The sequence below is a fragment of the Gammaproteobacteria bacterium genome (assembly GCA_015709615.1).
In the GTDB taxonomy this organism is placed as follows: Bacteria; Pseudomonadota; Gammaproteobacteria; order Burkholderiales; family Nitrosomonadaceae; genus Nitrosomonas.
This window is the reverse complement of sequence record CP054179.1, coordinates 806,403-860,116: the sequence shown is the minus strand read 5'-3', so window position 1 is coordinate 860,116 and position 53,714 is coordinate 806,403. Positions and strand designations below refer to the sequence as shown.

The following is a 53,714-nucleotide window of genomic DNA, read 5'->3' as shown; positions in this document are numbered from 1 at the left end:
AATATCAATGGCGTGCGTTAGCTTTTCATTATCAGAATAGACGGGCTGATCCATCCAGCCTGCTGGTTTTCCTGTTTTCTTCTCGATATCCCTAGCTGATGCGCTATTGATTGATCTCGGTTTCCCAGTTTTTGAGTCAGGTGATCTATTGATCCATTGGCTTAATTGCGACGGATTCGACATACCTAACACCTCTGCAAGCGCAGCAACGCTTCCATATTCTTCTTTGAGAATCAGTAGCCTAGAAAGCCTAGTTTCTTCAATAGTTGGATAATTCATATTTGCATTAGATAGCAATACGCTAATTTTTTCCATTAGCGCAGCGCTTGACAGTTAGATTAGCGCTGCGCTAATATATTTGTATGAATTTAGATCAATATTTAACCGCACACGAAAAGCCCATTTCTTTTTCAAAGAGGATTGGAGTTCCTACGCCTTCGTTGAGTAACTGGAGACGCGGAAAGCGGCCAATACCCATTAAGTGGATGATCATCATTGAGAAAGAAACTGGTGGTTTGGTTAGTAGAAAGGAGTTGTGCGACAGGTGGCACGAAATCTGGCCCGAGCTAGCCACGCAAGAACAAACTGAATCGGAGACCGCCGCTTAATTTGCTCTTAAAGAGCAAATTGACGACCGCAAAAATACAAAGTGAAACAAGGGACAAAACAAATGACGCAACCATTAGACGAACAGACCATGTGTGACTCCGAGGGAAGCCAACCCCGCCGTTCTTTTCGAGATAGCTGGCTGTATAAGCGTCTCCGTGCTGTGCGCGCATGGTTCGAATCTGATCGGCTTGATCCAGATGAATACCGGCTTCTGTCCACAATGCCTTTACGCCCAGGAGAATCGATAGTAGTAGTCCACTCCAACATGTACCGAGGAAAATTGGTAATTGAGGCGAACTGGAAAGGTAATTTCCCTGAAGTGCTATTAGTGCAGTTAGGGACCCGACGGATAGTGAAACGATATTTTTGATCCAGTTGAAATAGGCGCTTTGAAAGTTATGAAGGTGGCGGCGTTCGAGATCTTCAAACGTGACTTCTTTTTTGCCGGGTTCTGACATGTGCGTAATCCTTTGTTGGGAAAATGATCGTAAATTTTTCTTAAGCCGGGTCACACAGTTTTTGTATGCCAGCCGCGCCCGTTCGGTTAAAAGCGGTGCTATGCCGGTGAGCCGGTCATGATGATGCTCCTTAGCTGTTCCCTGCCGTCCTATTTCCTCTCTTCATGGGGCGGCAGGTTTTTGCAAGGTTTTTTTGCTTTGTTGTTGCATAGCAAAGCTTCTGGCGCAAGCCGGCTGGGGCCCTGCCGCGGTTTCTTCCTTTGACGCGGCGGGGTGTTCCGATGTTTGCATGATCGGTGATTTTGATTTGTTTTAAAACGTTTTTATGCGAGGCCGGAAACATGGGAATTGAGCATGTGCTGCACAGGTTGGCGATCCGCTACAAGAGCGGCGCCGGGATTAGAGCGATGGCTGACGATCTGGGTGTCAATTATCAGGTGCTGGTCAATAAATTAAATCCGAACACGCATACGCACCATGTCTATGTTGAAGATTTGGACGAGCTGGTGACGATGCTGGATACGGATGACGTAGCGAAATACTTCGCGGCGCAGCGCAATATGGTTTGCGTGAAATCGCCGGGGTTTGACGATTTGTCGGATAACGCGCTGCTGGATTTGTTTATCGATCTGGAATCGCGCAAGGCGCAGTGGCTGGAAAGGATGAAGGATGCATTGTCGGACGGCAAGATAACGCGTGGCGAGTTGACTGAAATCCGGTGCGATTACAGTGAATTTATCGCCGCCACGGCTGAGGTGATGGCGCGCATCGAGTTGTACTTGCAAGCCAGCGAGGCGCGCGCTGCGCGGTTGCCGCTTGGTGGCCCGGATAGGAGTTGAGGGAATGGCTGAAGCAATCAATCGCGGTTCACTGCCGCGCGGTAATTCGAGGGATATCGCCCTGATATTGACGCGCCACGCCGATCTTGAGATTCCTGAGCAAAAACTAATGCTGGCGGTGCTTTTAAAAGCGATTTCCGATTTGATGGATAAGACCCCGAGCAATAAATATCATCGCGCTATGGCGCGGGAGTTCTTCACCGGCAGCGCGTTTGTTTTTTTCTGCGATATGTGCGGCCTGAACCCGGAATGGGTGATGGATATTTTGCGCAAGCATGCGGGGCTGGAGGCGTTGTGAGGATCGGCGGCATCAAGCGGAGCTATTCGGGCGCAGGCTTCTTCGAGTATTTCAATCGCCGCCTTCTCGAGCGGGTCGGCGGTTTTCGCGGGAGCAACCAGGCGTTTTGCGCAGTCCACGATTTCTTGCAAGCGGGCAATATCGCCGGAAGCTTTCATGTCGGCTACGATTCTTTTGAATTGCCGGGGATCCGGCGTGCCCAGTCTTTTCAGTATACGTTCCAGCTGTTCATCGTCCAGGACAATATCCGGGCGGCGGCGTTTCAAGTAGTCGGCAACGATGCTGCGCTCAGTTTTCATTATGCGGCGGTCCGTGCAACAGATGAATTCCAAAAGATACAAGCCCATCATCTCATAGCTCATGGTTTCCCAAGTTTTTTGAATGAGGGCGTCGTCAAAGCTGGTTATGGCGTGTTGTGCAATGTTATTGACGAATTGCCCAGTATTGAGGTCAACGGCGCGATTGATGCGGTGTTCGAAAAAGGAACGGCGGCTGGCGCGCAGGTGGCAGTAGGCGTCGATAACAAACTTGCCATTGTTTTCATAAACACGGCTGACGCTGATGTTGCGGTTGGTGGTGATACCGTGGCGGTTGGTGTAGGTAATGTTGTAGTAGCCGCTGGCGGGGAGGATTTTTGCGCCGGCGAAGTTGAATTTTTCAATAAAGTCTTCGAATTTGTATTCCGGCGTGATGGCGCAAAGTTGCATGCCGGGTACCGGATATGTTTTGTCCAGTTTTTCCGGAAGTCTCTGTCGCAAGGCTTTCCAAACTCTTGCGGACACCCAATAAAAAAAGAAAATGGCTGCCGTGGCAGCCAGCAAGATAGTGATTTTTCCCATAGTGACAGCTTATGTGTTACTAGAAAACCCGCACATTACAGTAAAAAAGAATTGTTTACAAATCATGACAGTCTGGATTATTCTTTAGAAGTTGCATCAAGGATGTTGACTAAAGTCAATCTATCCGCTGATAAAGTAAAGAACAGTCAGGGTTATGCCAGACTGTTTCTTTTATGCTCACAGGGGTTTGCGTTTTACGAGCGGATCGAACAGGCAGCCGCAAGGCTTTCCGGCTCCTTACCGGAAGACCACCTTGTTTGGTTCCGCTCTTCTTTTATTGATGAATCGCTCAATAGCCGCTATTTACGTCGCAACTTATTAATAATTTTCTGCGTTTCACGATCGGACAGGAATTCCTCAGCAAATTGTTTCTTTAAAGAAGCAATGACACAAAGCAGGACTGCTTGTGTGTGCAGAGGTATCTCATCCCATCTTTCTTCCAATTCAATTAGCAATAATTCACTTATTACGATTGGATTGCTTGGAGGTAAGTTGTGGCTTTCTATGAGGCGGATAACAATACTGTTAAGTTCTTGTTTCGTCATATTTCACCTGTTCAATGTATGGATTGAACACATCAAAAAGAACCAGGCAGCAGACTACAACAATTCTAAATTGTTGACAAACACAGATGCGGGCCGCTTCCAGTATCGCAATTTTAGCAGGCAGGTTCATTTGACAACCACCATCAATCGGTTTAGCCATGGAGTGCGATATGCTTATTCCTATTTGTTTTGATAATTTCATCTGGAAAGGGCAAACCGTTGGGTGGACCTCATTCTTCGGGCGACCAAGGCCCGTAACGATTGAGCAGCTTTTGCTCCAGGATAGCTGCCTCATTTCTGTTGGTACGCATTTTGGCATACATCTTGGGGGTCACTGGAAACTCCCCGAGATGATGCTTCAAGTTACCTTCATTCAGAAGACGGAAAAACTCATCCGCGAGGCGCAGGAAACGATCGACGTCCTTGTCTTTCGCAAGGGGCTTGCGGATGTTGTTCACTTGCGTGCGATTGTGCTTGCGGCGGTGATCGTGGACAAACAAGATTCGAGGAACGCGCACCGGGCGGGGGGAAAGATCAAGAAAGTTTCCATCAGGCGCGCGCCAGATGGCGTGAAACTCAGCTTCAATAAACACTTTGGGGCGCTCCCAGATGGCCCATCCCAAAACGGCGGCACCCCCGTGTATAGAAACCTGGCTCTCGACGAGAGAGAAGCACTCATTTTGAGGTGCGCCATAAAGCGGGGAACAAGGAACGTAGAAGGGAGAGGCATCCCCGCCAACCACTTGGCGGGCGAAGGAAATGACGTAGGGCTTGATAAGCTTGGGCGGTCTCATAATGGGGATTAATAAATGAAATGCATCGCTAAAGATTTGCCACCGGCAGATCCAAATTTAGACCCTGCTGAATTACGCAGGGAATTTGACAAGATAGCCAGTGAAAATATGCAATCTGTTGAGCGGCTAATGGCAAGTAAGGGTTTTGTTCAGTTGCGCCATAACCCAATTCCAGTTGATGGATCTGAAGAAGGCATGCCAATTAAGTGGGGCAATAAATCGCATGCTATTCCCATCTTGCCAGACCGGGATGACCGTCCCTCTGAGATTGGCTGAAGCAGCACATGATTGAAGGTAAACAATGACTTTCTCCTGTTCATTTGTCGATTTTCTACCAAATGACGATTCAAGAGGAATGATGATCATGTCTTGGCCTTGCTCGTGTAAATGCGCGATTTTGAAATCAGTCATGGTTTCTCCTTTGTTGGGGATGAGTTGGTCGAGCTCTCATTCTATCAACATTGGGGAAGCCGCCTATCGAAGCGCTGCAGGTGAGCTTCCGGCCAGCACGGCGGGGAATAAATAATTTACAAAAGGAAAAGATTATGGATAACGACGAATTGATGCGAATCAGGGGAGAGCAAGTTACTTTGGAGCGCGAGCGGCGGGAGAAAGTGAGCCAATTCGATACCGAAACAGCCGCGCTGCAAGCGTTTGTCAATGGCCTGCGTTCCCAAAGAACGGCCAATAAAGATTGGCTGTTTGAGGAAACGGCCAGACTGAAACGCATAGCGGAGTTGCAAATGGCAATCGCTGAGCTGGATGAACGCATCGTGCAGTTGAAGCGCGTTTCTGGCATTTAAGGAGAAGCGGAATGGTTGATTATGAAGCAATCGGGCGTTATCACACCGCCCTGAAAGAAGCCCGGGCGCTGGTATCGAAACGCAACATGATTTTGGTGCGCGCCGATGGGGTGCTCAAACATGCTACAGAGCAAAAACCACTCGATGCGCAGTTCATCGGCAGGCGCTGTAATTTCGATGCGCTGCATAACTTGCTGTCCGAGGCCAAAAGCGTCAACGATGAGTTGATGGCGCTGGTGGATGAGGTCAATTCACTGGCGCCGCTGGCAGATGAAGCGGAAGTCAAACTTGCTTGAGGGGATGCCATGACACAAGACGAATATTTCATGCTGCTGGGAAAACACAGGCACGTCATGATTGAATTGGCCAAAGCGTCGCGTGAATCGATGCGTGCTTATGATGATGTGCAGTCATGGGCGAACGGCTTGCTTATCAACAAACTGGATGAGCAATACGCAGCCCGCGGCCATGCGCTGATCGACCGTTTGCTGGGAAGCAAGCAGTTGGAGGCTTACTGGAAAGCGGAAGAAATGCGTTTGCTGGAAGCGTTGGATGGGCAGGTTAATCCGCCGGTTGCTTGATGAATCAATTAAGCAGTGCAGGGTAATTCCATTCCCAGCAGAAAAACAGCAGTCTGCTACTCTACAGCACAATGCATAACGCTATGCATTACCAACAATAAAAGGAGATTGTAAAAATGAGTGAAGATTTTAAATGGACTGATGATGATTCTGTCTGCATTTCAAAGGTTAACGCTGTTGCTGTTTATGTAAATGTTAGAAACGAAGTAGTAATAAGACAGCAGGATGATCTTGGAGATGATGATCAACTGATAATTATCCCATTGGAGCACGTTGATGCATTGATCTTTAAGTTGAAACAGGTTGTTAAAGAACTTAAAGAATCGTTAGAAGAGCCATCTGAATAGGAGCAGTAAAAATGCGCGAATACGGACAAATATCACCTCAGTTCTGGATCGGGGAAACTGGCAAGAAAATTCGTGGAAATGCAGACGCGCAGATTATTGCGCTCTACTTAATGACGAGTCCGCATTCGCACATGACCGGTGTTTTTCATTGCCCTGTTTTGTACATGTCTTATGAGACTGGGATCCCCTTTGAAGGGGCTTCGAAGGAGCTTCGAAGGCTCATAGAAGTGGGTTTTTGCGAGTATGACGAGCCTTCTGAGACTGTTTTTGTAATCAAAATGGCAATGTACCAGATAGGTGAGTCGCTAAAGCAGGGTGATAACCGTATTGCGGGGTTAAAGAAAGAGCTGCAAAAGATGCCTGAAACATCTATGAAACATAGGTTTATAGAAATTTATAACGATGATTTTTGTCTTGGTTTTGATGTGAAAAATACAAGCCCCTCGGAAGCCCCTTCGAAGCCCCTCGGAAGCCAGGAACAGGAACAGGAACAGGAACAGGAACAGGAACAGGAAAAAACACACACCGTGGAGGCAACCGAAAAAAAAGGCAAGCCAACCCCAGCGGCGAGCGTGTGCCTCGAACTCAAAAAAATCGGAATCGTCGATGTAAACCCTTCGCATCCCAAGCTTGGGAGTCTGATCAAAGCCGGTGCGATGCTTGACGAATTCATTTACGCGGCGAGGACGGCGAAGGACAGGGGCAAAGGCTTTGCGTACGTTTTGGGAGTTGTGGAAGGACGGAGGAATGAGGCTGCACAGACAGGCGGATTCGTTGGAAAAAATCAGAGATCACCGCCAAGTCACGGCAAGCAGGCCATGATCGCAGTCATCGGGAATTCGATTTTTGGACATAGGGACAAGGAAAAAGGATATGAACGAGAAGTCGACGGAACAGCGGAATTCTTCGGCAGAGAAGCCGGTTAGGCGGTTGCCGGATTCATGGATTGACCGGATTTTCGAGCGGTTGCATGGGCGTTTCGGCCAACCGTTCGCGGCAAAATGGCAGAGTGGAAGGTTGACTCCGGATGGTGTCGATGAAGGAATTTTGAACGCGAAAAAGGTGTGGGCTGAGCATTTGGTGTGGTACTCGCCGGATGAAATCGCGCAGGGTTTGCAGGCAACGTTCGATTACCCGCCTTCGCTGGATGAGTTCCTCAAGGCGTGCCGGCCTGCGTTGGATTACGAGCGGGCGTATATCGAGGCTGTGGGTCAGATGGTGTTGCGCCGGTCGGGTAATGACCGGTGGAGCAATCCGGCGTTTTTCTGGGCGGCGGTTAAGCTGGGCAGCGATGTGACGAATCAATCTTATTCGTCGATTAAGGGGCTTTGGAAAGCTGCTTTGGATAAAGCGGCTGATGAGGTGAAAGCAGGAATTCTTCCGGCCGAAGTGCCCGCTCGTTTTGCGGCATCTCAAGCGCATGACAGGAAGAGTATCCCGATTGAGGAAGCAAAAAAGCGTTTTGCAGCGATGTATGCAATTCTTGACAAGAAATCGGCTAGAAATCAAGGGGCGATTGTTTGATGGCGCGCGATAAGGTTATGCCGTTGCCCGTCAGGGAGAAATTGACGAAAGATCAAGTGCGGGCGATGTTCCCGGAAGTGACGGCTTTTGCCGATGCGATGCGTAAGGAGTTTGGTGATGGCGTGCGGTTGGTGTATGCGGAGGAAAACGGCCGGTGTATCGGCACGAAGTCGGTTTCCGCTCCTGAGCGGACAGTGAAGGTGAGCGAGATGTGTCTTGATTCGAGCTATTTTTCTGATGCAACAGAGCGGAGCAAGCATCATGGCAAAAAGTAATGCGTTGCGGCAGTTCATGTATCGCGATCCGGCGGAGGTGGTTGAGCGGGTGGAGTTGAATGCGTTGGGGTGCCGGGCTTGCAGTTCTCATCGGGTTGTTTTTGATCGCGTGTTGTGCGGCGATGTCCGGAACGAGACGCAGCAAGCTGGCGTTCCTCGCATCGGTCATCGGTGTAAGTGGTTTGTTGAAATTATCAATCGCTAAGGAGATTGCAGCGTGCCGGAATTACATTTGAATGGCCATATGAATCAGGCTATGTTCAGTTCAACCTCGCAAGCACTGCATTTTGCTTTTATGATCCAGGCGTATGAGGTATCTGTCGAAAACATCATGTCCAAGGCAATCCGCGCCATCATGAAGGAGCTGGGGATATGGAATGAAGGCGAACCTTCAACCGTGGATTTCAGCGGATTGTCTCCCCTGGAAATTCGCGGCCAGTGCGCCATGATCCGCGCAATCGTGCGCGACAGACTGCCCGGTCCGGAAGCGTGGGCGATCCAGGCGCGCTACGGAGTGAATGAAATTACCATGATCGACGGGAAAAAACGCTTCGTTTTCTCGCTCGAGCGTCAAGAAGCAATCATGAACCTGGGCGACTGGATGGCGCCGTCATTCCCAAATTTCAACCCGCTGGCAGTGGATATCCTGATCGCCAAGGCAGTCGGCGCTTTAAACAAAAAACAGTCGAACGGCATTACTTTTCGCGAAATGGCGGAGCAGTTCGGTTTGTCGCATGGTGCTTATCATCACGCGATGAAGCAGGTGGGGGAGAGATTGATAGCACTGGAAGGCCGGGCGATTGATACTCTGATGCCGGAGTTTGAGCGAGATGGGGTGGTTTTATGTGTATCAACATTATGCAATTGACGACCACCATCCGGAGCAGGAATCGACGATGAGTACGGTGCTGGAATGAGTAAAACAATGAGAAACGATGCATCGTCGACCGGATCGTCGGGAAAATTGGGAGGGGCAATCGGAATATTTCATAGAGTAAGTTATTGTGCAAATGATAATCATTTGCATTTGATAATTTTTTCAGGTAAGATGCAATACGCTCATATCCTAAGTATGGCAATACCGCATCAGCCAGCGCGTAGTTATTTGCGTAGTCGGATGGTTGAATTAGCAGTGATTTACTTCCTCACAGCCTGGCTCGCTTTCCTTCTCTTCCTTTGTTTTTGCGAGCTGGGCTACCTACTGGTACTAGCTGTTCTATTACGAACACATGAGCTACATGTAACAAACTTCTCGTTTCTATGGGTGGAACTGATTGAGGGAAATTCTGCGGCCTGGCGGGTCTGGCAGACGCTCGGTTCTACCCACCATCAATTGCGATACATCGCTTTATCCAAGTTGACAAATTCAGCTGCACGGGCTTATCCTCTCTTCACCACGAAAAAAACGTGGTCGGGATTGGCGTCCTGGAAGCGGCGGCGAATGGCCGTCATGTGCAAGCATTGCGGCTTTTTTTGTGCCTGATATACCCGTTTATGGGTGGTCGGGCGGGGAGAGCCGGAAGGCTCACCGGTGCCGCACCGGTACGCCAATCTCCGTTCGGTCGCCCACCCTATTGGCGTAGGGATGAGCATTTAAAAAACCGCTTGCGGAGATATATCATGACAAACACCTCTTTAGTACCGGTATTCACCGGCACAATCAGCAACCATTCAGTTCAACTTTGCAATGCCCGTGACCTACATTATTTCTTGGCAGTAGGTAGAGATTTTTCTCATTGGATAAAAGATCGTATCGAGCAATACGGTTTTATTCCGAATGAAGACTATTCGCTAAATTTGGCGAATAGGTCTGACGGCAAGGCAGGCAAGCGCCGCACTGAATACCACTTGACCTTGGACATGGCCAAAGAACTGGCAATGGTCGAGAACAACGAAAAGGGCCGCCAGATTCGCCGGTATTTCATTTCACTGGAACGCAAAGCCGTCAATACCAGCAAAGCCCTCCCAGCTCCGGAACCCAAACGCTACAACTATCCACGAAAACTACTCGAACAATCCGGCTTCGTCTCAGCCAACGGCAAACACCCTGCCAGACTGAATCTCTCCATGTTGGCCAATACCAAAGCGTTCATTTCCCCATTAATGCACTTGCTCAATGAACTGCGTGCGGACGGCCATGACGTTTCTGCACCCTGGGATGAATTTATCGCTATGCGTGAGGCGATCATCGAAGCGGACAAAGCGTTAGAAAAGATTTACATAGAGGCGCTACAGGTTAACTTCAGATCGGCTAGTACCGCGGGAGGAAAATAAGCAAAATGCTTATATCAATAAGTCTTTTTTATGTGCAGAATGATGATGCCTAAATTTAGAATAGATGAATCTCTTATATTATTAAAATTCTGAATTAGGAGAAATTAATTGAAATTCACGTTCAGATGAATGCATAACAAATAAAGCATTCGATGAGATGTTGCATAATGTAACTTATCAGGAGAAAGCATGAACACACAAACCAAATTACTCGCAACCGCCCTGATTTTTGCTGGGTCAATTTCTACAGCGTCCGCAGCGGCTGTCATAACCAACATTACAGCGAGTGGCCCGGGCTTAGGTTCTTTTAGCTATACCGATGATGGCTCCAGAAATCTGGACCTAATCAAAGTTTTTGATAGTGTGAATCCAATCGTTTTAACGTTTACGGTTGCTCACGATACTGGTCCAGGCAATCCCTACAGCATTACCGAGCATATCACGAATAATACGGGTGTAGATTGGACTGATTTTCATTTCAGCATTACAGAACCAGATCATGGTAGCGGGGTTGTGTTTACCAGTTTTAATAGCTCAACGCTTTCCGGTTTCTCGCTCGATGGATCGAGCGGCCCCAGAAATCTAGACTTCACGGGGTTTTTAACGGTTGGCGGCACAGCGACTGCACTCTTCGATTTGAGTCCGTTCGACCCCGGTGCTGGTGGTACCACTACTTTTACTCTAACACAGGTTCCGACAATACCAGAACCGGAAACTTACGCAATGTTGCTAGCGGGATTAGGTCTGCTAGGATTTTCTGCACGAAGCAGAAAACAGACTGCGGAATAGTTCAGTTCAGACTACCTAAACTGCCCAAGTTTATTGGGCAGTTTTCATTCTGGAATATTATTGCTTGAACTGTTTATACAAACCCTGTATATTTTTCCCATTCTCGAAGTAATTGCGCCCAAGAAGCTCGTAGGTTAAAACCTCCGGGCTTTTTTAATTTATGGAATGGCAACTTTTTCCATAGCTAATGAACAGAAAGCCAGCCGTCACAGGTTGGCTTTTTTATTTCCAGAATCCATATCTCATAAAAGATTTAGGTACTACCCAGCCTTCCTTCCACTCTACGGGCGGCAGACCCGCGGGATTTTTGCAGATTTGGGATTATATAGGGGGTTGCTGTCACCTTTTGTAGTTTAGGAAGTGTAAGTTCTGCGTATTTTTGTAGTTTTTCTGGTTTTTTGTGTTCAACTCTAAGCGGTAACAACCATGGCGACGCAGATTGAGATTGCAAATCATCTCGACATGAGTGTGACGCGCCTGAAAGAGGTACTTCCCAAGTTAAGCATTGCGGAATCTTCCGATATCGATGCCGTGCGGATTGCGTACATCAATCACTTGCGCAATATGGCGGCCGGGCGGGGCGGGGAAAATCATCAAGAGCGCCTGGCGAAAGCGAAATCGAGAGAATCCGAGCTCAAGGGCGACAAGCTGGAAATGGAAATGGCTAGGGATGCCGGTTTACTGGTTCCTGCCGATGAAGTTGAAAAGGAATGGGCATCGCTGATCACAGCCGCACGGGCGGAATTGCTGGCGATGTCGGCGAAATTGAAGGATGACATCAAAGCCCAATTCGACATTGATGTACCGGAAGAATTTATAAAACAATATGTCAATGCAGCGCTTGAGCACCTGGCGGACTCTCACCAGAAAGACGCTGAAGAAGATCTCGAAGCAATCGCGCAATAGTTTCAGACCGCCACCCAAGCTGTCGACCACGGAATGGGCCAGAAAATACCGGGTGCTATCCGCTGAAGAAAGCGCTCGCCCGGGAAAATTCCGCGACGACATGACACCGTGGTTGCCGTATCTTCAAGACGCACTGGACGATCCGGCAGTCTGGAAAGTAGTCTGCATGAAATCCGCGCAAGTTGCGTGGACAACCGCGCTGAATAACTGGATCGGCAAATCGATACACACCGATCCGTCGCCGGTCATTGGTATGTTTGCCAAGACCGACGCAGCCAAGGAATATCGCGAAGAAAAACTGACCCCGATGGTGCGGTCAACTCGGGCGCTGAGCGAACTGCTGGACGTGGACACATCCAGAAAAGCAGGGCACCGCTGGAACTTCCTGCGGTTTCCCGGTGGTTTTCTGAAACTGGTTGGATCGAACAGCCCGACTAACGTCAAATCGACACCATCGCCGCGCGTCTTTGTCGAAGAACCGGACGACGTATCCGAAAACGTCGGCAAGCAAGGTGACTCGATCAAGCTGCTGGAAGAACGCACCAAAACCTACGCGAAACGCAAAGTCGTGTTCGGCGGCACACCCTCGGTCAAGGGACTATCCTCGATCGAAGCGGCCTACGATGTCAGCGACCAGCGCGTATTCGAAGTGCCCTGCCACGATTGCGGCGAATACCATGTCATGGACTGGGAAAACGTCAGATGGGATGTAAAGGAAACCGGGGAACCGCACCCTGTGTACGGCATGAACATGCCGGAAACCGCATTTTATGCCTGCCCGTTTTGCGGCAGCGCCTGGAGCGATAGGCAAAAAAACGCCAATGTAAAAAACCTGCGAGTGGTATCGACCAAGCCGTTTGCCGGAGTCGCCGGTTTTTACATCAACGAACTCTATGCCGCATGGCCGACCAGCAGCTTTACCAGGCTGGTCGAACGTTATCTTGAAGCGGAAGTAGGGCTGGAACGCGGCGACGATACCGACATGATCGTATTCGTCAACTCCGCGCTCGGTAAACCCTACGAATTCAAAGGCGAACAGATCAGCGCGGAAGCACTGCGCGAATATGTTGCCAAATCGGATCATTGCCAGTATCCGGAAATGCTGGTACCCGATCGTGGATTGTTGTTGTCAGCCGGTATCGACGTACAGCACAACCGCCTGTCAATTCTGCTGCGCGCCTGGGGCAGGGAAGAAGAAAGCTGGTTGATCCGCTGGATAGAAATCTACGGCAATCCGATCGACAAGAACGACCCGGTATGGGAAGGCCTGGACAGCATCCTGTTCAAACCAATCCAGCACGCCTGCGGCGCAAAAATCAGGATAACTGCCGCCACCATAGATTGCTCGGACGGCACTACATCGGACGCAGTCTACAACTACGTGCGCAGCCGCCGGGGAAAAATAAGCCATCTGATGGCGGGAAAAGGTTCATCGAACGACTACGGCAACCGCGAAATATTCGCCAAACCGAAGGAAAGCATCGACACCAAAGGCCAAGCGAACACCAAAGCAGCGAAATATGGATTGAGACCATACATCGTCGGCACGCACAAAGCGAAAGATTTGATCCACGCAAGATTGCGGCTGATAGGAACCGGCGCGGGCCGGATGCACATCAGCAAGGACGTGCGCGCGGACTACTTTAACCAGATCACCGCCGAAGTCAAAGCGCCGCACCGCTCGATGCGCGGCAAACGTATCTGGCAGAAAAGAGCCGGTGCGGCCAATGAAGCATTGGATTGCGAAACATACGCACTGCACGCGGCAAGAGCCGCGCGGGTGCACCTGATGAGCGAACAAAACTGGATGAATCTTGAGATCCAGCTCAAGCAAGCGAACCTGTTTGAAACCGAACCGCAAGAAGCGCCGCAAGCGCTAGCGGCCAGCAGCAATAAAATCGCCGACCTGGCCAGAAAACTGAACCCGCAAAACCAAAACTATGACTGATACCGCACAACTTCTTGAAGAAGCAAAAGCCGCATTGCACCAGCTCCAATTGGGCAAGCAAGCGGCGAAGATTGAAGTCATGGGACAACCCGGCAGAAGCGTGACCTACACCCAAGCCGATGTGGACAAACTGACCGCCTACGTGCAAAGACTCGAAACGCAACTGGCCGCGGAAAGCGGCAACACAACGCGCCGCCGCGGCTGCATTACTTTTCAAGGGTAAACGATGAAAGCAGCGCTACCGGTACCGGCACGATTGATCGACGTCAGCGGCAATCCGTTGCGGGCCAGCATGTCATCCGGCGGGCACAACGCCGCCCGGTTCTCCCGTGAACTGGCCAGTTGGACGCCGCAATTGCGCTCGGCGGATGCCGAACTGCTGCCCGATCTCAATACGCTGCAAGCGCGCGTGCACGACATTGCGCGCAACTATGCGCTGGTGTCGGGCGGCATGCAGGTGCAGCTCGACAACATCATCGGCGCCGGGCTCAAACTGGTGGCCCGCCCCGATTACCGCATACTCGGCCTCGATGCCGATTGGGCGGAAGAATGGACACGCAATGTCGAAGCCAAATTCAGAATGTGGGGCGAAGACCCCGATTGCTACTGCGATGCATCCCGGCGGCAAACGTTTTCCGGGCTGATCGGCACCGGTTATAGAAGCTTCATGACCACGGGCGAGATTCTGGCCAGCGTGGAATGGCTGCAACGCCGCCGCGACCGGTTCGCAACGGCCATCCAACTGATCGACCCGGCACGCTTGAGCAATCCGAATCTGCTGCCGGACACCCAGCGGCTACGTGCCGGGGTGCAATTGGACACATTCGGCGCACCGGTTGGCTATCACATTCGCACCGCGTTGCAAAGTGACGTGCGTTTTGGCGCGGATGCGTACACCTGGAAGTTCGTGCCGCGCGAAACCAAATGGGGCAGGCAGCAAATCATTCACATCTTCGATGTCGAACGTCCCGGGCAAACGCGCGGCAAAGCCAGCATCACGGCGGGATTGGTCAAATCCAAAATGCTGGAAAGATTCCAGGACGTGAACCTCGAAGCCGCAATTGTGAATTCGATGTACGCCGCAGTGATTGAATCCGAATTCAATTACACCCAAGTGGCCGAAGCCATGGGCAGCGATGATCCGGCCTCCATTGCCACCAACGTGCTCGGTGCGCAATCCGTGTTTCATGAAAATGCACCGGTTAAGATGAATGGCGTCAGAATTCCTGTGCTGTACCCCGGCGAAAAACTCAACTTCATGCCGTCGAACCACCCCGGCCCGAACTATGGCGAGTTTGAAAAATCAACGCTGCGGCATCTCGCGGCAAACTTAGGCATCAGCTACGAACAACTAGCGCGCGATTACTCGCAAACCAATTATTCCGGCGCACGCGCGGCGATGATCGAAGCGTGGAAGTTTTTCACCTCGCGCCGCAAGCAAATAGCCGGGCGCTTGGCAAGCGCCATTTATGCGCTCTGGCTGGAAGAAGCCATTGACCGCGGCGAAGTGGAAATACCGCCGGGCGCGCCGGACTTCTACGCGGCAAAACCGGCCTGGGCGCGCTGCGACTGGATCGGCCCGGGCCGTGGCCACATCGATCCGCTCAAGGAAGCAAAAGCCGATCAGCTCGAAATGGACATGGGCACGCTCACGCTCGAACAAGCCTGTGCCGAACGCGGTTACGACTGGGAAGAAGTACTCGAACAAAAAGCCCGCGAACAAAAACGCATGAAAGAACTGGGCATCATCCTGAACCCTGCGGCGCAAAACACCGCTGCGGACATGCTGCTAACCGATCAAACCGCTTAGACCAAACACCATGAAATACCCGCACATTGCCGCGAGGCTGTTCAATCAGCCCTTGCTGATCGAGTCTGGAAAACTGTCCACCATCGTGGCGGCGCTCGGGCCGCGTTTCAATGCGGACATCGATTGGGGCATGGCCGATCCGGCCTACGCGCGGCAAACGGTGGTATCGGAAACCGGCTACAAAATCGTTGACGGTGTGGCGGTTATTCCAGTGGTCGGCACCCTAGTGCATCGCGGCTCAACGCCCAATGCAATGAGCGGACTGACTGGCTACGACGCATTATCCAAATGGTTCCAGGCGGCAATGAACGATCCGGCAGTGAACGCCATCCTGCTGGAACTGGATACGCCGGGCGGTGAAGTCGCCGGCGCGTTCGATTTTGCCGATCAAATCCATGCCGCGCGCGGGCAAAAGCCGGTCACCGCGATGGTATCCGACCTGGCCGCCTCAGCCGGATATCTGATCGCCAGCGCCGCCGGTGAAATCGTCACCACGCGCACCGGCAGAACCGGATCGGTCGGCGTGGTTACCGCGCATATCGATTATTCCAAAGCGCTGAACAACGAAGGCGTAGTGGTTACACACATTTATTCCGGCGCGCACAAAGTGGACGGCCACCCGTTCGCGCCGCTACCCGAAGAAGTCAAAGCGCGCTGGCAAGCGGACATTCAAAGCCTGTACCAACTGTTCGTGCAGACCGTGGCGCGCAATCGCGGCATGACGATTGATGCCGTGCAAGCCACTGAAGCGCTGGTGTACATGGGCGATGCCGCCGTATCCATGGGCTTCGCGGACAAAGTGTCCACGCTGGAAGCAACACTGGCGGCAATGCGCACAACGCCTGACCGCAAGGCCGGGCGAGGAATGAAACTATCTAAACCCCCCAAGGAGAGTCGAATGGAAAAAGATGACAAAAACAATCCCATCGCCGGGATTACCGAATCGCAACTGGACAGCGCGGTAGCGCAAGCCAAAACCGAAGAACGCGAACGCATCAAGGCCATTATGAAAGCGGAAGCCGCCACCGGCCGTGCTGAAATGGCCGAACACCTGGCGTTTGAAACCGGCATGACGGCAACTGACGCTATCGCCTTGCTCGGCAAAGCCCCGGTAGTAAAGACCGAAACGCCCAAGACGGAAGCGTCCAGCGCTTTGGCCAAAGCAATGGCCGCGATCGAACAACCTAATATTACCGCAGCTGATGCTGACACCGCGCTAGACCCGGCATCACCGAAGGCGAAAGCGGACGCCATCATTCACGATTTCAAACGCGCCACCGGCAAAAAATAGGAGGACATCATGCCAATAGCAGGAAAAACAACCGAAACGTATACACCGGGTAATTACATTGCCGGTTCTACGCCAGAAATAGCGACGGAATCCGGCACGCTGGTATCCGGCCAGAATTTGGCGGTTCGCGCGGTTTTGGGCCGTATCGATGCCAGTAAGAAACTGACGCTGTGCAATCCTGGAGCGAGCGACGGATCGCAAACCCCGGTCGGGATATTGGTTCATGCAACCGATGCATCATCGGGCGATAAAACCATTCAGTTCTACAAAGCGGGCTGCTTCTTTGCGGATGCATTGGTTTGGCATGCCGGGTTCGATAGCACCGCCAAAAAATTGTCGGCCTTTGATCGCGCGGCTATCTCAATACGTTAATTCTGGAGAAACATAAATGACCGTTACTTACGATACAGACACGCTACTGGGTGTCTTAAACAGCCTGGATTCGGACGATACTTTCCTGTTGGATTTATTTTTTCCGAACGTTGTAACTTTCGATACCTCTTCGATCAGCTTCGATAAGGTTGACGATGATGGCAGATTGGCTCCGTATGTGTCTCCCTTGGTTGCCGGTAAAGTGATGAAATCCAAGGGGCAAGTGCAAAAGAAATTCACTCCGGCATACCTGAAACCAAAAGATGTTGTGGATCCGGAACGCGTACTGATTCGCCGGGCCGGTGAAGAAGTAGGCGGAAGAATGTCGCCGGAACAACGCCGCAATGCAATCGTTGCGGACATTCTGCTTGAGCAACGCCGGAAAATCAGACGGCGCCTGGAACACATGGCGGCACAAGTGCTGCTGCAAGGAAAGATAACCGTTTCCGGTGAAGACTATCCGACCGTTGAAGTCGATTACGAACGTGCTTCAGGCAATACCAGCGCGCTGACACTCGGGGCCCGCTGGGGTGAAGCAACTGCAACCCCGCTTGACGATATTGAAGCTTGGGGTGCGTTGTCAGAAGCACCGATTAATACGCTGGTGATGGACCGTCAGGCATACCGGAATTTTGTAAAAAACGCCGATGTGCAAAAGCTTTTGGACGGCCGCAGGAACTCGCGCAGCGAGTTGGAAACAGGTCCGAACAACGGCCGCTTGTTCAGCTACAAGGGCACGCTTGGCAGCGACATCGAAATCTGGGTTTACAGCGGCTATTACCGTGATGAATCCGGCAACAAGGTCAATTACCTGCCAGCCAACACCGTGATTGCAGGAAGTGCAGCAATTGACGGTGTGCGGGCATTCGGTGCGATCTTGGATCCGATCGCCGGTTACCAGGCGCTGGAAATGTTCCCGAAAAACTGGATCAGCGAAGACCCGGCAGCGGAATTCATCATGACCCAATCCGCGCCGCTGATCATTCCACGCCGTCCTAACGCCAGCATTGCGGTGACTGTTCGTTAGTTTTTCCACTAAGAGGCAATCGATCATGAAAATAATTGCAGCGGTCACCATCATCGGCAAAAACCGCGAATCATTCGCGCCTGGATCAGAACTTGATTTACCGAAGCCTGACGCCGAATCCCTGATTGAACGGGGTTTTGCTACGCTGCCGGAACCGGAGACAACCAAGAGTAAAAAGCAAGATCATGAAGGCGACGATCCGGAATCCGGAGCAAATGAAGATCCTGTCACTTAATCAATGAGCGCCTTTCGTGATCTGATGGCCGAAATGGATTCGGTCATTTTCGAAACGCTGACCGACGACGTGACTATCAACGGTTTGCCGGTTAATGGTATGTTTTCCGCGCCATGGCTTGGGCCACAGATCGGTCACCTGAATACCGGTCTCGTGGAACCGCATGTCGTTGTGAGAAATGCGGATGCAGTGGGTGTTGAAAAGGGCGATCCGGTTACGGCGGAAGGCGGTAATTATGTCGTCGTGCGTATCGAACCGGATGGCTCTGGTGTTACCACGTTGATCTTGAGGCCGGAAGCATGAGCGATAAGATAAAGGTTGAAGTTGACGCCAGCGGAGCTCTTGCTGTGATGCGCGAGCTTTCGCCGGAAATGATGGATCGCGCATGGCGCAGGTCACTGCGCAAAACGGGCGTATGGATCAAAAGCCAAACTGCAAAGGCGGTTTCCAAAGAAACCAAGATTCCACAAAAAGTATTGCGGGCGCGTATCAATTATTACAGCAAATGGGATGGAACCGGTAAGGTATGGCTCGGACTCAACCCGCTGGAAGCACACAAGATTGCGTATGGTCAGGCGCACAATGCCGGTAGGGGCGTGACAGTGGGAAGAAACAGATTCCCCGGTGCATGGATGATGCCGGTGCGTGCAGGCCAAGCCGGTCAGCGCCGCTACACCGGCAAGGAAATTGTCATGCAGCGTATTGGTAAAAGCAGGCTGCCCATTGAAAAAGTGATGTTTGATTGGGAGCAATCAGGCAGGAAATCATTGGAAATCGTTGCTGAAAGAGTAAAAGAACGTTTAATGGTGATCCTCGAGCAAGAAGTTAACTACGAGATTCAGAAAGCCATCGGAAACGCACGCTAAATCATGATCGAGAACCTTGCTCAATTGCACACCGCAATCGTTGCCGGAATGCAATCCAAGCTGACCGGAATATCGACGGTCGATGCTTATCCGGTAATTCAACGCCGAATCAACATTCCGGCGGTGCTGATTGAATTATCCGAAATGGATAACGGAACCGATCCGGGTACCGGTGAAACCGCACTGATTGGTCATTTCCAGGCGCGCGCTGTTGTCGATCCGAATCTGTCCGATGCGTACATGCAAGTGCGCGAGCTGGCTGCACGGATCGCGGTGGCCATTCAGCATGAAACATGGGGCCTGGAAATCGGTGTGTCCAAATTGCTGCAAATTGGCGAAGACGCCTTCAAGCCGGAACTGGACGGGTACTTGGTGTGGATGGTCGAATGGACGCATGAATTCCACCTGGGTGATCCGGTCTGGCCATATCCTGATGAAACAGGATTGACGTTGATGCTCGGGCTTTATCCGGATACCGGCGCAGGTAAGGAAGAGCTTTATTGGGAAGCGGGTACCGATCCGGAAGCGCCATGAACGATTTTCCGCAATCAGAAACCGACCGGCTTGTATCGAGCATGCTGATGTTCGGCACCGTGGAAGCAGTCGATCACGCCAATGCGCGCGTGCGGGTGCGCTCAGGTGACTGGGTTTCAGCCTGGTTGCCATGGAATTCTCTGGCAGCCGGTGAAGTGCGCCACTGGCGCCCGCCTTCCATCGGCGAACAGGTCATCATTCTGTCGCCATCGGGCAGGCCGGAACAAGCAGGTGTAATGCCGGGGTTTTATACCACGCAGCATGCCGCACCGAGCAACGAAGAAAAAACCGTTTTATGGGATCTGCCCGCCGGATTCACTTTCATCATCCGCGTGGGAGCATCCACGTTCACCATGACCAACGAAGGCGTCACCATCGATGCGCCGAGAATCGATTTGAATTAACGGATACGAACGATGCCCGCAGTAACGAGACTTGGCGATATTTGCAGCGGTCACGGCTGCTGGCCGCCGCGGCCAAGTTCTTCAGCAAGTCCGAATGTATTCGTGAACGGCATTCCGGCACACCGGCAAAGTGACGGTTGGCAGACGCACTGCTGTCCATCGATTCCGGAATGTCACGATTCCGTTTTACAGAGCGGCAGCAGTACGGTGTTTTGCAACGGATTGCAGCTCGGGCGAATCGGCGATCCGGTAGCGTGCGGGTCAACCGTGGCAACGGGTAGTAATAATGTTTTTGCAGGATAAATATTCTCGGGAGTTGAAATGGCAAAATCAGACAAAGCCGAAGCTTCGGCAGCACCGGTTGTTTTCAAAGACAAAGCTTTCAAAAGCCGCACCATTGTATTGGATGACGGCCGCTCTTTTGTGGTGGAAAAATCAACGATAGAAGCAACCGATGCGGCATTGATCGTGCATCTGGATAGCCATCCCGATTTTGAGCGTGTCTAAAAATGCAATCGCTAACCGGTGTTAACCGGCAAAGCGGCCGGCCGCTATCGGGTTACGAACATCTCAAGCAATCGATCACCGACATCCTGACCACACCGGTCGGCAGCCGCGTGATGCGCCCGGAATATGGCTCACATCTGCCGCGCATGGTGGATTTGCCGGTGAATAAGGGCTGGATATCCGCCGTGCAGGCGGAAATTGCCCGCTCACTAGGACGCTGGGAGCCACGTTTGAAACTCTCGCGCGTGAATGTCGTGGCGGTGGTGGATGGCCGGGTAGACATGGTGATTTATGGCGAATATCAGGGTGAAAGCGTACTGATTGAGGTGACTGCGTGACAACTATCGATTTAACCAAAATCCCCGCACCGGATGTCGTCGAAGCGCTGGATTTCGAGGAAATTTACCAGGAAGTTCTGACCGGTTTCAAAGCGCTGTACCCGGATTGGACGGCTGCACTTGAATCCGATCCGGTGGTGAAACTGCTGGAACTTTCAGCCTACCGGGAAACTTTGCTGCGGGCGCGCATTAATGACACCGCACGGGCTTGCATGCTGGCGTATGCAACCGGCAGTGACCTGGAAAATATCGCCGCATTGCTGGGCGTGATACGTTTGACCGATGGTGAAGAGCCGGAGCTTGACGACCGGTTGCGCCTGCGGGCGCAAATGGCGCTGGAGGGCGTGACGGTCGCGGGCAGCCACGGCAGTTACGTGTTTCATGCGCTATCCGCGTCCAATCTGGTGAAGGACGTCGCGGTCGATAGCCCGACGCCGGGACAAGTTCGCGTCACGGTTTTGTCTACCGAAGGCGATGGAGAGCCGGATACTGAATTGATCGACACCGTTGATGCTTATTTGTCCGCTGAAACGCGCAGGCCGCTGACCGATGAAGTGACCGTGGAAGCGGCGGAAATCGTGCCGTTTGCGATAACCGCAACGCTGCAAATATATCCCGGCCCGGCCTCCGCGCCGATTCTTGCCGCGGCGCAAGCGGCGGTGCAAGCGTATGTTTTTGAACACGCGAAACTGGGTATGGACGTGACGTTGTCCGGTTTTTATGCGGCATTGCATCAACCTGGTGGTGTCAAAAAGGTCGTGCTTGCCAGTCCGCTGGCGGATGTGGAGATAGGACCGCGCCAAGCATCGCATTGCACCGGCATCGCGCTGACTGCGGAGGTGGTGACCGATGGCTAATTCCCTATTGCCACAAAACCAGACGGCGCTGGAAGCGGCCATCGCGAATGCAACGCAACCCGATTTATCGCCGGATGTGATCGCCAAGCTGTGGGACGCGGAAAACTGCCCGGCCGAATTGCTGCCGTGGCTCGCCTGGGCCTTGTCGGTGGACGATTGGGACGAAACCTGGGACGAAGCCACGCAACGCCGCGTGATTGCCGCCAGTATTGATATTCACCGCAAGAAAGGCACCGTGGGCGCGGTATTGAAAGCGCTCACTAGCCTCGGGCACGAAGGGCGGCTGGTGGAGTGGTGGCAAACCGAACCGCAAGGCACGCCGCACACGTTTCATGCCGAAGTGGACATCAGCAATCGCGGTATCGATGCCGCAGCGATTGCGGCGATCCGGCGGCAAATCGACGCGGCAAAGCCAGTGCGCAGCCATTACGACTTGGAATTGATCGCACGTTCCAATTTGAATGTGCATGCCGCGATCTCGTGTCTGTACGGCCAGATTATAGAAATACAGCCTTACCAGATAACTGAATTGACATCGCCGGATTTAGCGGTGCACTCGGCGATTAGTGTGCATGTCACGCAATCGATAACGATTTACCCGCTCGAATAAGGATTAATCAATGACACAAACATACTACGGCTTCTTGACCGATACTGGTCTAGCCGAATGGGGCAATGCGGAAGTGTCCGGGTTGACGCTGCCGATCACGCACATTGCAATCGGCGATGGCAACGGCTCTGCAGTGACGCCCGCGCAATCGATGACCGCGCTGGTGCATGAGGTACATCGGCTGCCGATCACCAGCATTACCACCGATCCCGAGAACCCCGGTCTGCTCAAGTGCGAATGTGTGTTGATCCCGACGGTCGGCGGTTGGACTATCCGCGAACTGGGATTGATCGGCGGCAACGGCGGCGGCAATAAATTGCTGGGAGTATCCAATTTCCCGGCGACACCGAAACCGGTACTGTCCGAGGGTGTAGGTGCGGATATGATCATCAGCATGTTACTGATCGTCAGCAACACCGCTATCGTGCAACTGATCATGGATCCCGCCGTGGTGGTGGCGACCAATCAGGCCATCGCCAATGCCATGGCGGCGCATGAGGCCAAAGCCAATCCGCACCCGCAATACATCCTGGAATCCAAACGCGCGGCAGCCAATGGTGTGGCATCGCTCGATGGCAGCGGACTGGTGCCGCTGTCGCAACTTCCGTCATCGCTTGCGAGTGATGCTGAAGTATCCGCCGCCATGTCAGCGCATTTGGCCGAAAGCGACCCACATCCGCAATATGCCACCGATGCCGATCTGGTGGCGGTGGTAAATGCCAATAACCGTTTATTTCGTAAAAAAATATGGAGACATAGATGAACGTATCCTCATTGAAAACATCAGCTTCCGGCACGTTGTACACCTGCCCGGCAGGAACCGTTGCCGAAGTGGAGTTGGTAGCGATGGAAGCAGGCAGCGGAACCCTGGATGTGGTCTCAAATGGAATCACAACGTCATGGATGAGTGGGGGTGCAGCTTTATTGAGAACTTCTTTTACGCAAGCGTCAGGTCAAAGTTCAGCCGCATCCGATAACTCTTTTGTAGAAGACACTGGGGGTAGCAATTTTGTTATGCGCCCAAGGTTCGTAAAATTGACGGCGGGAGATACCATTAGCATGGCGGCGGCCAGAAAATGCTCGCTGGTGATCTACGAAGAAACGACGGGAACCCATTAATCATGAAAACGATATTCGATTCAGAAGGTAATTATGTTGCATATGTCGATACTGACAACGAGCGCGTGGAATCCGAAATTCTGGCGCAATACGACAACACGCACCATGTTCATGACGGTCACCTGGATGACCCCGAGCGCTGGCATTGGAACGGCTCGGCGCTAGTGGAAAGGGCGGATTATGCCGCCGTGCTGGCGGCCAGGGCATTCAAGCCGGTAACGGTGATCGATGTGCCCGTGGCAGCCGCTGCGGCATCGACAATTACCGGCTCGATCACGGTGAAGGATGCATCGACGGATGCGATTCTGGATGTGGATCAAATTTATTATGTGCCACTGCTGAATAAAGTCACCAATCAAATGGATCAAATGATTACGGTCACATTGACGGATGGTGTCGGACCGCTCTCGTTTACTGTCACAAATCCCGGCGTTTACGGCATCCGCACCGATATGATTCTGCCAGCACCCACGACGGCAATCACCGGGCAGACGGAAATCGCGATTTATTAAGCGGCCAATCGCACGATTCTTCAATGACCCGCTCCGGCGGGTTTTTTATTTTTAGGAGTCCATTATGTCGTTTTTCCATGGAGTCACTGTTTCTCTGGTCGATACCGGACCGCGCCCGATATCCATCCCTTCCAGTTCGATCATCGGGCTGGTTGGGATTTTTACAACCGGTTCCGGTCTGGCTGCATACAATGAGCCGGTGCTGATTACCAGCTACCGTGAAGCGGTGGCCAAGTTCGGCGCATCCGCTCCGATCACGCGGGCGCTGAAAGGCGTCTTCGATCAATCGTCCGCCGTGGTCGTTGCGGTCGGCGTGCAAGTTGGCGTCGATGATGCTGCCACCATCAGCGCCATTATCGGCGGTGTTACCGTGGGCGGTGCGCGCACCGGACTGCAAGCGCTGCTGGATGGAAAGAGCAAATTCAATGCGCAACCGCGCCTGATTGTGGCACCCGGGCATTCCAGCACGCAAGCGGTAGCAGCTGCAATGGACACGCTGGCGGCGAAACTGCGCGCAATCGCCATCGTGGACGGACCGGATACCACCGATGATGACGCTATCGACTACGCGGAGAATTTCGGCTCCAAGCGTATTTATATGGTTGACCCGGCATTGAAGGTTTGGGACGAAACAACCTCCGCCGAGATCGTCATGCCCGCATCGCCTTATGTCGCCGGACTGTTTGCCAGAACCGACAAGGAATACGGCTTCTGGGCATCGCCGTCGAACAAGGAATTCCTGAATGTGATCGGTACCGCGCGCCCGGTTGAATTTCTGGATGGTGATGAAACCTGCCGGGCGAATCTTTTGAACAATGCGTTTATCACAACGATCATCCGCGATGGCGGCTACCGCCTGTGGGGTAACCGCACATTGTCGACGGACGCCAAGTGGTCGTTCGTCACCCGCGTGCGCACGCTCGATATCGTCATGGATGCGATCCTGTTCGGGCACAAATGGGCGGTTGACCGCTCCATCACCAAAACCTACGTGAAAGACGTGACAGAAGGACTGCAAGCCTTCATGCGCGACCTGAAAGCACTGGGCGCGATCATCAATTTCGAGGTGTACCCGGATCCGGAACTGAACACCGCCAGCCAGCTGGAACAGGGCAAGGTGTACTGGAACATCCGTTTCACCGACGTGCCGCCAGCCGAAAACCCGCAATTCCGCGTGGAAGTGACCAATCAATGGATCACCGAAGTGCTGGATATCAATACATAAGGATTCCGTCATGAAAATAAACGATACCCGCCGCCGCATCTTGCATGCGGTTTATCGCGAAATGCGCGCACATCCGAATGGGTTTGGTTTGCCATTGGCCGGTCTGAGCGGCCATGTTCCGGATGATTACGATTTCGATCTGAATTATCTGTTCGCGCGCGGTTTATTGGTTCGGTGCGACGGCAACCTGAAGCTGACACCCGATGGCATCGACATTATTGAAGAGGAGTAGCAAATGATTCCACAAACACTCGTGAATATGAACCTTTTCGTCGACGGAAAAGGTTTTGCGGGGCAGGTCACGTCAATTACGCTGCCGAAGCTGAAACGCAAGACTGATGAACACCGCGCCGGCGGCATGGACGGACCGGTCAAAATGGGTATGGGCATGGAGGTGATGGAAGCCAGCTTCTCATTGACCGGCATGGCGACCGATGCATTGGTTTTCTTTGGTCTGGCCGACGATACCGCATTCAACGGCAATTTCCGGGGCGCTTTCAAGGATCAAAAGGGTGCTGTGGTACCGGTAATCGCCACCTTCCGCGGCATGCTGGAAGAAATCGACATGGGCGATTGGAAGCCGGGCGATAAAGCGGAAAACAAATACAGCATCGCGCCCAGCTATTACAAGCTGGAAGTCGACGGGCAGGTGATTTATGAGCTGGATTATCTGAACAATGTCCGCGTGATCAACGGCAAGGATGAAGCCGCCGAAGAACGCGCGGCGATTGGCATGTAAAGAGAGGGAAATATGAGCAATGAAGAAAAACAAACAAGCCTGAATCAAATGAATCTGAATGAAATCATCAAACTGAGCTTTCCAATCAATGTCAACGGCGTTACGACAGATCAATTGGTCATGCGCCGTATGTCGACCAAGGATCAGCGTATAGCCTGGAAACTATCGAAAGGAGACAACGCGGAGTTTGAATTTATTTTGCTCTGTAGATTGACCGATTGCGCACCCAATGATTTGGAGGAACTGGATTTTGCGGACTACCGCAAACTTCAGCGTGCATTTCAACGCCTATCTGCGGACCCTTACGATTCAGAAAATACCTAGCCAGCAAGAACTATGGGACGGCATGGCAATGATCGCTCGAACATATCATTTCCAGCCGTCTGAAATCGATGAATTGGAACTGCCCGAATTTATCGAGTGGTTGAAGCGCTGTTGAAATTTTACGGATTGATTGAACATGGCATTCGGTAACAATATCAGCTTAGGAATGATCATCGGCGGCGCCGTTGCAACAAGTTTCAGCAGGGCTATCGGTTCCGCAACATCGAAGATCGGTTATTTCAAGAAACAAGCTGAATCGGCGCGCGGCTTCAAGTCGATGATCGGAGATACGATCCGCCTGCGCGAGGAACTGAATAAGGCTGCCGGTACCGATGCGTTCGCCAAGATCAAGGAAAAGCACGACAAGAGCATTGAAAACCTGAAGAAGCACGGGATCAACGTCAAAGATTTGCAGCATGAATACGCTCAGTTGGGGAAAACGGTCAAAGGCTTGGAGCTGGTGGATGCTGGAAATGCAAAAATCGGCGATGCGATGCAGAACATCAAGCGATCTGGTCAAGCCGTCGCTGGTGTCGTGGCGGCAACCGTGGTTCCCGCGCTGGCTTCGGCGAATTTCGAATCGATAGTGCGCGATATCGCCATCAAAGGCGGCATTGCCCGCACGGTGAAGGAACAGGCGTTATCCGAAGGCATTCTGAAAGATGCGCAGGATAGCGGCATGAATCACAGCGAACTGGCGCAAGCGGTCAATACGCTCGTTGCCGGTGGCATGGCGGTGGAAGAAGCCGCCAGCATGGCCAAAACGATGGCGCAGTTCAGTATCGGTCAGAACGCCCAATCCGAAGACGTTGCGAAGATGATTCTGGCGCTACGCCAGTCTGGAATCAATGAAAAAGTAATGAAAAATGCTCCAGAAATAATGAGAAAAACACTCGGCAGTGTAGCTGTTGCCGGTGATCTGGGCAGCTTCGAATCGAAAGACATGGCTAAGCATTTTGCCAGCCTGATGCCACAAATGACGATGTTCGGTTTCTCGGGTGAGCGTGGCGCGGCGGAGCTGGCCAATATGCTGCAAACGCAAATGAAAGCGGCAGGCAGCACCGATGAAGCGGTGAATAACCTGGCCAATTTGTTCAGCAAGATCACATCCGAAGACACTATATCCAAGTTCGAGAAAAAAGGCTTCAGCCTGCAAAACTCGATGGAGCTGGCGATTTCGCAAGGACTCGATCCGGTCACGGCATTTTTGAAACTGGTTCAAAAAATGTCGAGCCAATCCGATCCGGCGAAAGCGGCGAAAATGGCCGATCTGCAAAAGCAGATCGCCGATGCGCAAGACCCGGCTGCTGCGCAAAAAATGCTCGATGGCTATCTTGAAATGGCCGGTTTGTCGGAATTCATCTCCGACCGGCAGGCGAAGCAAGCCGCTTTGGCGGTGCTGCAAAACCAGAAACTGCATGAAAGCAATTTGAGCATGATCCAGGCGGCTGACGGCGAAGCCAAGATCGAAGAGGATTTAGCCCACCGCCGAGCAGCATCGGCGCGGAAGTGGAGTGAAGCGGGCAATGCATTCAACCGGGTAATGATCCGCGTGGGTGATGCGCTATCGCCGGTTACCGATTGGTTTGCCGATCAAATCATACGCATCGGCGGTGCGATTGAAGCGCTTGCCAAGGAATCACCGCAAGCCGTGCAAGCCCTGACCTTTGCGGCTGCGGCATTTGCGGCGATTGGTGCCGTGGTTGGCGTTGTCAAGTTGTTATGGGGTGGTCTCAAGATTTTGCAAGGCTTGCTGACGCTGGTTGGTGGCGGAAAGATTCCCGGCGGTATCGGTGAGAAACTTAATTTGCCAGGTGCGGCAGCAGGCTCTACAGGATTTAAATCGGTTTTATCAGGTATCGGAGGAATCGGCGGTAGTATCGCGGGTGCCAAGATTGGTGCTATGACCGGCTTGGCTGCGGGCCCAATCGGCTCCGCGGTGCTTGCCACTATTGGCGGTGTGCTTGGTGGGTTGGGGACTGATTTTTTAGCAAATAAAATTTTTTCTGGATCAGGCGACAAGAGCATTCTTCCCGAAGGAAAAACTGCTTCAGAACCTGCAACCGCGCCAGCAACGCAAAATAACACTTTCTCGCCGACGATCCAGGTAACGGTGCAAGGCGATGCCAAAGACCCGAACCAGATGGCGAATGAGATTGTGCGTAAATTGCAGCACGAGTTTGAACAGGTGCAGGCGAGGAAAGCCAACGGCGCGATGTTCGATTCCGCGTACGCGCAATAGGGCGGAGCATGTTCTTTAATCAGTTGATCGATACGGCGGCAAGCCGCTGCAGCGTAGCCTGCGAGCAAACCCGGAGGATGCAGGGCATGGTTACGCGCAGTGCCGCCGCGGGCAATATTGCTGCGCAGAAGCTGATTTTGCTGATCGATTCGCTTAGCCGTATTGAAAATGCCGGTACCGTCAACATGCAGGCCGCAGGCCAAGCGCTGGCGCAGGCAAACAGTCTGCTGACAAGCGGCGTGCTGGGAGCCGATGCCGCCGCAGCGGCGCGCGGGCTTAACAGCATTGCAAGCAGCATCCGCCTGATGACAACGCTTGGCAACCGCATTTTGCTCGGCGTGACCGGAATTTCCGGCGGCGATCCTTCGAGCGCCATCAATGGCGTTGGCGGCTCGATCAATAACGCCGTGCTGACAACCGGCGGGATATTCGACAGCGTGCAACTGGCTTTCAACGCGGCATTCAATCCTGGATCGCCCAGCTTGGAAAATATCGAACTTACCGCGCTATCCCCCAGCGATTTATTAAGCGGATTCCGTGGCGGATTGCCGGATGCCGGGGCGTCGCACGCGCATTTGCTGGTGCTGACGTCGCAAACCGGCGAGAGCTATTACTTTAATCTGTCGACCGCCGGGTATGACACTTTGCGGCGGCAAACGCATTATAACGTTGCCGCGCAAAGCCGCCTGACCCGCAGCGATGCGCTGCAAGCGGTATCCAGGGGCGGGGAGACCATTACCATCAGTGGTGCGATTTTTACCAAGAAATCCGGCGCCGGCCAGTTGGACAGGCTGCGCGGCATAGGTTATGCGATGACGCCGCTCAACCTGACTACAGGTTATGGCGAAACGCTGGGGCAATGGTATCTGACGCGCATCGAAGAAGAACAAAGCGGACTGTTTGCCGACGGCATGCCGCGCAAGCAGCAATTCACCCTGGAATTCCAGCGCTATGGCGAAGACTATCAGAACATCTGACGGCGACCGGTTGGATACGCTGTGCTATCGCTATTACGGCAACCTGAACGGCACGGTGGAAGCGGTGATCGACGCCAATCCCGGTTTGGCCAAATTAGGGCAACCGTTCGCTTCCGGGATTTTGATCACGCTGCCGGATTTCCCGGTGAAAGTGAATAAGCCTGTGCAGTTGTGGAGCTGATGCATGAAACCGGATTTCAAAGTAATTGCGGACAATCAGGACATCACTGATCTTTTGCGTGACCGGTTGCTGTCGCTACGCACGACTGATAAACCAGGACTGGAATCGGACGATTGCGAAATCGTGATCGACGATCGCGATGGTGCGGTCGCTTTCCCGAAGAAGGGTGCGACTCTTGAAATCAGTCTGGGTTACGCCGGCGAACCGCTGAAATTTGTCGGCCGCTACAAGGTCGATGAAATAGAAATCAGCGGACCTCCGCAGAGCATGATGATTCGCGGAAAACCGGGTGATCTGGTGGCATCGTTAAAAGAGCAGAAGCGCCGTTCATGGGAAAGCACCACTTTGGATGCGATTACCGGCGACATTGCCCGGGATAACGGGTTGCAGCCTTTCTGTCCGTTGAATCCCGCTATTGCCCGCGCCGATCAGATCAATGAATCCGATATGCACTTCATCACCCGCATGGCAAGGCAGTACGGTGCAACAGCCACGGTTAAGGACGGCAAGTTAATCGTGGTTACGCGCGGAGAGGGCAAGAGCGGCAGTGGGCTGAAAATGCCATCGATAACGTTGCACCGCGACGATATCGCCAGCTATTCACTATCGTTTCCGGATCGTGCGTTGTCCAGCGAAGTGCGCGCGAGCTATCACAACCGCAGCACCGGGCAATTGCAAACAATCGTCTTGTCGAACGATTCCGCGCCGGGCATCGCGCACGCTCCGAAGCACACCGACCGGCATATCCACCCCACAGCCGATGAAGCGCAGGCCGCCGCAAAAAGCCGCAAGGCCTCACTCAACCGCGCCACGATGAGCGGCCGTATCGAACTGACGCACGGGCGGGCCGACGTGGGCGCGGAAAAATGGCTGGAACTGGCCGGCATTAAGGATGAAGCCGATGGGACCTACTTGATCGAATCGGTCGAACAGAATTTCTCCAGAACCGCCTGGATCACCACAATCCGCATCAATGCAGGCAACGAAGGAAAAAGCGGAATAGGGCGGGTCGATGCCAAGAAAAAAGAATTGCAAGTTTTGAAAATCGAATGACCTGAGATTGAACCGGATTATCAACCGAAGCCGCGCTTAAAACGCGGCTTTTTTATTTTAGAGGATCGCAAAATGCAAGAAATTAAAGATCAGCTCGAGAAAGAATTGGGAAAGATTCAGCAAGTGATTGATACCAGCAGCCTCACCGACCTGCGTCAGCGTGTGCAAACCGCCATCACGGACGCGAAATCGAACGTCAATGCGCATTTGGATAAATTCGAAGCGGGCAATGCAGTAGCTGATCAGTTTGTTGATCCGTATCTTGAAAAAACAGTGCGCAGCAAATGGACGGCATTGATTGTGGGTGTGGCTTTAGTTGGTAGTTTTTGTCTTGGGGTGTTTATCGGCTCGAGCTTATAACCCGGAGATATCAAACCATGTCACAGGAATGTCCGTACGCGAACGATGTGGGAAAACTCCAGGTGCGGGTGCTTTTTCTTGAGCGTGAGCTGGAAAAAATGCAAATCACCGCGAAAGTCACAGCGAATATCTTGCTGGAAGAGAAGGCCGAAAACAAAGGCTATTGGCGCGGAATAGAAATTGCCACGCGCATTGTCAGCACGATTCTCATCGCGGGTGCGCTAATGGCTGCCGGAAAATTCACCGGCGCTTTGGAGTTTATATTGAAAATATTCAAGCTGTAGGAGAACGAGGATGGAAGCGCTATACATTGAAGGGCACCAGCAAGGCCCGCAGTTGGACATCGGTGATGCCGGCGTGCAAACCGGGCCATTGCCTGCGGGCGTGTATAAGGTTTATACGCCGGTTGATATCCGGGTGAAAATCGACCCAGATAATGCAGCGGATGTTACGAGAACCAGTGGGGATATTGTGCTGAAAGGCAACACGGAAAAATATCACGTGCCGGAAGGTTCCAGAATTGGCGTAGTCGCCGCGCGAGACGGCCTAACCGGTAAATTCGAATACCACTTGGTAGGGAGGTCATTCTGATGGGTGCGGGTGAACAAAGAGCGGTATTTGACCTGGAAGATGCACTATCCGCTGGAATGATCAGGAAAGCCACTTCCGGTGGCAGTGACATGCTTATCGGTGCGGATGGCAATCAGCTTATCCAGTCAGACATCAAATGCCCTTTTTACGATGCACCTCTAGCCAAGGGAAATCGCGGTTTGGTAGTTTTCTTCACTGATATTGCGAACAATGGCCAACTTTGCTTTAGCGATGACTATCGCTGGAAACCTGTGGGAGGAAGAGTAAATGCGGGCGTTAAATATAACGCCACACCGACGCGCAGCGGTACGTTCGATTCCAAGCTGAAAATCAAGATTCCATTTTCGCCGCTGAATGGATCATTTCTCCAGAATGGAGACATGATCAGAGTTCAAGCCTCTTATCAACGGTTGTTTATGGATGCCGGTGACAACACTAAATTCTTGATCAGGAGACTGCTGTTCGGCAGAAGCTCGAATCCAATAGACAACAAAGAATTGTTGTATTCGTACGGAGCAATTGCAAATGATGGTTGCGCAGAACACAACCTCGTTATTAAACGCACCGATAGTTCAACCATGCAATTGCTCGGCAAACAGGTTGTTTTCAATATGTGGGACGGCAATACCATGACCGATTTGTACTCGATAAACGGCATTACGGATATTGATAATATGGACATGCAGGACGTGTATTTGGACTATGGTTTTAATTTCGGTACGTCAAATACTGTTGGTGTAGCCGCAACCAAAGATGCAGCTCATCTCTATTCATGTTTTGTAGAGATCATTACTTGCGGATCAGGGGATTAAAATGACTATTGATCGAACAACTATTCTGAGCGGCATAAAAACGTTTACGCCTAATCTGATTTCTACACTTCTGTTCGAGAGCAATTTCGAGGCTAATACAACGCACGATAATTTTGCGGCAAATGGCGTACAAGATCAGATGTCCGGGACTGATTTAACTACCGGTTTTACCTGGCCTACAGCTCAGCCCAGCTTCCCGAACGGTGGTGACGGACAGGCTTTAAACTGCAACTGGTCGGTTATTTATCTGGGTCATAAATTTGCAACTCTCAGCCCGGCAAACGTTGGCAATTATGCTGTTGTTGATTTTCCTACAATGACCGGCCCGGATGGATCGACCGGCAGAGCGTTGCATCTAAACCTGAAGGATACTGGCCAAATCGATCATGTCAGCCACGTAAATCAACCTTTTGGCGGGCAACTTGATCTGATGTTTAACCGTGTTTCCGATAACACGAATCCGCTTCCGCCATTGCTTGGTGATGTGTATTTCAGCTATTGGTGCAAGCGCCCCGGTGCGTTATCGGCGCAAATACCTAATGTCAACGACTCGGCTGTGCAGGTTGATTTCAAAACAGGCGGGTGGTATGACGGAACAAAAAATCAGTACGGCGGAGGGTTTCGCACTGTACTACATATAGTACGCATGCAAGATGGTTCGTTGCGGTGGCGTGCTATCGCGGACAATGGTGCAAATGGAGGCATGACGACAGATCCAAGCGGAATTCTTCCGTTCAACGCCGTGTCTCCAAACAAAATTTATTGGTACGAAACCCATAAAACGGCTCCCGTAACTCTTGATGCCTGGTTCAAGGTTGAGGGCTATATCCATATGCATGAATCGAAAGGAATATGCCTGTTTGCAATCGATGATCAGATCATTTGTCATCACATCGGCAGAACCAAAGATGAATTTGGACTGCCCTGGGGACGGATAATGCCTATCTTGATGTATAGCCAGGGCGGCCCTTGCGAGGGCTGGTTCTGGAACATCATTATAAGAGATTACCCGCCGTCAAATTCCGTGCTGTACGCACCGGCGGCGATTGATCTGTATCGATTGGCGTAATAAAAGATCGCGCTTTAATAAAAGAACCGAAGCGGTTTTAGTGATTTTGGAGAGGTAATAATGGTTCATGTTGTTAATTTGATGCGATCGATTGCTGATCAGCTTGAGAATCATCATTTATTCAGAAGGTTGGTGATTTCCTTCTTTCTTTTTATGTATCTTGAAGTGACGCGGGAATCATTCCGGTACGCTTATTTTGCAGCAGATAAAGGAATGTCTGCAAGTGACATCGTGTTGATTCTCGGTGCGCTGCAAACGCTTATGACGCTGCTCATGGGGTATGCATTCAAAATTTATTCAAATTCGCGCAATAGGAGTTGATATGGCCGGATACGCAACGCTGATCAAATACGCACTTTGGGCAGCGCTCATTATTTTATGCACGCTTTTTGTCGGGCACATCGCTACAAATATTCATGATGGCATTTTTGAGGATGGCCGCACCGCAGAACGCGCGGAGTGGCTGGAAAAAGAAGAAAAGCGCAGCAAAGAACTGGCGCAAGCTGTTGCCGATGCAGCGCAAGCAATGGCCAAAGAGCGCGAAAAACAAACAACTGCATTAACGGAGGCGCTTGAAAATGAAATTATTGCAAAAGACAAGCTTAATAACGATCTTGCTGGTGTGCGCGCTGCTAATCGCGGGTTGTGGATCGACGCCAAAAACTGTGCAGATCGTGCCGCTGGAGCAACAGCAGAAACTCAAGGTACCGGCCTCGGTGGTAGCGAAACCGGTCGAATCAGACTTCCCGGACAGATTGAACAGAATCTTTGGGAACTTGCCGCAGACGCGCAACGAGTAGTGATACAGTACGAAACATTGCGGAAGACTTGCTTGCCGCTGGTGGAGGTGATGCCGGATATAAATGGCTGAATGAGCGCTGCCCGATAAAATCGGGCAGCTTTTTCAAAAATAAAGATCTGCTTCTATTATTTATTCCCCGCCGTACTGGCTGATCTGAAGTTAACCTGCAATGCTTCCATGTAAATCTTTTCCAGTGCCTTGTCTGCTGCGATGAGCGCCTCCCGCATCGCAATAAATTCATCCCAAGGGGCGGATACGTCGTGGCCATCGATGCGCATTTCGTTGAGCAAGTGCATCAATGGGGAAATGAATGCTTTTGTGTTGGTGAGCATGGACATGTTGAGCCTGGCCGGGTGTTTGCCGTCGGCTGAGACGAAGCCGGATTGCTCCAGCAGCTTGCGCGGGTAGTTGTACTGTTTTCTGAGTTTTTGGTATTGCTTCTCGAATGCTTTCCCGATTTCTTCCATCTGGGCGGTTCGATCGACGGGGTTATGGATCGCATCGAATGCGCGGATGACTTGCAGGTGGAATTTTGCGCTGATCCACATCGCGTAGGCGTATACCAGTTCCTTGCAGATGTATGTTCCGGTTCCTTGCTTGGTTTTTAGTGGATTCCTCAAATCTGAGGAATTGGATATTTCGGTGATTAATTCTCTTGTTTGGGTGTTGCGAAGAAAATTGCTCGGTTGATGCTTTGCTTCACCGCCAGCAGCTTTGTGTAAATCGTTTAGGGAATATAGTCCATCGATCTGACGGATTTCGGTCGTAAGAATAGTTAATGCAGCCATGATGGCCTCCTTGCGGTTAGTTTTGAATTCACCCTTTTTGATGGGGTGGCCGGGGGCTCAAAACCGCCGCAAGACGGCTGGCGTATTCCCTGCCGAAACAGGTATTTTATTAGCCTAACACCCAGCCATAGGTAAACTATGGGCGTAAAAAAACCACGACTATCGGGCGCGGGGCTATCCGCTTGCGGGGGGTGTTTTGAGCACCTGCGCGAATTCTGCGCCTAGATGGTTTTATTTGTCAAATTTGAGAGAGTGGTCGTGATGTTTCAGTTTGCATGATTACTTTTTTTCTTTTGGGGATTTTCCGTCAAGCTTTTTCATTTTAGTGTTTGTAGATTTAATTTGTTTTTTGACGGAAGAAATATCGCCTTCAAGCGGTAGATTTTCCGGCGCAATACCAGAAGATTTAAGCATAATACTTCTTACTTCCTTGCCTACTTCTTTGGCTGTGCTGGCGGATTCGTTAATGCCTTTAACGTTATTTCTTTTCATCCTTTCGGCGGTTTGGGTAACACGGAATGTATTGGCTGCAAGTTCGGTGATGCCCATAAAGTCATAAAGAGTCTTCCCGTTTTCAGCACCTTTATATTCCTGAAGTTGTTTTAGGGGCATGTTGTACATTCCACGAAAACCTGCATCCTTGAAGATGGCATATTCCATGCCAGTCAAAAGACCGGCCGATTTAGCAACGCCGCTCAGATGTTTTTCGGCTGTCGTTAACTTGCTGCGCTCTTCTATGCGGGTAATTCCTGTTTCAGATAGTTTTTCTTCCAGTAATGCCTCAGCCAGCGATGCAAGAGCAACTTGCGCTTTGACTACCTCTGGTTTCTTGCTGTCCGCTTGCATTGCAATAAGAAAACAAGCAAATCTTGAAAGTTTATAAGTCTTGGAGCCATCATCAAGCGTCATCGGAATAAAAACATCTTCGGTTTCTATGCCAAGACTCAAGCAATTGCTCATTGATTTTTGAATGACTGTCTTGAATGATGACCAGCTTTCATACCCGAGCATATCCATAAACTGAAGAGCGTCCCAATACCTCTGCCCATTCTCTTTGGCGCTTTCTTCGAAAGTTTGAATATCAAAGGCTGTCATCATATGCTCCAAAATATAATTATTTTTTTATTATAAAGTGCAGTATACAGCATGTGGATTTTTCAGAATTGCGGAACAAAACCGGAATTGCGGAACAGACAGGAAATTTTTTTGACTGCTAAAATCGCGTAACCTGTTGCTTTTGGTGCCCGGAGCCGGAATCGAACCGGCACGGGCGTTTTAGGCCCGAGGGATTTTAAGTCCCTTGTGTCTACCAATTTCACCACCCGGGCGATGGAAGTATCAGATCGGTGGAGGCGGGGGTCGGAATCGAACCGGCGTAGACGGCTTTGCAGGCCGCTGCATGACCACTCTGCCACCCCGCCATCATTGCATAACTTCTAAAGGTACCGCCAATCCAACGGAAAAAAGCTGGTAAGGAGTTGCTCGATCCCCAGCAAATTAAAATTTCAAAAGAGCCATTCCTAGAAAGAATGGAGCGGGAAACGAGGCTCGAACTCGCGACCCCAACCTTGGCAAGGTTGTGCTCTACCACTGAGCTATTCCCGCATTAAGAAGTTGCTGTGTGACTCGAATCACATCAGAAACAAAGGGCGAATTATAGAGATGCCGTACGTTTTGGTCAAGAAAATGCAAACTAAGAATGAAGAAAACATTTTTTTGCTGGATTGACGGAAGAATATTCCAAATGATGAACAGTGGAGTCGTATTTATAATGTACTATCGAAAGTTTGAAATTGACAAAGTATGCAACCGACTGTAATTATCAATCATCACCGCAATACCGCAATCATCGCGGGGACGAGCGGAAAGAAGCTGCTGGTGATCAAGCTGGGAAAAGGAAAGCTGACAGTGACGGCGGTGACGTTGCAAGAAATAAATGCACAGGGATATACGGTCAGCGATTATTCGCCTGCACTAGCGGCGCAATCGTATTTGCGACATGGAGCGGGGGTCACTGAAAAAGCCAGGAAATTCCTGGAAAAAATAGCCACTAGCGAATTTTCCGACCGGTTAACTTTTACATGTAGTAATTCAGACTTGATTTGACAGCAGGGTCTTGCCGAGGAGTGGGATTATTGATAGAGGTGTGAATCTTTATCAACCAAGCGCGCAAGCGCAAAGGAATAATTCCATGAGTAGTTTTCAACAGAATGTCGTCAAACACAAGATTGGCTTGCTTAATCTGGCAGTCGAACTTGGCAATGTATCCCGCACCTGCAAGGTGATGGGTTTTTCCCGCTATACTTTCTATCGCTATCAAGCTGCTGTGGTAACCGGAGGTGTTGAGGCTCTGCTTGATGCAAACCGGCGCAAGCCCAATATCAAGAACCGTGTGGAAGAAACGACGGAAGCAGTGGTCACAGTGAATCGCCCCGGGATTTCCGGAGATAAAATGATTTGAGAGGAGGAGAAGATGAAGAATCAAATCAGTTATTCACCGGAAGTACGAGAACGAGCGGTAAGATTGTTATTCGAGCAGCAAAAGGAGCATGAATCGCAATGGTCGGCGATCAAATCGATAGCATCGAAGATTGGCTGCACGGCGGAAACGTTGCGGACATGGGTAAGAAGAGCGGAGAGGGATCAGGGAATTCGAGGCGGACTGTCGACGATCGGATCGTGAGCGGCTCAAGGAATTGGAACGGGAAAATCGGGAATTAAAGCGTGCCAACGAAATATTGCGTAAGGCATCGGCATATTTCGCACAGGCGGAGCTCGACCGCCGGTCGAAATGACGATGGTATTTGTCGATAGTGTAAGAATTTCTAGCGTTGTTTACAGTATTCAGGAGAATACTGTAGATGAACATACACAAACGCACTCGCTTAACATTATTGGATCGTCAGGAAATCTGGCGGCTGTATCAAACCCGGCTGTGGAAGGTAGTTCAGCTGGCAGAATACTTTCACGTCAGCCGGCCAACGATTTATGACGTACTGAAACGAGCCAGACTCCAGGAATTTACTCCGCGTAGCAGTACCAATCAGCGCTTCAAAACACTGCAGTATGGCCTCAAACGTTTGGCTAAAGTAGAGCAAACCATCCAGGAACGTCTCAAGCGTGAAGCGAAGCGCTATAACAAATCTTATCCGGGCGAGCTCGTTCACCTCGATACCAAGCGGCTTCCATTATTGAAAGGACAGTCTGCCAATAAACCTCGCGAGTACCTGTTTGTGGCCATCGATGATTTCTCCAGGGAATTGTATGCCGATATCTTCCCCGATAATACTCAATACAGCGCCGCTTGCTTTCTCATCGCTACTGTTGCCCAATGTCCTTATCAAATCGATTGCACTTATTCCGATAACGGCACGGAATTTAAAGGAACTGACGATCATGCTTTTGTCAAAGCTTGCAGGCAACACGGTATCGGTCAGAAGTTTACTCGTGTCAATCGTCCTCAAACCAACGGCAAAGCTGAGCGGGTCATCCGTACCCTGATGGACATGTGGCACAGTAAGATTCACTTTAAAGACAGCGCCGATCGACGCATTCAGCTTCTCCGTTTCATTAACTTCTACAATACCGTTAAGCCTCATAAGAGTTTGAATAATGCTACCCCTTATGAAATACTCTTCGCTTATTTCAATCAACCTCTCTGTAAACAACCCTGAGATTTCTTACAATGAGGTAGAAACAGAAGAATTGAAAAAAATCGCTTAACTGGTTGTCCGGTTCTACTTGACCTGGTCAGTCATGCCACGAGCATACAGCGAGAGGATCTTGTCATCAAAGCCCGCCCAGCGGGTCTGATGCTTGGAAATGATCAAAGGCTCGAAGCTGCCTTCACGGTCACGGGGGATCTCGATGGGTAACTCACCGAATTCACCTTTCAGGGTCTTACGACTTTTACCATTTCTGGTATTGCCAGTGGCATTGATTGCCGTTTCGTGCTTATCGTGACCAAGATGCTCGGCCATTTCTGCTTGCAGGGCGCGCTCAACCAACGCTTTGGTGAGTTGCTTGATAAGACCATGCTCACCGATTAAATCTTCCGGCTTTTTGTAATCGGCCAACAGGCTATCAATTAAGTCGCTCGGCAGGGGTTTGGGTGTGGTCATTTTTATATTAGCAGTTTCCTGCCATATAACCATTTACAATTATTTACACCCCCCTTTAAAGGGGCTCTAGCGATAAGCCTCCGGCCTTGTCGAAGATAATTTAACTTTGGGACAGCTCGAGCCGGTGCAATTCATCCGCGATACTCACTGCATCCTAATAGCAATCTCTAAGTGATTCCGTGTTGCAGCAATAACAGAATAATTACGCATATAGGCGGCGCAGTAATCTTCCAATGCTCTAAACTCATGCATTACGCTGTAAAACTCATCGAATATGATAATAGTGCCGGGTTTTATAATGTTGTTTGCACGAGTTAACATATATAAAGTTGAGGAATACAAGTCGGAATCGTTATGAATGACTAACTGTTCTTTAGAGCTATATGCTTCGAGGAATCCTGGGAGCGTATCTTGAAACAGCCCTTTAACAAAAGATATGCGCACATCGTGCAACTGTGGTGGCTCTCCATTCGTATCAAATGTTGACCTTTTAACCGTTCTGGTCAATTCTATCCAGTCCTCCGGTAATCCAGTGAAGGTATCAAATCCAACGAATCGTGAGTCGGGATTAGAATTAAGGTTTGAGAAATACTTTATGGTGTCGCCTTTGTAAACACCGAATTCTAAATACTGTATTGGCCTACCACAGAAGATCTCATTATTTATATAATCATAAATTGCATACCTTGAGTTGAATATCGGGTAACTCCCGGCATGTTGTTTACGCCATGTCTCAAGCTTTGGTCTGTAAGCCAGTGACCTAAGTCGCTCGGAATCCGGCAATATAGCCAATATGATCTTTTTTACCATGTTCCGTATTATTGTAATCATGATTTAATCTATTCTCCTTGATGTTTAATCGGATAGAAGAAACAAGCATCCTTTACTCATTATACGCAAACCAGATGATATTTAGGGAAGCGCTGAACAATTAGCGGCTTTCAGATTTTTCGGTATTACTGCCAGTTTTTGAACACGAATTCCCGGTAATTCATTTTTTAGCAGCGTTTTGCCGTCAGATTCCCCCTGTTTCTGAATCGCCCCGGGATTTCCGGAGACTATTTGTCTTGAGTCAAACCGTATTGGTTGGCTCCCTTAGTTGGCGATAAATATGCCATTTCAAATTCTGCCGGCGGAATATTTCCGATCGACTCCAGTAACCGGCGATTGTTAAACCAATCGACCCATTCCAAGGTCGCAAACTCCACATCGTCGATATTGCGCCAAGGGTCGCGATGTCGGATAACCTCGGTCTTGTATAGTCCGTTAACTGTTTCAGCCAGCGCATTGTCATAAGAATCCCCGACGCTACCAACAGAAGCTTCAATATTGGCCTGTAAGAAATCTCAGGGTTGTTTACAGAGAGGTTGATTGAAATAAGCGAAGAGTATTTCATAAGGGGTAGCATTATTCAAACTCTTATGAGGCTTAACGGTATTGTAGAAGTTAATGAAACGGAGAAGCTGAATGCGTCGATCGGCGCTGTCTTTAAAGTGAATCTTACTGTGCCACATGTCCATCAGGGTACGGATGACCCGCTCAGCTTTCCCGTTGGTTTGAGGATGATTGACACGAGTAAACTTCTGACACGATACCGTGTTGCCTGCAAGCTTTGACAAAAGCATGGCCGTCAGTTCCTTTAAATTCTTTGCCGTTGTCAGAATAAGCATAGTCGATCTGGTAAGGACATTGAGCAACAGTGCTTGTGAGAAAGCAAGCTGCACTATGCTGGGTTTTATCGGGAAGATATCGGCATACAATTCCCTGGAGAAATCATCGATGGCCACAAACAGGTACTCGCGAGGTTTATTGGCAGACTGTCCTTTCAATAATGGAAGCCGCTTGGTATCGAGGTGAACGAGCTCGCCCGGATAAGATTTGTTATAGCGCTTCGCTTCGCGCTTGAGACGTTCCTGGATGGTTTGCTCTACTTTAGCCAAACGTTTGAGGCCATACTGCAGTGTCTTGAAGCGCTGATTGGTACTGCTACGCGGAGTAAATTCCTGGAGTCTGGCTCGTTTCAGTACGTCATAAATCGTTGGCCGGCTGACGTGAAAGTATTCTGCCAGCTGAACTACCTTCCACAGCCGGGTTTGATACAGCCGCCAGATTTCCTGACGATCCAATAATGTTAAACGAGTGCGTTTGTGTATGTTCATCTACAGTATTCTCCTGAATACTGTAAACAACGCTAGAAATTCTTACACGTCAGGCTGTACCCATAAGACAAGGCCCTTGCCATCCGGCAGGTTGTAGTGTTTGTCCCTTGGCTTTTCTGCTTTAATGATTAAATCGGTGAGTTTCATGCAATCCCCTGAATACCGAAGAACAAAACAAAAAACGGGTAACAAAAATACGGGTAAATTTTTACTCGCTTTTTTACCCGCTTTTCGATAATGTTACCCGCTTTGCTCAGGGTTGCCAAGGATTGGCAAAATTACCTTAATATTATTTATTCTAAAGGAATTTCTTGGTGTTGCTGGGCAACGTTTGGAGCATCTTTGGCGGAGAGAGAGTCTGACAATATGAGTAATTAATGCAATGATTTATAGATATAAATTAATATTTAAAAGAATTATGTCTTGCCTTTAGTCTTTCCCATAAAATTACTCGACTAAGAATGTGGAATGCTGAAAAAATTCCAAACACGGATTCGAATCCACCAAAATACCCAATTCCTAAACATAAACCAGACCATTACTTATCAAGCTATATTTTTAAAACTTGATAAGTGGCGTCCGACATTCTTTATCAATCCACTTGATTGCTTTGAATGAAATTACGAAAGGATTGGTTACCAGAGTAGCAGGCATTTCGTAGCATCATCCACAAATTGCCCTTGCTATCTTATAACTGCAAAAAAAGCACCACTAAGTAGCAATCTCAGCCTTCTGCAAGAAAGAATTGCCAATATTAGTATTAGCAATGACAGAGAAAGTTTGTTGGTAAATCATGCCACTTTTGACCCAAACGGTACATATTGTTCTTATCAGCCAGCGTAAGAAGTGTAGCCTGCTATATATAGCACAGTGTGCAACGCATCACACGATAACCGACAAGCAATCTATTCGGTGGCTCGATTGCAGGTTTTTGGCCTGTCAACGCTTGAGCCAGCGGCGCTACGGTTTCATTAGCGACTTGTACTTACCGCATTGGATGATTTCCAGTAACCGGCTATCCACTGGCTGCGCGAAAAGTACCGATCTGTATGGCGTCGCAGAGCTACTTCAATGTGTATGCTCCTGGCAAACCTACTGAGCTAATGTGTCTTCCTAATTAAGGCTATCATCTGCTCGAATAGTTTTGACAACATAAAAATCTAGTATAACAGCATTGCTTTTAACTCTTGGAGCTTATCCTGAATTTTCCTGGTTTGTAAATTAATGTGCTCTTCAACTTTCGAATCTGCAATATTAAGTTCTTTTAGAAACATTGCTTGTGATTGAGATTTGGCTGTAAATAATGCATAACCTAGCATAAAAGGTAACAATACTGTAAAAATTGGAACTTGGTACCAGGTGAGATCGAGGTCAGCAGTCTTTTTATGAAAATTATTCGCCCCACTTAATGAGCTATCAACTTCTAAAGGAGGATAGCCGAGTTTTTTTGAAAAATCCCCATACATTTCAATCGTCGATTTGATTTCATTATTCACTTGAAGTGGGAGTGTTTTGTATAACACTTCTGTACGCTCGTTCATTTTGTTTCTTATTTCGTCATCATTCCAATTAAACTGAGATACGTCATTGATATAGGTGTTAATGTCATTTAGCCATTCTTTTTTTATTTTTTTCATGACATAGTTGCATCGAAGTGGCAATCGTATAATTAACGAATCAAAAAAATCAGAAAATGCCTTTCTCTCTACTTCAATTTTTCCAAAAGGCTTTGATTCGCCAGAACGAGTCTTTTTTTCTTCACTACAAACAGAAATTACTGAAATCCCTGGGACAGATTCCTGTATTGTTTGCTTCATGGTATTTTCGTCGTCTTCGCTAACTTGATCACATTTTGTTAGTATTACAGATACGTTATATTTATTTTCGATAAATTTTTTAATAATATCTATATCACAATCTTGGACTCTATTTCCTCCTGCCTGAATACAATAAAAAACAGAATGAAACCATTCAGTGGCAGGCTGATTGATACCTCGTTTATCAAGCTCTACGCTTAATTCTGTCAGCCATGCATCATGCTTCCCAACTTCAAGCCCCCAAGAATCAAAGAGGGTAACTGGTAAACCATTTATTTCCATTTCTATCGAATGAAATCCATTTGCAGTCACTGGTTTTCCAATTCCAGTTTTTGCCACTTTTTCGCCATAGAGATAGTTTATGAATGTACTTTTCCCAACGCCTGTTTGGCCTATAATAGCAACATTATAACTAGCATTCATTTTACTTATCTCTGTTCATTCTTAAGGTTATCTTTAATACGCTGTTCAAAGAATAGCTCAAGGTTGTTAATGAAATTATTTAGCTCATCAATATCTCCTTCAAGCCCTTTTTTAATGATTGCTTCGCATAATTCTATAATTGACAAACCTAAAGCATAAGTTATTGATGATGCAACGGATGCAGTTATAAGTCCACCAGTAATAGTCCCCAGTCCGGGAAAGTATTTAAATAATTGACCAACAATCCAAGTTCCGCTACTAGTTATGATTCGCCCAATAATTGGTATCAATATAGATTCTTTAAGTTTACTTACAATGTTATTAAGGTTGTAAACGAATAATATTCTAGCAATCATGGCGGCCTGATTTCCTAATAGCAACGGTGCATCAGAAACAGGTATGGGAGTAAAACCAATCAGCGCAGATCCTGCAACATGTTCGTTAATGATTTTTAAGGCTTGGTTGCGTTTAATACTCAAACTTTGTTTTTGGGCGGATGCAAATGCAATTTTCAGAGCTTCTGGTAATTTCTCAATCGACCACTGTAACAAACTATCAAAATCCCATCTTTGCTGAGTGTTTTTTGTACTAGTTTCAAAGATGAGTATATTGGGTAGTGAGCTTTTTATTACCTCTTTAAACTCAATCGACTCATTTTCTGAAATCAATTCAGCTTTTGTAAGCACGATTGCCACAGGAATACCGTAGGCAGAAAGCCTGTTAATCGTATCGATGTCGAAATCTAAAATACGACTGCCTGATGCCTGAATACAGTACCAAACCAGATGAATAGAATTATCACGTTCTGACGAGCTAAACTCCTTGGCAGCGTATCGAACAACATCTTCTAAAAATGCTCTCTCTTTTTCAGAGCCAACTTCATAGCCTTTAGTATCAAAAAGGACAATCGGAATTGTTTCACTAGAAAAAGAATCAATGAATTGAGTTACTGGCTTTCCCGTGTCGACCCTGGCTAGCTTTTCGCCGAAACAATAATTTATTAAAGAACTTTTGCCAACACCCGTTCCACCGATGAGCAAAATATTTGGTTTTTTTACCTCCCTTTTGAAACTTTTAAATTCAGTACTGAGAGAGTCTTCAAAATCATTTATCATCATCTACTTTTATCCATTCTTCGACTGCAGCTCCACTAGAGGATTTTCTCAGTTGCAATGTTTTTACTATCTGTACTATTTTTGTAAAATGCTGCTGGGACAAAATCCAGTCCGGAATTTTTGGAAAATCATTTGAACAATCGGGTAGGTAATACCTACCCGATGAAATGATTTAATCTGATAATCAAATTTTACGGTATAGCCATCTCAAGCTGCTTTCTTATCACTCGCACGAATCAGTAACTTTTCTTCTTCTGTAGTGCTAACCTGGGTTGTTCTAGGGGGTTCAGGTGCTCTAGGTGCTCCTCGTTTTTTTCCGACCCCTTTCGAAAAACTTTTACGCAATAATTTCATTTTCCGGCGAGTTCTAGGTTTAAGATATTGCTCAGATTTGCAGAAATACTCTGCAATCCCATATAAATTTTGAATTTTCACATCATCTGAGACATGAATATCACCGATGCCCAAACAATTATTCCTTTCGAATTTTGCTTTTTCTGCATTCCGGTTCCAATAAACTCCCCGACCATTCGTTATCTGATTCACCCAATATTCACCGATTTCTTTTGCAAAATAAATATCGCTATCAGGTCTTCGCTTCGAACCATCATAAAATAGAAGTGTATGTGCATGCATTCCTTTTTCTAGCCCATATTCGATTTTATTAACGTAGCCCACTAAATGATCAAACAATTTATTATGCCGTTTGTTCTTGTGAATATGATCAATGTCTTTTGCAAGATCCTCGATATTTACATTCTGACCTTTTTCGTAGCCAAAATCGATTCTCAAAACCACTAATCGCGCATATCTTGCAAAAAGTTTATCGATTTGACGGACACATTCTTTATAATTTTTCCCTACAGCCCTTTCTCTATCAAGAATCTTTCTTTTTGTTTTCGGATTACGGAGTTTTTCATATAAATCCCTGAAGAATCCGTTAATAATTACCCTCATTTCATTATGGGAAATTTTACAATTAGAAAAAAGAAAGTATTTGTCGGGATCGTGACAGAATTCAGTTATATTCTGATCATATTCCGGGAATGAATAATTATCGCAAACAGATAAAAAAGTTTCGATCCTTTCACTGTAGATACATTCATGAGGAAGATTGCGAGCATAAAAAATAAATTTTGGTAGACTCGATAAATAAGAACTGCGCCATGAATATTTAGATTTTATGATGCGTTTATATTTATCAAACCTGGGTTTTAAGACCATATCGCGATAATTATGTTTTATAAATTGCTTTAAAAATTTATCCAATTCCTTTATACAACTTGCATACTCAATCGCGTTGCCGTGTGTATTTTCATAATCAGGTAGGATTGTTTTCCCGGGATTACTATGATCTGACACCAGATTGTAGATAGTATTTAAATATATTTTTTCTTCTTCCGAAATCAATGCCTTATTTATAATTTTATGTACCTCTCAATTTTAAGGTTTTAAATAAAACATGGGATTCTTTGGAAATGTAGGAGAGATATACGTATATCATCATCTCCTTTCATTCAATCTATACATCAAAGAAGTATAGATCTAATGATGGAACTAGCTCATATATCCAAAAATCAGATTACTTATCAACACTATTAATATAAATAATATAATATTAATAACATAAATAACCTGAAAGAACTCCTATTAAAAATCCTATGCTTAATAAAAAATGTAATATTTAACGCTTAAGTTCCTCCGCTAAGCGTGGAAGTTAACAATGTACTAATTTACGCCACCTGAAATTTATCCAGGTGGCTTTAAAATTATTATTTACGATTATTTAGACGTGTGCGAATCCAGTCCTCAATCTCCTTTAGTGACCACGCCGATGCGCCTTTACGCCCATTCGCGAGTTTAACCTGCCGAGGAAAATCAGGATCATAGTAAGGAGAGCTAGGCTGCAATCGTGAATAAATAGCGCTCCTAGAGAGTCCCGTCATTAATCTTACCGTATTGATTCTTATAAGAATTGTGTCTGGATATTGAATATTTTCGCTGTTGAGAATCATGATCCTCCAATAGTTAAAATTAATAAATAAATTCTTTTTAAAAAAACAAACTAAAAATCTAAAATTTATTTGTGGAGAAATTCCACTTTTATCTAAAAGAGCGAGTCTGAATCTCAATCGCTCCGCATCAAATATATTTTCTTTGATGCTTCTATGTATCGCTTAGTGACTTGTCGGTGCACTAGCTTGTATGTATGCTCATATGCATCTTTGTTGATGCAGTCGCATTATAGATAGGCCTTACTAACAGCCTAAAATTGATGGGGTGAATCCAAGAAAAACGTTTATCGAATAGGCAACTCCTGTTTTTAAAAAAATAAAAAAGTGAAACGAACAATTGCGCAATTGTCTTTTTTAAGATATCAAAATCTTTAAAAATGTTCAAGAGCAACTTAACAAAATAGAGTACTGAAGCTTGATTTGAGCATTTGCGCTTTTTTGCTATGCCAAAATAAATTTAACTGTTATAGGGATACTAAATCAGTCAGAAACGCCACAATTAATTTCTGTCTTAGAAATTTATCATTAACCCTGCGTATTATTCTTAGGTTTAAAATTATTGAACTCTAATCCTATGATTAGTATTGAATATCGTTCAATTCTGTACATCATGTGAATTAATTTGGTACAGCTTCTAAATTAAGTTTTCACAGCGATTTTCATGCATTACTGTTAGTTAAAGTAGCAAATTGGTTACAATAAATTTTGCTCAAAAAACTATAGACAAGGGGATAGTATTTAGGGTTATAAGTGGGGTTCGTTAGAGATTGGTATCGCTGTCAATGGTAGTATGCAATTAGCCAATTTTGAATAGTGAATTCATTATTGGCTAGGACTAATTAAGATAATGCTTGATGAGTTACATCTCTTGTTCTTCGCAATTTTTAGTATTATTAATACGTTTTGCTTTCTGATTCAATTTTGCCATTAAATCAGATTTCTTTTCTTGATTGTCTGGATTACGAAGTGGTATAGCACCAGTATCGTCAAGATAAAACTCCTCAACCACGGCAACGCCTTCTTCCTCGGAATCCTCGAACGCTCCATTCTCAAACCCCAATTTAGCCGCTTCATCCAAAGCAACTTGATCGAAACCTGATGCTTTTCGTTCATCGGCCAGTGTTTTGGCTTTGGCGATGGATTCAGCCATCGTCATACCTGTCCTGATCGTTAAATCTACGTAATAGATCGGTGCGCGATGCGATTGAGTGGTCGATTTGCCGCGCAGGCGAAGTTCCAGTGGCAATGTCGACAGTAATTCTCCCGATGCCGCAGCAAAGTAACGCAATCTAGTCGATAGCGTGCGGATACTGTTAAATCCAGTGGTGCGAAATACAAAGCTGCTCAATTCATCCTCATCGTCGATACGAACATTCAATCGGCCATAAGGTTTGCAGTTGCCGCCCTTAGCCAGCTCGCACGATTCCGGCGCTGGACAAGGAAATGATTGAATACCGGTATTGGTTGCCCGGCGGCATGTTTCACCATCGCCAACACAGACAGGTCTGCCGGTTTGCCGGTCGAACAACGTGTAATTGGCGCGTAAATTCAGATCAGGATCGTTAAACAGCAGCCTTACCGGAATATTGCGCAATTTGCTGCCGTGTTCTTTACGCAGGATTTCGTTCAATGGATGATTGACCCAGCCGTCCTTGTTTTGTATTTGGCTGGTAATCGTGAATTCGTCGTCTTTCTCAGGCAATCGTTTACCGTTCTTTTCTACGACTTTACCGATGGTTATCCGGCCAATTACCGGAGGTGTTAATACAAGTCCTTTGAGCATGATGGTTCCTTTAGATAGCAATTAGGTTTAGGGGAATTTAGGTTGATTCATGAATCAGAAAGCGCCGTGAACCAGACTTGGTCAAGCAATAGCGTTGCAGCAAATCAGGGTGGTCTTTGAGCAGCCGGTCAGTATCCAGTTCCGTTTTGTCTTTGCTGCGTTTCCAGGTGACTTCGCCGTTTTCAAACAGCGCTTTGGTTGCCTCACCCAGACGTTGCTGGATTTTCTGCTTCAATTGCGATTCGAGCTGGTTTTGGCTGGCTAATAATTGCCTGACGGCCAGTAAATCGGAGAATGTTTGTGACATTTCCGGATCACGGCTTAAATTGAGCGTTTTGCCGTTATCGTGCGGATACAGACTTCGTAAAGCTAACTCCGCGGATTCCGAACCATCGGCAGGCGGTGCTTGATCCAGTTCCACGAAACGCCAGAATTGCCGCTCCAACTCGATCAATTGTTCGATCATCGTCTCGTCCCGCTCAATACGGTGTACTTGCAATTCCTGGCCGCAAATCAGTACCGCCACATCAGCAGCTTGTTTACCAGTGACCGCCAGTTGGTGCATGACCTGGAGTTGCACATATTCCGGCACGCCTTCTTTCCATAGTTTTACGCCGTTGATGCCGGTAGTTTTGCATTCCAGTATTTGCACATCCGGCGCAGCAATGACTTCCCGGTCTATATTGGCCAGCATCCAAGGCTCAATAGGGTGTTGCAATACCGCATTGATACGCCTGACCTTGTTGCCGGTACGCTTGGTGTATTGGGCGGCAACGAAGGGTTCCAATAAAATCCCCCAGTACATCGGACTGGATTCGTCGTTGGGGTCGGTTTTTGGTAAATTGCCATCACGGCCCGTCTTTTCCAGCCACAATTCCAGTTGCGATTTGTATGGATTGAGACCGACAGCCGCAGCCGCATCGGAACTGCCGATACCGTTCTTGCGCACGGTTAACCACTGATCCCGGTTGAGATCGCGGGTTTTGATGAGTTTCAATGCCGGTTGGATTTTTATCTTTCTTTCGGGTTTGAGAGAGTTGCTCATGGTTTTTTCCTGTCAGGTGGATAGTTTTCTTTCTTCAAAAATGAAAAAAACCCAGCCAATGCACTATTGACTGGGGTGGATGAGATGGATATTTGAGCTGAGTTGAATAGTTGAGTTTTATTGTTTCTTCATACCGGATGGATGAACCGATAGCGAACTTACTCCACCAGTTGCAGCGCGTAATCGAGGGCGCGTTGTTTCAGGTTCGCACCTTGGCCGAACCATGCGCTATCGAGTCTGTGCCCTTGGCTTCTGGCTCTTTTTTCATGATCGACAAACTCGGTGACTGCGCAGAGCAACCCCCAAGCCGTGCCGTTGGCGGATGCCAGTTGCGCGCCTCTACCGTGGCCGTCATACAGCGACTGCACGGTTTTCAAGGCCCGTTCGTTTTTGAGGCCGGACGGTTGATTGTCGTGATCATCGGTTTGGCATAGCACTTTGAGGAAGTAATTCATCGATTCGTGGCTTTTGACTTTGCGCTCCGACAGGGTTTTCATGCAGTACATGAAGCTATCCCACTGCGATACGGCGATACCGAGTTGCTTTTTGACGGCTTGCGCATCGAAGCTGGTGCTGTGCGGCACTTTGATAGCGCTGCTGGCGCCTTTGAGCGCGATGGCTAGTGTGTTGTTGCACACTACGCGAATGGTGGTAGGTGTTGCGGTGGTGGCCAGTGTGCCATCGCAGGAGGTGGCAAGCAGAATGTAACCGTTGACGGCATCATCGCCTTTGAGCTTGGTTTCCTTGCCGGTACGGGCCAAAGCCCAGAATTTCTTGCCTTCCTTGAGAACTCCGGCGGTTTCGAGTTCAAAACCGGATACTTCGGTGAGATCGCGATAAAACTCCAGGATGGTCTTGGGCTGAACGACCTGATAGCGTTCACTGACTACCGATAATGGTGCTTTGGTATCGCTGCGGTACAGCACCTTTTGTTCGTCAAACGACCGCAATGAACCCAATGATCCGATTTGTTCCGTCATGTAGCGCACTGGCGCTTCGCAGATACTCCAATCCATCCCGGCTTTCTCCGCCCAGACTTCGATCGGTTGTTTGGCGGGTAAACGGTTGCCCAGCTGGTGCCAGGGTGTTGCGCCTGTATAAGCCATATTTTGAACGAGATGTGACATTGTGTGTTTTTCCTTATGAGTAAGTATGAAAATGCACGTAGCGAGGCCATCGATTCTAAAAAACGATAGAACGGTACTTGCGTGGATGAAAAAGGGAGTAAAAAGAGAAAAGCGGAAAAGCAGAAAAGCAGAAAAGCAGAAAAACGACTAAAACCGAAGTGTGTCGGATGATTGCGTGTCAATCGATCCTGAAAACGTACTCGCATTGCAGGCATTCGTAGTTATCCAGCACCCGGTCGTCTATTATTTCTCCGATTTGCGCGCCTGCCATACCGCCGGAAACACCGCCGATCATGGCGCCGATCAGCGCACCGGCAACTCGGCCCATGAAAACACCGGATGGGCCGAAGAAAGCACCGACTTCACCGCCGATTTTTGCACCTTTGAGTGCATTGGAAATACCTTGAGCACCGCCAGCGACGATACCGATGCCGCAACAGACTTTTTTGCCCATATTGCGGGCTGTAATCAGGGTTGAACTGCATTTGGGGCAATGAATAGCCATAGAGAACTCCTTAAAAAACAAGAAAGAGAGCATTGATGATGCTCGATGGGTGTAAAAATATTAAAGAGGGTTTTATTAGGGAAAAACAGGGAGAGAAGCTGGTGAATCAGTGAAATTTGGTGAATTGAAGCTGGTAATTGTGGCAAAACTACTTTAAATCGATGTTTGCCGTGGCTTCAAAGAAAGTATATGTGACTGAAAGGTTTTAGGAGGGGATTTGCTTGCACAAACATTCAGTTGAATTGGCTGCTAAAAATGAGAGAATGCTTGCCTAGCCTGGAATAGACCGGTATTTAATACTTCATCAGTAATAAGCAGAAACAAAAGATGTAATACTCAATCTTGGATTAAAAACATTGATAAACAGACAGCTTTAGTTTGTCACTGCATCAAAGCTGTGACTTAAGCGGATAGTAAGTGATATTTTTATTACAATTTATGCCAGAAATACGCTACACCCCAGAATCGCTAAAATTAGGTATTGAATGAATAACGAACAAATCAAGCAACTGGAAAAAGAGCTTTGGGATTCTGCGGATAATCTGCGTGCCAACTCTAAGCTGACGGCAGCGGAGTATAAAGACCCTGTATTGGGACTGATTCTGCTGCGTTATGCTCAAAACCGCTACGAAGAAGCCAAGATTGCAATCGAAGCCTCTATCCCTGAAGGGCCGCGGGGTAAACGTGCTGCAACGCAAGCTGACTTCCTTGCTGCCGGTGCAATGATGCTGCCAGAGAAATCGCAATATGAACATCTTGCCAATCTGCCAGAGGGCGATGATGTCAACGAAGCAGTCAATGAAGCCATGCGCCTGATTGAAGCCAGCTACCCCGATCTTGCCGGTATCCTGCCAAAAAACTATCAGGAATTGGATTCCGATTTATTACGCGAGCTGATCCGGGTATTCAATAAAGATTCGGTGAAAACGCTTAAGGGGGACGTGTTTGGGCGTATTTATGAGTTTTTCTTGATGAAGTTTTCCATGAGCGGTGCAGGTGCTCAAGAAGGCGGTGAATTCTTTACGCCTCCATCACTGGTGCAGCTGATTGTTAATTTCATCGAGCCGGATCACGGCATTATTCATGATCCCGCCTGCGGTTCAGGTGGTATGTTTGTTCAGACTGGTCATTTTATAAAAGACCATAGCAAACGGGCTGTAAATGAAGCGATCAAGGTGTATGGCACTGAGCAAAAATCCAATAATACCCGCTTGGCCAAAATGAACCTTGCCATACACGGTATTGAGGGAAAAATCATCGAGAGCAACAGTTTCTACTCCGATCCGCACGATCTGATAGGCAAATGCGATTTCGTAATGGCAAATCCGCCGTTCAACGTCAACAAAGTAGACAAGAACAAAGATTTCGTCAAAACCGACAAGCGCTTGTTTAAGGATGTGGGTATTCCGAGGGCTGATAACGGCAACTATCTGTGGATTCAATATTTTTATCATTACTTGAATGAGAGTGGCCGTGCTGGATTTGTCATGGCATCCTCAGCGACCGATGCGGGGGCGAGTGAGAAACTTATCCGTCAAAAGCTGATTGAAACCGGTGCAGTGGATTGTATCGTGGCGGTGGGAAACAACTTCTTTTACACCCGTTCGCTACCCTGTCATTTATGGTTTCTGGATCGAGGTAAGCGACCCGAAAACATGCGCAAGATATTAATGATTGATGCACGGAATACTTTTCGTCAGATCAACACTACGCTGCGAGACTTCTCATCCGAACAGATGGAAGGCTTAACCTCAATCATAAAAGCTTATCGAGGTGAGGATGTTTCTAAGCAATTTACCAGCAATTCATGGCTGAAAGAACATTTCTCCGACGGGAAATATGAGGATGTCGAAGGTCTGTGCAAAATTGTGGATGTGGCAGAAGTTGAGGAAAATGATTGGAGCCTTACACCAGGCCGCTATGTGGGTTATTCCATCGAGCTTGATGAAGGGTTTGATTATGATGCACGTCTTGCCGAAATTCACAGTGAACTGGAAAGCTTGAGCTCTGAGGCCAGCAGCCTCATGCAACAAATTCTAAGAGGTGCGGCAAAATGAAGGAGTGGCAGTATTACAAACTGGATGAGCTTGGAACAGTTCGCAGAGGTCGCTCTCGCCATCGTCCAAGAAA

Annotated in this window: 71 protein-coding genes, 3 tRNA genes and 5 pseudogenes (2 of these 79 cut by a window edge); 57 read left to right on the top strand and 22 right to left on the bottom strand. The window is 48.7% G+C overall.

Annotated elements, in window-relative coordinates:
• Positions 1 to 315, bottom strand: the 5' portion of a protein-coding gene (locus HRU77_04280; protein ID QOJ19980.1) for a hypothetical protein. It extends 105 nt beyond the left edge of the window; only the first 315 of its 420 coding nucleotides appear in the window; its start codon is at positions 313 to 315; its stop codon lies beyond the left edge, outside the window.
• Between the two features lie 47 nt (positions 316 to 362).
• On the opposite strand from HRU77_04280, the gene HRU77_04275 reads away from it, so the two are divergent.
• Entirely contained in the window at positions 363 to 608 is a 246-nt protein-coding gene (locus HRU77_04275) for a helix-turn-helix domain-containing protein (protein ID QOJ19979.1), read from the top strand.
• On the opposite strand, the gene HRU77_04270 is transcribed toward HRU77_04275, so the two are convergent.
• Positions 567 to 1,067 (bottom strand): hypothetical protein, encoded by a 501-nt coding sequence (locus HRU77_04270; protein QOJ19978.1) that lies wholly within the window; start codon positions 1,065 to 1,067, stop codon positions 567 to 569. The genes HRU77_04275 and HRU77_04270 overlap by 42 nt on opposite strands.
• A gap of 341 nt (positions 1,068 to 1,408) precedes the next feature.
• Here HRU77_04270 and HRU77_04265 point away from each other — a divergent pair, with 341 nt between their 5' ends.
• From HRU77_04265 to HRU77_04255, 3 genes are read left to right on the top strand one after another with little or no spacing between them, the layout of a single operon-like run.
• A complete protein-coding gene (locus HRU77_04265; GenBank protein ID QOJ19977.1) occupies positions 1,409 to 1,906 on the top strand; it encodes a hypothetical protein in 498 nt (165 codons plus the stop codon).
• A 4-nt stretch (positions 1,907 to 1,910) separates the two neighbouring features.
• Positions 1,911 to 2,204: a hypothetical protein gene (locus HRU77_04260; protein ID QOJ19976.1), complete on the top strand. Its 294-nt coding sequence runs from the start codon at positions 1,911 to 1,913 to the stop codon at positions 2,202 to 2,204.
• On the top strand, positions 2,156 to 3,781 hold the full coding sequence (locus HRU77_04255; protein ID QOJ19975.1) for a hypothetical protein: 1,626 nt from the start codon (positions 2,156 to 2,158) through the stop codon (positions 3,779 to 3,781). Before HRU77_04260 ends, HRU77_04255 begins: the two co-directional genes overlap by 49 nt.
• Positions 3,782 to 3,818: 37 nt before the next feature.
• Here the strand turns inward: HRU77_04255 and HRU77_04250 are convergent, their stop codons facing one another.
• Positions 3,819 to 4,382 (bottom strand): hypothetical protein, encoded by a 564-nt coding sequence (locus HRU77_04250; protein QOJ19974.1) that lies wholly within the window; start codon positions 4,380 to 4,382, stop codon positions 3,819 to 3,821.
• 15 nt (positions 4,383 to 4,397) lie between these two features.
• Between HRU77_04250 and HRU77_04245 the strand changes: the two genes are divergently transcribed.
• The 10 genes from HRU77_04245 (at position 4,398) to HRU77_04200 (ending at position 8,780) form a co-directional block, all read left to right on the top strand.
• Complete coding sequence (locus tag HRU77_04245) at positions 4,398 to 4,658, top strand: hypothetical protein (GenBank protein QOJ19973.1); 261 nt, start codon at positions 4,398 to 4,400, stop codon at positions 4,656 to 4,658.
• 269 nt (positions 4,659 to 4,927) lie between these two features.
• Positions 4,928 to 5,185 (top strand): hypothetical protein, encoded by a 258-nt coding sequence (locus tag HRU77_04240; GenBank protein ID QOJ19972.1) that lies wholly within the window; start codon positions 4,928 to 4,930, stop codon positions 5,183 to 5,185.
• A gap of 11 nt (positions 5,186 to 5,196) precedes the next feature.
• Positions 5,197 to 5,481, top strand: a complete 285-nt coding sequence (locus HRU77_04235) for a hypothetical protein (protein QOJ19971.1) — start codon at positions 5,197 to 5,199, stop codon at positions 5,479 to 5,481.
• 9 nt (positions 5,482 to 5,490) lie between these two features.
• The gene (locus tag HRU77_04230; GenBank protein ID QOJ19970.1) at positions 5,491 to 5,766 is read left to right on the top strand and encodes a hypothetical protein; all 276 of its coding nucleotides are present in this window, start codon (positions 5,491 to 5,493) and stop codon (positions 5,764 to 5,766) included.
• 116 nt (positions 5,767 to 5,882) lie between these two features.
• A complete protein-coding gene (locus HRU77_04225) occupies positions 5,883 to 6,113 on the top strand; it encodes a hypothetical protein (protein ID QOJ19969.1) in 231 nt (76 codons plus the stop codon).
• Positions 6,114 to 6,124: 11 nt separating this feature from the next.
• Positions 6,125 to 7,039 carry a hypothetical protein gene (locus HRU77_04220; GenBank protein ID QOJ19968.1) on the top strand — a complete coding sequence of 305 codons (915 nt, stop codon included), beginning with the start codon at positions 6,125 to 6,127 and terminating at the stop codon, positions 7,037 to 7,039.
• The gene (locus HRU77_04215) at positions 6,987 to 7,637 is read left to right on the top strand and encodes a hypothetical protein (protein ID QOJ19967.1); all 651 of its coding nucleotides are present in this window, start codon (positions 6,987 to 6,989) and stop codon (positions 7,635 to 7,637) included. Before HRU77_04220 ends, HRU77_04215 begins: the two co-directional genes overlap by 53 nt.
• Positions 7,637 to 7,912, top strand: a complete 276-nt coding sequence (locus tag HRU77_04210) for a hypothetical protein (protein ID QOJ19966.1) — start codon at positions 7,637 to 7,639, stop codon at positions 7,910 to 7,912. The genes HRU77_04215 and HRU77_04210 overlap by 1 nt, the downstream gene beginning before the upstream one ends.
• Complete coding sequence (locus tag HRU77_04205; GenBank protein ID QOJ19965.1) at positions 7,899 to 8,117, top strand: hypothetical protein; 219 nt, start codon at positions 7,899 to 7,901, stop codon at positions 8,115 to 8,117. The genes HRU77_04210 and HRU77_04205 overlap by 14 nt, the downstream gene beginning before the upstream one ends.
• Positions 8,118 to 8,129: 12 nt before the next feature.
• Positions 8,130 to 8,780, top strand: coding sequence for a hypothetical protein (locus HRU77_04200; GenBank protein ID QOJ19964.1), 651 nt, complete (start codon positions 8,130 to 8,132; stop codon positions 8,778 to 8,780).
• A gap of 512 nt (positions 8,781 to 9,292) precedes the next feature.
• On the opposite strand, the gene HRU77_04195 is transcribed toward HRU77_04200, so the two are convergent.
• Positions 9,293 to 9,505, bottom strand: coding sequence for a hypothetical protein (locus HRU77_04195; GenBank protein ID QOJ19963.1), 213 nt, complete (start codon positions 9,503 to 9,505; stop codon positions 9,293 to 9,295).
• Between the two features lie 27 nt (positions 9,506 to 9,532).
• On the opposite strand from HRU77_04195, the gene HRU77_04190 reads away from it, so the two are divergent.
• The 37 genes from HRU77_04190 (at position 9,533) to HRU77_04010 (ending at position 34,755) form a co-directional block, all read left to right on the top strand.
• Entirely contained in the window at positions 9,533 to 10,186 is a 654-nt protein-coding gene (locus tag HRU77_04190) for an antA/AntB antirepressor family protein (protein QOJ19962.1), read from the top strand.
• A gap of 189 nt (positions 10,187 to 10,375) precedes the next feature.
• Positions 10,376 to 10,975, top strand: coding sequence for a PEP-CTERM sorting domain-containing protein (locus HRU77_04185; GenBank protein QOJ19961.1), 600 nt, complete (start codon positions 10,376 to 10,378; stop codon positions 10,973 to 10,975).
• 426 nt (positions 10,976 to 11,401) lie between these two features.
• Positions 11,402 to 11,881 (top strand): hypothetical protein, encoded by a 480-nt coding sequence (locus HRU77_04180; protein QOJ19960.1) that lies wholly within the window; start codon positions 11,402 to 11,404, stop codon positions 11,879 to 11,881.
• A complete protein-coding gene (locus HRU77_04175) occupies positions 11,808 to 13,829 on the top strand; it encodes a phage terminase large subunit family protein (protein ID QOJ19959.1) in 2,022 nt (673 codons plus the stop codon). The genes HRU77_04180 and HRU77_04175 overlap by 74 nt, the downstream gene beginning before the upstream one ends.
• Entirely contained in the window at positions 13,822 to 14,052 is a 231-nt protein-coding gene (locus tag HRU77_04170) for a hypothetical protein (GenBank protein QOJ19958.1), read from the top strand. Before HRU77_04175 ends, HRU77_04170 begins: the two co-directional genes overlap by 8 nt.
• A gap of 3 nt (positions 14,053 to 14,055) precedes the next feature.
• Complete coding sequence (locus HRU77_04165) at positions 14,056 to 15,639, top strand: phage portal protein (protein ID QOJ19957.1); 1,584 nt, start codon at positions 14,056 to 14,058, stop codon at positions 15,637 to 15,639.
• Between the two features lie 10 nt (positions 15,640 to 15,649).
• Positions 15,650 to 16,930 (top strand): S49 family peptidase, encoded by a 1,281-nt coding sequence (locus HRU77_04160; GenBank protein ID QOJ19956.1) that lies wholly within the window; start codon positions 15,650 to 15,652, stop codon positions 16,928 to 16,930.
• Positions 16,931 to 16,939: 9 nt separating this feature from the next.
• Entirely contained in the window at positions 16,940 to 17,302 is a 363-nt protein-coding gene (locus HRU77_04155; GenBank protein ID QOJ19955.1) for a head decoration protein, read from the top strand.
• A gap of 16 nt (positions 17,303 to 17,318) precedes the next feature.
• Positions 17,319 to 18,329, top strand: a complete 1,011-nt coding sequence (locus HRU77_04150; protein QOJ19954.1) for a major capsid protein — start codon at positions 17,319 to 17,321, stop codon at positions 18,327 to 18,329.
• 25 nt (positions 18,330 to 18,354) lie between these two features.
• Positions 18,355 to 18,564 carry a hypothetical protein gene (locus tag HRU77_04145; GenBank protein QOJ19953.1) on the top strand — a complete coding sequence of 70 codons (210 nt, stop codon included), beginning with the start codon at positions 18,355 to 18,357 and terminating at the stop codon, positions 18,562 to 18,564.
• A 3-nt stretch (positions 18,565 to 18,567) separates the two neighbouring features.
• Positions 18,568 to 18,867, top strand: coding sequence for a hypothetical protein (locus tag HRU77_04140; protein ID QOJ19952.1), 300 nt, complete (start codon positions 18,568 to 18,570; stop codon positions 18,865 to 18,867).
• Positions 18,864 to 19,430 (top strand): phage tail protein, encoded by a 567-nt coding sequence (locus HRU77_04135; protein QOJ19951.1) that lies wholly within the window; start codon positions 18,864 to 18,866, stop codon positions 19,428 to 19,430. Before HRU77_04140 ends, HRU77_04135 begins: the two co-directional genes overlap by 4 nt.
• A 3-nt stretch (positions 19,431 to 19,433) precedes the next feature.
• Entirely contained in the window at positions 19,434 to 19,964 is a 531-nt protein-coding gene (locus HRU77_04130; GenBank protein ID QOJ19950.1) for a hypothetical protein, read from the top strand.
• Complete coding sequence (locus HRU77_04125) at positions 19,961 to 20,368, top strand: phage baseplate assembly protein V (protein QOJ19949.1); 408 nt, start codon at positions 19,961 to 19,963, stop codon at positions 20,366 to 20,368. Before HRU77_04130 ends, HRU77_04125 begins: the two co-directional genes overlap by 4 nt.
• Before the next feature lie 12 nt (positions 20,369 to 20,380).
• Positions 20,381 to 20,671 (top strand): PAAR domain-containing protein, encoded by a 291-nt coding sequence (locus tag HRU77_04120; protein ID QOJ19948.1) that lies wholly within the window; start codon positions 20,381 to 20,383, stop codon positions 20,669 to 20,671.
• Between the two features lie 18 nt (positions 20,672 to 20,689).
• A complete protein-coding gene (locus HRU77_04115) occupies positions 20,690 to 20,875 on the top strand; it encodes a hypothetical protein (protein ID QOJ19947.1) in 186 nt (61 codons plus the stop codon).
• A gap of 2 nt (positions 20,876 to 20,877) precedes the next feature.
• Positions 20,878 to 21,213 (top strand): GPW/gp25 family protein, encoded by a 336-nt coding sequence (locus HRU77_04110; protein ID QOJ19946.1) that lies wholly within the window; start codon positions 20,878 to 20,880, stop codon positions 21,211 to 21,213.
• Positions 21,210 to 22,070, top strand: a complete 861-nt coding sequence (locus tag HRU77_04105) for a baseplate J/gp47 family protein (GenBank protein QOJ19945.1) — start codon at positions 21,210 to 21,212, stop codon at positions 22,068 to 22,070. Before HRU77_04110 ends, HRU77_04105 begins: the two co-directional genes overlap by 4 nt.
• Positions 22,063 to 22,680: a phage tail protein I gene (locus tag HRU77_04100; protein QOJ19944.1), complete on the top strand. Its 618-nt coding sequence runs from the start codon at positions 22,063 to 22,065 to the stop codon at positions 22,678 to 22,680. The genes HRU77_04105 and HRU77_04100 overlap by 8 nt, the downstream gene beginning before the upstream one ends.
• A gap of 10 nt (positions 22,681 to 22,690) precedes the next feature.
• Positions 22,691 to 23,443 carry a phage tail protein gene (locus HRU77_04095; GenBank protein QOJ19943.1) on the top strand — a complete coding sequence of 251 codons (753 nt, stop codon included), beginning with the start codon at positions 22,691 to 22,693 and terminating at the stop codon, positions 23,441 to 23,443.
• Positions 23,440 to 23,799, top strand: a complete 360-nt coding sequence (locus tag HRU77_04090) for a hypothetical protein (protein ID QOJ19942.1) — start codon at positions 23,440 to 23,442, stop codon at positions 23,797 to 23,799. The genes HRU77_04095 and HRU77_04090 overlap by 4 nt, the downstream gene beginning before the upstream one ends.
• 2 nt (positions 23,800 to 23,801) lie before the next feature.
• The gene (locus HRU77_04085) at positions 23,802 to 24,311 is read left to right on the top strand and encodes a hypothetical protein (GenBank protein ID QOJ19941.1); all 510 of its coding nucleotides are present in this window, start codon (positions 23,802 to 23,804) and stop codon (positions 24,309 to 24,311) included.
• Positions 24,312 to 24,375: 64 nt separating this feature from the next.
• Positions 24,376 to 25,536: a phage tail sheath family protein gene (locus HRU77_04080; protein ID QOJ19940.1), complete on the top strand. Its 1,161-nt coding sequence runs from the start codon at positions 24,376 to 24,378 to the stop codon at positions 25,534 to 25,536.
• Between the two features lie 10 nt (positions 25,537 to 25,546).
• Complete coding sequence (locus HRU77_04075) at positions 25,547 to 25,768, top strand: hypothetical protein (protein QOJ19939.1); 222 nt, start codon at positions 25,547 to 25,549, stop codon at positions 25,766 to 25,768.
• A gap of 3 nt (positions 25,769 to 25,771) precedes the next feature.
• Positions 25,772 to 26,275, top strand: a complete 504-nt coding sequence (locus HRU77_04070) for a phage major tail tube protein (protein ID QOJ19938.1) — start codon at positions 25,772 to 25,774, stop codon at positions 26,273 to 26,275.
• Positions 26,276 to 26,287: 12 nt separating this feature from the next.
• Positions 26,288 to 26,599, top strand: coding sequence for a phage tail assembly protein (locus HRU77_04065; GenBank protein QOJ19937.1), 312 nt, complete (start codon positions 26,288 to 26,290; stop codon positions 26,597 to 26,599).
• A 22-nt stretch (positions 26,600 to 26,621) separates the two neighbouring features.
• Positions 26,622 to 26,714 carry a GpE family phage tail protein gene (locus tag HRU77_04060; protein ID QOJ19936.1) on the top strand — a complete coding sequence of 31 codons (93 nt, stop codon included), beginning with the start codon at positions 26,622 to 26,624 and terminating at the stop codon, positions 26,712 to 26,714.
• 21 nt (positions 26,715 to 26,735) lie between these two features.
• Positions 26,736 to 28,841, top strand: coding sequence for a phage tail tape measure protein (locus HRU77_04055; protein ID QOJ19935.1), 2,106 nt, complete (start codon positions 26,736 to 26,738; stop codon positions 28,839 to 28,841).
• 185 nt (positions 28,842 to 29,026) lie between these two features.
• Complete coding sequence (locus HRU77_04050; protein QOJ22057.1) at positions 29,027 to 29,818, top strand: phage tail protein; 792 nt, start codon at positions 29,027 to 29,029, stop codon at positions 29,816 to 29,818.
• The gene (locus HRU77_04045; protein ID QOJ19934.1) at positions 29,793 to 29,999 is read left to right on the top strand and encodes a tail protein X; all 207 of its coding nucleotides are present in this window, start codon (positions 29,793 to 29,795) and stop codon (positions 29,997 to 29,999) included. Before HRU77_04050 ends, HRU77_04045 begins: the two co-directional genes overlap by 26 nt.
• Positions 30,000 to 30,002: 3 nt before the next feature.
• Positions 30,003 to 31,052: a late control protein gene (locus HRU77_04040; protein QOJ19933.1), complete on the top strand. Its 1,050-nt coding sequence runs from the start codon at positions 30,003 to 30,005 to the stop codon at positions 31,050 to 31,052.
• A 72-nt stretch (positions 31,053 to 31,124) separates the two neighbouring features.
• On the top strand, positions 31,125 to 31,412 hold the full coding sequence (locus HRU77_04035; protein QOJ19932.1) for a hypothetical protein: 288 nt from the start codon (positions 31,125 to 31,127) through the stop codon (positions 31,410 to 31,412).
• A gap of 17 nt (positions 31,413 to 31,429) precedes the next feature.
• On the top strand, positions 31,430 to 31,696 hold the full coding sequence (locus HRU77_04030; GenBank protein QOJ19931.1) for a hypothetical protein: 267 nt from the start codon (positions 31,430 to 31,432) through the stop codon (positions 31,694 to 31,696).
• A 10-nt stretch (positions 31,697 to 31,706) separates the two neighbouring features.
• Positions 31,707 to 32,003, top strand: coding sequence for a hypothetical protein (locus HRU77_04025; GenBank protein QOJ19930.1), 297 nt, complete (start codon positions 31,707 to 31,709; stop codon positions 32,001 to 32,003).
• Positions 32,003 to 32,815: a hypothetical protein gene (locus HRU77_04020; protein ID QOJ19929.1), complete on the top strand. Its 813-nt coding sequence runs from the start codon at positions 32,003 to 32,005 to the stop codon at positions 32,813 to 32,815. Before HRU77_04025 ends, HRU77_04020 begins: the two co-directional genes overlap by 1 nt.
• A gap of 1 nt (position 32,816) precedes the next feature.
• Complete coding sequence (locus HRU77_04015; protein QOJ19928.1) at positions 32,817 to 33,884, top strand: hypothetical protein; 1,068 nt, start codon at positions 32,817 to 32,819, stop codon at positions 33,882 to 33,884.
• Positions 33,885 to 34,206: 322 nt separating this feature from the next.
• Positions 34,207 to 34,755 (top strand): hypothetical protein, encoded by a 549-nt coding sequence (locus HRU77_04010; GenBank protein QOJ19927.1) that lies wholly within the window; start codon positions 34,207 to 34,209, stop codon positions 34,753 to 34,755.
• Between the two features lie 56 nt (positions 34,756 to 34,811).
• Here HRU77_04010 and HRU77_04005 read toward each other — a convergent pair whose 3' ends face one another.
• The 5 genes from HRU77_04005 to HRU77_03985 all read right to left on the bottom strand — a co-directional run bounded on the left by HRU77_04005 (position 34,812) and on the right by HRU77_03985 (position 37,079).
• Positions 34,812 to 35,474: a KilA-N domain-containing protein gene (locus HRU77_04005; protein ID QOJ19926.1), complete on the bottom strand. Its 663-nt coding sequence runs from the start codon at positions 35,472 to 35,474 to the stop codon at positions 34,812 to 34,814.
• Between the two features lie 279 nt (positions 35,475 to 35,753).
• On the bottom strand, positions 35,754 to 36,572 hold the full coding sequence (locus HRU77_04000; GenBank protein QOJ19925.1) for a damage-inducible protein D: 819 nt from the start codon (positions 36,570 to 36,572) through the stop codon (positions 35,754 to 35,756).
• A gap of 140 nt (positions 36,573 to 36,712) precedes the next feature.
• Positions 36,713 to 36,802: transfer RNA gene (locus tag HRU77_03995), tRNA-Leu, on the bottom strand.
• Positions 36,803 to 36,821: 19 nt separating this feature from the next.
• A tRNA-Cys gene (locus tag HRU77_03990) sits at positions 36,822 to 36,895 on the bottom strand.
• Between the two features lie 109 nt (positions 36,896 to 37,004).
• Positions 37,005 to 37,079: transfer RNA gene (locus HRU77_03985), tRNA-Gly, on the bottom strand.
• A gap of 198 nt (positions 37,080 to 37,277) precedes the next feature.
• On the opposite strand from HRU77_03985, the gene HRU77_03980 reads away from it, so the two are divergent.
• From HRU77_03980 to HRU77_03965, 4 genes and pseudogenes are all read left to right on the top strand, one after another.
• Positions 37,278 to 37,580, top strand: a complete 303-nt coding sequence (locus HRU77_03980) for a hypothetical protein (protein QOJ19924.1) — start codon at positions 37,278 to 37,280, stop codon at positions 37,578 to 37,580.
• A gap of 85 nt (positions 37,581 to 37,665) precedes the next feature.
• Positions 37,666 to 37,887: pseudogene (locus HRU77_03975) on the top strand (helix-turn-helix domain-containing protein).
• A gap of 60 nt (positions 37,888 to 37,947) precedes the next feature.
• A pseudogene (locus tag HRU77_03970) lies at positions 37,948 to 38,265 on the top strand (transposase).
• A 70-nt stretch (positions 38,266 to 38,335) separates the two neighbouring features.
• A complete protein-coding gene (locus HRU77_03965) occupies positions 38,336 to 39,148 on the top strand; it encodes a transposase family protein (protein QOJ19923.1) in 813 nt (270 codons plus the stop codon).
• Positions 39,149 to 39,214: 66 nt separating this feature from the next.
• Here HRU77_03965 and HRU77_03960 read toward each other — a convergent pair.
• The 13 genes and pseudogenes from HRU77_03960 to HRU77_03900 form a co-directional block, all read right to left on the bottom strand.
• Positions 39,215 to 39,595: pseudogene (locus tag HRU77_03960) on the bottom strand (transposase).
• Positions 39,596 to 39,739: 144 nt separating this feature from the next.
• Complete coding sequence (locus HRU77_03955; protein ID QOJ19922.1) at positions 39,740 to 40,426, bottom strand: macrocin O-methyltransferase; 687 nt, start codon at positions 40,424 to 40,426, stop codon at positions 39,740 to 39,742.
• A 227-nt stretch (positions 40,427 to 40,653) separates the two neighbouring features.
• Positions 40,654 to 40,932 (bottom strand): annotated as a pseudogene (locus HRU77_03950) (transposase).
• Positions 40,933 to 40,941: 9 nt separating this feature from the next.
• Positions 40,942 to 41,754, bottom strand: a pseudogene (locus tag HRU77_03945) (transposase family protein).
• A 42-nt stretch (positions 41,755 to 41,796) separates the two neighbouring features.
• Positions 41,797 to 41,901: a DUF4102 domain-containing protein gene (locus tag HRU77_03940; protein QOJ19921.1), complete on the bottom strand. Its 105-nt coding sequence runs from the start codon at positions 41,899 to 41,901 to the stop codon at positions 41,797 to 41,799.
• 1,013 nt (positions 41,902 to 42,914) lie between these two features.
• The gene (locus HRU77_03935; GenBank protein ID QOJ19920.1) at positions 42,915 to 43,994 is read right to left on the bottom strand and encodes a GTPase domain-containing protein; all 1,080 of its coding nucleotides are present in this window, start codon (positions 43,992 to 43,994) and stop codon (positions 42,915 to 42,917) included.
• Positions 43,995 to 43,999: 5 nt separating this feature from the next.
• Entirely contained in the window at positions 44,000 to 45,112 is a 1,113-nt protein-coding gene (locus tag HRU77_03930) for a 50S ribosome-binding GTPase (protein QOJ19919.1), read from the bottom strand.
• Positions 45,113 to 45,316: 204 nt separating this feature from the next.
• Complete coding sequence (locus tag HRU77_03925) at positions 45,317 to 46,519, bottom strand: inovirus-type Gp2 protein (GenBank protein QOJ19918.1); 1,203 nt, start codon at positions 46,517 to 46,519, stop codon at positions 45,317 to 45,319.
• A gap of 362 nt (positions 46,520 to 46,881) precedes the next feature.
• Complete coding sequence (locus tag HRU77_03920) at positions 46,882 to 47,124, bottom strand: AlpA family phage regulatory protein (protein QOJ19917.1); 243 nt, start codon at positions 47,122 to 47,124, stop codon at positions 46,882 to 46,884.
• Positions 47,125 to 47,983: 859 nt separating this feature from the next.
• Positions 47,984 to 48,907 carry a hydrolase or metal-binding protein gene (locus HRU77_03915; GenBank protein QOJ19916.1) on the bottom strand — a complete coding sequence of 308 codons (924 nt, stop codon included), beginning with the start codon at positions 48,905 to 48,907 and terminating at the stop codon, positions 47,984 to 47,986.
• A 37-nt stretch (positions 48,908 to 48,944) separates the two neighbouring features.
• Positions 48,945 to 49,952 (bottom strand): YqaJ viral recombinase family protein, encoded by a 1,008-nt coding sequence (locus HRU77_03910; protein QOJ19915.1) that lies wholly within the window; start codon positions 49,950 to 49,952, stop codon positions 48,945 to 48,947.
• 158 nt (positions 49,953 to 50,110) lie between these two features.
• Positions 50,111 to 51,079 (bottom strand): DUF932 domain-containing protein, encoded by a 969-nt coding sequence (locus tag HRU77_03905; GenBank protein ID QOJ19914.1) that lies wholly within the window; start codon positions 51,077 to 51,079, stop codon positions 50,111 to 50,113.
• A 178-nt stretch (positions 51,080 to 51,257) separates the two neighbouring features.
• Positions 51,258 to 51,584: a hypothetical protein gene (locus HRU77_03900; protein ID QOJ19913.1), complete on the bottom strand. Its 327-nt coding sequence runs from the start codon at positions 51,582 to 51,584 to the stop codon at positions 51,258 to 51,260.
• A 485-nt stretch (positions 51,585 to 52,069) separates the two neighbouring features.
• Between HRU77_03900 and HRU77_03895 the strand changes: the two genes are divergently transcribed.
• Together HRU77_03895 and HRU77_03890 are read left to right on the top strand one after the other, a co-directional pair.
• Positions 52,070 to 53,641 (top strand): SAM-dependent DNA methyltransferase, encoded by a 1,572-nt coding sequence (locus tag HRU77_03895; protein ID QOJ19912.1) that lies wholly within the window; start codon positions 52,070 to 52,072, stop codon positions 53,639 to 53,641.
• A protein-coding gene (locus HRU77_03890) for a restriction endonuclease subunit S (GenBank protein ID QOJ19911.1) crosses the window boundary here: on the top strand, positions 53,638 to 53,714 show its start. The gene runs 931 nt beyond the window's last position; the window shows 77 of its 1,008 coding nt (coding positions 1-77); its start codon is at positions 53,638 to 53,640; its stop codon lies beyond the right edge, outside the window. Before HRU77_03895 ends, HRU77_03890 begins: the two co-directional genes overlap by 4 nt.

Excerpts from the sequence above, each read along its gene's own strand:
- HRU77_04275 (QOJ19979.1), top strand. The coding sequence starts at position 363 with ATGAATTTAGATCAATATTTAACCGCACACGAAAAGCCCATTTCTTTT.
- HRU77_04270 (QOJ19978.1), bottom strand. The coding sequence starts at position 1,067 with ATGTCAGAACCCGGCAAAAAAGAAGTCACGTTTGAAGATCTCGAACGC.
- HRU77_04265 (QOJ19977.1), top strand. The coding sequence starts at position 1,409 with ATGGGAATTGAGCATGTGCTGCACAGGTTGGCGATCCGCTACAAGAGC.
- HRU77_04260 (QOJ19976.1), top strand. The coding sequence starts at position 1,911 with ATGGCTGAAGCAATCAATCGCGGTTCACTGCCGCGCGGTAATTCGAGG.
- HRU77_04255 (QOJ19975.1), top strand. The coding sequence starts at position 2,156 with ATGGGTGATGGATATTTTGCGCAAGCATGCGGGGCTGGAGGCGTTGTG.
- HRU77_04250 (QOJ19974.1), bottom strand. The coding sequence starts at position 4,382 with ATGAGACCGCCCAAGCTTATCAAGCCCTACGTCATTTCCTTCGCCCGC.
- HRU77_04245 (QOJ19973.1), top strand. The coding sequence starts at position 4,398 with ATGAAATGCATCGCTAAAGATTTGCCACCGGCAGATCCAAATTTAGAC.
- HRU77_04240 (QOJ19972.1), top strand. The coding sequence starts at position 4,928 with ATGGATAACGACGAATTGATGCGAATCAGGGGAGAGCAAGTTACTTTG.
- HRU77_04235 (QOJ19971.1), top strand. The coding sequence starts at position 5,197 with ATGGTTGATTATGAAGCAATCGGGCGTTATCACACCGCCCTGAAAGAA.
- HRU77_04230 (QOJ19970.1), top strand. The coding sequence starts at position 5,491 with ATGACACAAGACGAATATTTCATGCTGCTGGGAAAACACAGGCACGTC.
- HRU77_04225 (QOJ19969.1), top strand. The coding sequence starts at position 5,883 with ATGAGTGAAGATTTTAAATGGACTGATGATGATTCTGTCTGCATTTCA.
- HRU77_04220 (QOJ19968.1), top strand. The coding sequence starts at position 6,125 with ATGCGCGAATACGGACAAATATCACCTCAGTTCTGGATCGGGGAAACT.
- HRU77_04215 (QOJ19967.1), top strand. The coding sequence starts at position 6,987 with ATGAACGAGAAGTCGACGGAACAGCGGAATTCTTCGGCAGAGAAGCCG.
- HRU77_04210 (QOJ19966.1), top strand. The coding sequence starts at position 7,637 with ATGGCGCGCGATAAGGTTATGCCGTTGCCCGTCAGGGAGAAATTGACG.
- HRU77_04205 (QOJ19965.1), top strand. The coding sequence starts at position 7,899 with ATGGCAAAAAGTAATGCGTTGCGGCAGTTCATGTATCGCGATCCGGCG.
- HRU77_04195 (QOJ19963.1), bottom strand. The coding sequence starts at position 9,505 with ATGCTCATCCCTACGCCAATAGGGTGGGCGACCGAACGGAGATTGGCG.
- HRU77_04190 (QOJ19962.1), top strand. The coding sequence starts at position 9,533 with ATGACAAACACCTCTTTAGTACCGGTATTCACCGGCACAATCAGCAAC.
- HRU77_04185 (QOJ19961.1), top strand. The coding sequence starts at position 10,376 with ATGAACACACAAACCAAATTACTCGCAACCGCCCTGATTTTTGCTGGG.
- HRU77_04180 (QOJ19960.1), top strand. The coding sequence starts at position 11,402 with ATGGCGACGCAGATTGAGATTGCAAATCATCTCGACATGAGTGTGACG.
- HRU77_04175 (QOJ19959.1), top strand. The coding sequence starts at position 11,808 with ATGCAGCGCTTGAGCACCTGGCGGACTCTCACCAGAAAGACGCTGAAG.
- HRU77_04170 (QOJ19958.1), top strand. The coding sequence starts at position 13,822 with ATGACTGATACCGCACAACTTCTTGAAGAAGCAAAAGCCGCATTGCAC.
- HRU77_04165 (QOJ19957.1), top strand. The coding sequence starts at position 14,056 with ATGAAAGCAGCGCTACCGGTACCGGCACGATTGATCGACGTCAGCGGC.
- HRU77_04160 (QOJ19956.1), top strand. The coding sequence starts at position 15,650 with ATGAAATACCCGCACATTGCCGCGAGGCTGTTCAATCAGCCCTTGCTG.
- HRU77_04155 (QOJ19955.1), top strand. The coding sequence starts at position 16,940 with ATGCCAATAGCAGGAAAAACAACCGAAACGTATACACCGGGTAATTAC.
- HRU77_04150 (QOJ19954.1), top strand. The coding sequence starts at position 17,319 with ATGACCGTTACTTACGATACAGACACGCTACTGGGTGTCTTAAACAGC.
- HRU77_04145 (QOJ19953.1), top strand. The coding sequence starts at position 18,355 with ATGAAAATAATTGCAGCGGTCACCATCATCGGCAAAAACCGCGAATCA.
- HRU77_04140 (QOJ19952.1), top strand. The coding sequence starts at position 18,568 with ATGAGCGCCTTTCGTGATCTGATGGCCGAAATGGATTCGGTCATTTTC.
- HRU77_04135 (QOJ19951.1), top strand. The coding sequence starts at position 18,864 with ATGAGCGATAAGATAAAGGTTGAAGTTGACGCCAGCGGAGCTCTTGCT.
- HRU77_04130 (QOJ19950.1), top strand. The coding sequence starts at position 19,434 with ATGATCGAGAACCTTGCTCAATTGCACACCGCAATCGTTGCCGGAATG.
- HRU77_04125 (QOJ19949.1), top strand. The coding sequence starts at position 19,961 with ATGAACGATTTTCCGCAATCAGAAACCGACCGGCTTGTATCGAGCATG.
- HRU77_04120 (QOJ19948.1), top strand. The coding sequence starts at position 20,381 with ATGCCCGCAGTAACGAGACTTGGCGATATTTGCAGCGGTCACGGCTGC.
- HRU77_04115 (QOJ19947.1), top strand. The coding sequence starts at position 20,690 with ATGGCAAAATCAGACAAAGCCGAAGCTTCGGCAGCACCGGTTGTTTTC.
- HRU77_04110 (QOJ19946.1), top strand. The coding sequence starts at position 20,878 with ATGCAATCGCTAACCGGTGTTAACCGGCAAAGCGGCCGGCCGCTATCG.
- HRU77_04100 (QOJ19944.1), top strand. The coding sequence starts at position 22,063 with ATGGCTAATTCCCTATTGCCACAAAACCAGACGGCGCTGGAAGCGGCC.
- HRU77_04095 (QOJ19943.1), top strand. The coding sequence starts at position 22,691 with ATGACACAAACATACTACGGCTTCTTGACCGATACTGGTCTAGCCGAA.
- HRU77_04090 (QOJ19942.1), top strand. The coding sequence starts at position 23,440 with ATGAACGTATCCTCATTGAAAACATCAGCTTCCGGCACGTTGTACACC.
- HRU77_04085 (QOJ19941.1), top strand. The coding sequence starts at position 23,802 with ATGAAAACGATATTCGATTCAGAAGGTAATTATGTTGCATATGTCGAT.
- HRU77_04080 (QOJ19940.1), top strand. The coding sequence starts at position 24,376 with ATGTCGTTTTTCCATGGAGTCACTGTTTCTCTGGTCGATACCGGACCG.
- HRU77_04075 (QOJ19939.1), top strand. The coding sequence starts at position 25,547 with ATGAAAATAAACGATACCCGCCGCCGCATCTTGCATGCGGTTTATCGC.
- HRU77_04070 (QOJ19938.1), top strand. The coding sequence starts at position 25,772 with ATGATTCCACAAACACTCGTGAATATGAACCTTTTCGTCGACGGAAAA.
- HRU77_04065 (QOJ19937.1), top strand. The coding sequence starts at position 26,288 with ATGAGCAATGAAGAAAAACAAACAAGCCTGAATCAAATGAATCTGAAT.
- HRU77_04060 (QOJ19936.1), top strand. The coding sequence starts at position 26,622 with ATGGCAATGATCGCTCGAACATATCATTTCCAGCCGTCTGAAATCGAT.
- HRU77_04055 (QOJ19935.1), top strand. The coding sequence starts at position 26,736 with ATGGCATTCGGTAACAATATCAGCTTAGGAATGATCATCGGCGGCGCC.
- HRU77_04050 (QOJ22057.1), top strand. The coding sequence starts at position 29,027 with ATGCAGGCCGCAGGCCAAGCGCTGGCGCAGGCAAACAGTCTGCTGACA.
- HRU77_04045 (QOJ19934.1), top strand. The coding sequence starts at position 29,793 with ATGGCGAAGACTATCAGAACATCTGACGGCGACCGGTTGGATACGCTG.
- HRU77_04040 (QOJ19933.1), top strand. The coding sequence starts at position 30,003 with ATGAAACCGGATTTCAAAGTAATTGCGGACAATCAGGACATCACTGAT.
- HRU77_04035 (QOJ19932.1), top strand. The coding sequence starts at position 31,125 with ATGCAAGAAATTAAAGATCAGCTCGAGAAAGAATTGGGAAAGATTCAG.
- HRU77_04030 (QOJ19931.1), top strand. The coding sequence starts at position 31,430 with ATGTCACAGGAATGTCCGTACGCGAACGATGTGGGAAAACTCCAGGTG.
- HRU77_04025 (QOJ19930.1), top strand. The coding sequence starts at position 31,707 with ATGGAAGCGCTATACATTGAAGGGCACCAGCAAGGCCCGCAGTTGGAC.
- HRU77_04020 (QOJ19929.1), top strand. The coding sequence starts at position 32,003 with ATGGGTGCGGGTGAACAAAGAGCGGTATTTGACCTGGAAGATGCACTA.
- HRU77_04015 (QOJ19928.1), top strand. The coding sequence starts at position 32,817 with ATGACTATTGATCGAACAACTATTCTGAGCGGCATAAAAACGTTTACG.
- HRU77_04010 (QOJ19927.1), top strand. The coding sequence starts at position 34,207 with ATGGCCGGATACGCAACGCTGATCAAATACGCACTTTGGGCAGCGCTC.
- HRU77_04005 (QOJ19926.1), bottom strand. The coding sequence starts at position 35,474 with ATGGCTGCATTAACTATTCTTACGACCGAAATCCGTCAGATCGATGGA.
- HRU77_04000 (QOJ19925.1), bottom strand. The coding sequence starts at position 36,572 with ATGATGACAGCCTTTGATATTCAAACTTTCGAAGAAAGCGCCAAAGAG.
- HRU77_03980 (QOJ19924.1), top strand. The coding sequence starts at position 37,278 with ATGCAACCGACTGTAATTATCAATCATCACCGCAATACCGCAATCATC.
- HRU77_03965 (QOJ19923.1), top strand. The coding sequence starts at position 38,336 with ATGAACATACACAAACGCACTCGCTTAACATTATTGGATCGTCAGGAA.
- HRU77_03955 (QOJ19922.1), bottom strand. The coding sequence starts at position 40,426 with ATGATTACAATAATACGGAACATGGTAAAAAAGATCATATTGGCTATA.
- HRU77_03940 (QOJ19921.1), bottom strand. The coding sequence starts at position 41,901 with ATGAAACTCACCGATTTAATCATTAAAGCAGAAAAGCCAAGGGACAAA.
- HRU77_03935 (QOJ19920.1), bottom strand. The coding sequence starts at position 43,994 with ATGAATGCTAGTTATAATGTTGCTATTATAGGCCAAACAGGCGTTGGG.
- HRU77_03930 (QOJ19919.1), bottom strand. The coding sequence starts at position 45,112 with ATGATGATAAATGATTTTGAAGACTCTCTCAGTACTGAATTTAAAAGT.
- HRU77_03920 (QOJ19917.1), bottom strand. The coding sequence starts at position 47,124 with ATGATTCTCAACAGCGAAAATATTCAATATCCAGACACAATTCTTATA.
- HRU77_03915 (QOJ19916.1), bottom strand. The coding sequence starts at position 48,907 with ATGCTCAAAGGACTTGTATTAACACCTCCGGTAATTGGCCGGATAACC.
- HRU77_03910 (QOJ19915.1), bottom strand. The coding sequence starts at position 49,952 with ATGAGCAACTCTCTCAAACCCGAAAGAAAGATAAAAATCCAACCGGCA.
- HRU77_03905 (QOJ19914.1), bottom strand. The coding sequence starts at position 51,079 with ATGTCACATCTCGTTCAAAATATGGCTTATACAGGCGCAACACCCTGG.
- HRU77_03900 (QOJ19913.1), bottom strand. The coding sequence starts at position 51,584 with ATGGCTATTCATTGCCCCAAATGCAGTTCAACCCTGATTACAGCCCGC.
- HRU77_03895 (QOJ19912.1), top strand. The coding sequence starts at position 52,070 with ATGAATAACGAACAAATCAAGCAACTGGAAAAAGAGCTTTGGGATTCT.